We start from the raw sequence: 57,671 nt of genomic DNA, 5'->3' as shown, positions 1-57,671 counted from the left end.
GAGCACAAAACCGTTTGAATTGGCGTGAGAAGTATAAAGCATCGGTGAGCCCCACGGATGCTGCTACCTGTTCCACGGACAGCTCGGGCCGTTCACGCAGCAGCTGTCTGGACTTTTCAATGCGCAGCTTCAGCAGGTAGGTCACCGGAGATAATCCGGTCTCTTGCTTAAATACACGGGATAGATAGGCCCGGTTATAGCCAAGAGTATCACACATTTGTTCAATGGATACTGGATGAGCATATTGGGAGGCCATGTAGTGGATCATTTGCTTCACAGTACGCTTAACCTGTGATTCAGCTCCAGGAAGACGGGAGAAGGAAGAGAGTAAATCTGCAGCTTCACCTACAATGAGATAAAGATACCCTAGAGAAGTCAGGTGGGCACTTTCTTTGTTTGCTTTGAAGGCTTGCATGATACTGGAAAGGGCACCTGGGATGACGCTATCACCAGTTGTAGTCACCACAGGTTTTTGAGGTGTAAAGCCTGTCTGCAGCACAAGGCTATCAGCCTCACTCCCTGTAAAAGCTGCCCAGCGATAGCACCAGGGCTGATCTTTATCCGAAATATAACTGACCAGCTGTCCTGGATGAATAAGGAAGAAGTCACCTTTTTCCAGTGCATATTGATGATGTTCAGTACGGAAAACCCCTGAGCCAGACTCAATAAAGTGAAGTAAATAATAATCGTAAATCTTAGGGCCAGCTTGATGCATAGGAATCGTCTGACTCTGACCAGCAAACAGTACATGGAGATTTTGTTTATCGTAATACACGGGATTAGATCCTACGGAATAAGTATGCTCCATTTGAGACAGCCTTTCTTGTGTTATTGTAATTTTATGGCTTATAGTTTAAGGTGTGTTAATTATTTGTGTAATTATTATATTATGGGAAGTCACATTTATCCATACATTACACACATGATTGCATTATCAGAGGATGACTGATTCTATTATAATGAATACATAAAGAACGCTTTACTAAATCCCACTGGCTGAAGCAGCGAAAGGATGGAGTGGCATTAATGAGCACACAGGAACTTAACAAGAAATTCATCGAAAAGTACGGGGTAAGCGAGCAAGAAGCTCAAGTATTTTATGCACCAGGCCGTGTTAATCTCATTGGAGAGCACTTGGATTATAACGGTGGATACGTGCTGCCGGCAGCTTTGGAATTCGGAACAACGTTGATTGTGCGTCCACGCAGTGACAGCAAAGTGAATTTTGCATCTACTAATTTTCCTTATGAAGCAACTATTGATTATAGTGAAATTGGCAAGGGCAAAACTGGAGAATGGATCGACTATCCGGTTGGAGTAATGGTTGAATTGGAGAAGAAAAACACTCCTGTATCTAAAGGTTACGATCTGCTGTTCCATGGTGATATTCCGAATGGCGCAGGCTTGTCCTCATCGGCTTCTCTTGAAGTCGTGACTGCTTATGCTTTCCTGACGCTCGAAGGCGGCGACACGGATACCGTTGAGATTGCACTCTTGTCTCAGCGTGCTGAGAACCAGTATGTAGGTGTAAACTCCGGAATTATGGATCAGTTCGCAGTTGCTAATGGCAAACAAGATCATGCGATCCTGTTAATGTGCGATACGCTTGAATATAATCTGGTACCTTTCATCACAGGTGCTTACAAACTGGTTATCGGCAACACGAACAAACGCAGAGGACTTGTAGATTCCAAGTACAATGAGCGTCGTCAGCAGTGTGATGAGGCCCTGTCTATTTTGCAAAAAGAAGTGCCTTCACTTGCTTATCTGGCACAGTTCAATCGTGAACAGTTTGAAGCGCATCAAGATAAAATCACAGATGAAATTGTTAGACGCCGCGCTCGCCATGTTGTGGAAGAGAATCAACGTGTACTAGAATCCGTTGAGGTCTTAAAGAACAATGATCTGAAGCAGTTTGGACAGTTCATGAATGACTCACATACTTCCCTACGTGATTTGTATGAAGTTAGCTGTGATGAGCTGGATATTATGGTTGAAGAAGCACAGCGTATTCCCGGTACACTCGGTTCCCGTATGACTGGCGCAGGTTTCGGTGGCTGTACTGTATCCTTGGTACATGAAGATGATATAGAACGTTTCATTCGTGAAGTAGGCGAGGCATATACCACAAGATCTGGTTTGGTTGGTGAGTTCTACGTTTGCGGCATCGGTAATGGTGTCCAAGAATTGAAGGGAGTGTAATCAAATGGCAATTTTAGTAACAGGTGGAGCGGGGTATATTGGATCTCATACGGTAGCAGAGCTGTTGGAACGCGGCGAAGAAGTGGTAGTCATCGACAATCTGCTAACAGGGCATCGTGAGGCACTATTGGGTGGCAAGCTGTACGAAGGTGATCTGCGTGATAAGGAGCTGCTTGGCAAGCTGTTCGCCGAGAATGAGATTGATGCGGTTATACATTTTGCGGCAAGCTCATTGGTTGGTGAAAGCATGAAGGACCCTGTGAAATACTATGACAACAACGTATACGGCACACAATGCCTTTTGGAAGCTATGCAAAAAGCTGGCGTGAACAAAATCGTATTCTCGTCTACAGCTGCAACCTATGGTGAACCGGAAAAGGTGCCGATTGAAGAAACAGACCGTACCGAGCCAGCAAACGTATATGGCGAAACTAAGTTGACTATGGAACGCATGATGGCATGGTTTGATAAAGTACTGGGTATCAAATATGTAGCGCTTCGTTACTTTAATGCTGCAGGTGCACATGCTAGTGGCAAAATTGGTGAAGATCATCGTCCGGAAAGTCATTTGGTTCCGCTAGTATTGCAAACCGCTTTGAAGCAACGAGAGAGCATCGCCGTGTTCGGAGACGACTATCCTACAGAAGACGGTACTTGTGTGCGCGACTACATTCATGTTAGCGATCTGGCTGACGCCCATGTTCGTGCAGTAACTCATCTGCGTAGCGGAAGCAGCAGTAATATTTTTAACTTGGGAAATGGACTTGGTTTCTCGGTGAAACAGGTTATTGAAACTGCAAAGAAAGTCACGGGACTAGAAATCCCTGTAGTTATTCAAGAACGCCGTGCTGGAGATCCTGCTGTACTGGTAGCTTCCTCCGACAAAGCGCGTTCTATCCTTGGATGGAACCCGCAGCATGCGGACTTAGAGAATATCATTCAAAGCGCCTGGAACTGGCATTCTGCCAATCCGCAGGGGTACGGAGAATAAGGGGCTTTAGCATAGCTTAACTAGAGCATGAGACCCTACTTAAGGAGAATTGAAAATGCACAACGAGAATAAGGTTGCGTCTACTGACCAGAAAGCCTTACATGCGATTGAGCAGCTAGTTCTGTTCGCACAACGTGAGCAGCTCATTGCTCCAACTGATGAAGACTATAGCCGTAATGTGCTGCTAGATCAGTTCGGATTTAGTGAGCCGTTCGTTGGCGAGGTCGATCAAAGTCCACTTACAGGTCCGCAGGTTCCACTGGATACACTGATTGATTATGGTTTTGAAATCGGATTGATTCCAGAGAATAGCGACACTTACCGTGACTTACTGGATGCTAAGATTATGGGACTCTTAATGGCCCGTCCATCAGACGTAAATGCGGAGTTCAACCGTTTAGCTGCTGAAAAAGGTATCTCCGCGGCTACAGATCGCTTTTATAAATTAAGCATAGATTCCAACTATATCCGGATGGACCGGATTTCCAAAAATGTCTACTGGCTGCAGGATTCGCCTTACGGTGATATCGAGATGACAATTAATTTGTCCAAGCCTGAGAAGAGCCCGAAGGAAATTGCTATGGCCCGTTTGCTCCCGCCGCCGGTCTATCCAAAATGTCTGCTGTGCCGCGAGAATGTGGGGTATGCTGGTCGGGTTAATCATCCGCCGCGTCAGAACCTGCGTGTCATTCCACTTCAGCTGAATAATGAGAAATGGCTCTTTCAGTATTCGCCATATGTTTACTACAACGAGCACTGTATTGTATTCCATCATGATCATGTGCCAATGAAGCTTACCAAGGATACCTTGAACCGGCTGCTTAGCTTCGTGGAATCTTTTCCGCACTATTTTATTGGCTCGAATGCAGATTTGCCGATTGTGGGCGGATCGATTCTAACGCATGACCATTTTCAAGGTGGACGTCATACCTTCCCTATTCAGAAAGCGCCTAAGGAAGATACGTTCACGCATGCATCTTATCCGGGTGTCAGCATTAATATCGTAAAATGGCCTATGTCCGTATTACGTTTGAATGGTGTAGATCCGGCGGTATTGCTGGAGTGTGGTAATGCACTTTATGAAGCTTGGAAAGCGTATAGTGATCCTGAAGCAGAAGTATTGGCGTTCAGCGAAGCTGATGGTGAAGTGCAGCCTCATAATACCGTTACTCCGATCGTTCGTCGGGCAGAAGATGGCAGCTTCGAGATGGATCTTGTGCTGCGTAATAATCGAACTAACGAGCAATATCCGGAAGGGATTTTCCATCCCCATCGGGAGATGCACCATATCAAGAAAGAAAATATCGGCTTGATTGAGGTCATGGGACTCGCAATTCTGCCAGGCCGTCTGAAGGAAGAGCTTGATTCTATTGCGAGCATCCTTGCAGGAGATCAAGCGCTATTAGAATCGGTAAAGAATGATCCTAGTCATCCACTTGCGCAGCATGCTGCTTGGGTTCAGGAGCTTGTAGAGCGTTTCGGAACGGCGTTGCAGCATGATGAAGCCGTCAAGATTGTGCAGAACGAAGTCGGCATCAAGTTTACTCATATTCTTGAACACGCGGGCGTCTATAAACGGACTCCGGAAGGGCAAGCTGCTTTCCGTCGTTTCGTGAAGAGCTTCGGCGCGTTGTAAGTTTGGATAGGGGATGTTCTTAAGGCCTTAGGTCTTAAGGATATCCCCCTTTTTTATGACGCTTGAAGCTACTCCATTTGAATGCAGCTATTCAGAGGTTTATAATACGAGTGGGCACAACATTCTGAAATAACTAATGGAGGTTTACACATATGCGTAATTTTGATTTTTATAATCCTACCAAGTTGATCTTTGGACAGGGTACGCTGGAAGCGTTGAAGACTGAGGTTCCTAAGTACGGTAAGAATGTATTGTTGATGTACGGTGGCGGTAGTATCAAGCGTAGCGGACTGTACGATAAAGTAATGGCTGAGTTGAGCGCAATAGATACTGTGGTCACTGAACTCTCGGGCGTAGAGCCTAATCCACGCCTTTCCACCGTACATAAAGGTGTAGAGCTGTGTCACGAGCATAATATCGACCTCATCCTTGCTGTAGGCGGCGGTAGCGTATTGGACTGCGCTAAAGCAGTTGCTGTTGGGGCGAAATATGAAGGTGACATGTGGGACTTTGTTGAACGTAAGGCAGCTGCTCAAGATGCTCTCCCACTCGGTACAGTGCTGACGATGGCAGCTACAGGATCAGAAATGAACAGCGGCTCTGTAATCACTAACGAGGTGACCAAGGAAAAAATGGGCTGGGGCAGTATTCATGCATTCCCGGCATTTTCGATTCTTGACCCAGAGAATACCTTCACTCTGCCGCGTGATCAGACGGTCTACGGCATGGTGGATATCATGTCTCATGTTCTGGAGCACTATTTCCATAACGACACCAACACACCGGTACAAGACGGCTTTTGTGAGACTTTGCTACGTACGGTGATCGAAACCGCACCGAAGCTTATTGAAGATTTGAATAATTACGAACTGCGTGAGACGATCATGTACTGCGGAACAATGGCGCTTAACGGTATGGTTAGCATGGGTTTTGCAGGAGATTGGGCGACTCACAATATCGAGCACGCAGTATCAGCAGTATACGACATTCCACACGGTGGAGGACTGGCCATTCTGTTCCCGCAATGGATGAAATATAATATCGATACGGATCCTGCCCGTTTCCGCAAGCTTGCTGTAAACGTGTTTGGAATTGATCCTACTGGCAAGAACGATAAGGAAATAGGGCTGGAAGGAATTGCAGCGCTACGTAGCTTCTGGGATTCCATTGGTGCACCGAAGACACTCGCAGATTATGATATTGATGACAGCGAGATCGGCAGTATGGCTGATAAGGCGGTTCGTTTCGGACCGTTTGGTAATTTCCGCAAGCTTGACCGTGAGGATGTAGTAGAAATTTATAAAATGGCTCTGTAAGTAGATTCATCTACGAAAAAGACTATCAGTCTTTATTCTAGAAGACGTACTTGAAAGTCAAGGAAGCGATTCTCCTGTTATGGATGAATCGCTTCTTTGCGTTTATGCTCTACTGTGGATTTCTCCTCGACATCGTCCCCGATCTCCGCTGCTGCTGACCGCATTTTTCGTACGTTTATCCTCAGAATGGAACTTTTATGGGTGAATATCCAAAGTTTGTGAAACCAATGACCTACTTTATTCGTTTAAACTAATATGACAGTCCTGAATGAAGACAGGAGGAAGTAAATATGCAAACGCTGTATTTAGGCTGCTTGGCGCTAGGCGTCATATTTGCCATAGTCAGCGTCCTGGTGGGTGATGTGATCGGAGATGCTTTGCATGGAGTCTTTGATTTCGTATCCGTAGATTTTCTGAATCCCACCGTACTGGCAGGAGGAATAACCGTGTTCGGCGGAGCGGGCATTCTTCTAACCCGGTACAGCGCTCTGGAAGCTGGGGCGATCATTGCTTTGTCTTTGTTAGCCGCCGCTTTTTTGGGAGTACTTATGTATCTAGGGGTGGTTAAGCCCATGGAAAAAAGCGAAATGTCCAATGGTTTCTCAATGAGTGATCTGCCTGGCAAGATCGGGGAAATCACAATTCCTGTTCCCGCCACGGGTTATGGTGAGATTATGGTAAAGTTTGGCGCAGGCAATAGCCTGCATACGGCAGCAAGCTTTGATCATGAGCTGCTTCCGGCAGGGATCAAAGTTGTTGTAGTGGAGGTTAGAGAAGGCGTTGCATTGGTGTCAGAATTCGAAAAGAGAAGAGGAGTGGATCTTTAATGTTCGGTATTCCTGAGTACTTGTTAGTCCCTGCTGTTGTTGTTGCTGTTTTGTTTGTGCTAGGTATCGCATTCTGGGCACGTTACAAAACTGTTGGACCAGATGAAGGGATGATCGTAACAGGTTCGTTTTTAGGTAAAAATCATATTTCTGACGATGGATCTGGACGTAAGATTAAAATTGTTCGTGGGGGCGGGGCCTTTATCCTCCCTATCTTTCAGAAGGCTGAATTTATGTCGCTTCTTTCTCATAAACTCGATGTGATGACCCCGGAAGTATATACCGAACAAGGGGTTCCGGTTATTGCTGACGGTGTAGCGATTATTAAAGTGGGCAGCTCGACTGAAGATGTGGCGACAGCTGCTGAGCAATTCATGGGCAAACCGATCGAAGCACTGAAAAGTGAGGCGCAAGAAGTTCTTGAGGGTCATCTGCGGGCCATTCTCGGTTCAATGACCGTTGAGGAAGTATATCGTAACCGTGACCGTTTTGCGCAAGAGGTTCAAGGCGTGGCGGCACGTGATCTTAAGAAAATGGGTCTGCAAATTGTTTCGTTTACCATCAAGGATGTGCGAGATAAACATGGATATCTTGATGCATTGGGTAAACCGCGAATCGCTGCGGTGAAGCGTGATGCAGAGATCGCTGAAGCAGAAGCAGTGCGGGATGCGAGAATTCAAAAGGCAAATGCTGAAGAGCAAGGGCAAAAAGCAGAACTGCTGCGGGATACGAATATCGCCGAAGCCTCTAAGGAAAACCAGCTTAAGGTGGCTGCGTTTAAACGGGATCAGGACACGGCGAAAGCGGAAGCCGATCAGGCTTACCATATTCAAGAGGCACGTGCGAAGCAGACCGTTGTTGAAGAGCAAATGAAGGTTGAGCTGGTACGTAAGGAACGTGAAATCGATCTACAGGCTAAAGAAATTCAAGTTCGTGAGAAGCAGTACGATGCTGAAGTGAAGAAAAAAGCGGAAGCGGATCGTTACGCAGTAGAGCAAGCAGCGGAAGCCGATAAGGCGAAGAGAATGCGCGAAGCGGATGCCTTGCAATACAGTATCGAGACGCAAGCTAAGGCTACAGCGGAGCAGAAGCGCCTTGAAGGTCAAGCGATGGCGGATGCAGAGCTGGCTAAAGGTACAGCGGATGCTGAAGTTATCCGGTTGCGTGGTCTAGCGGAAGCGGAAGCCAAAGAGAAGCTGGCGGAAGCGTTCCAGAAGTTCGGGGAAGCCGCTGTGCTGGATATTATCGTCAAAATGCTGCCTGATTTGGCTGGCCAAATCGCGAAGCCGCTGGCATCTATTGATAAGCTTACTGTTGTAGATACCGGTAATGGTGAAGGTGCAGCACGTGTCAGCAATTATGTAACACAGTTGATGTCTACGGCTCCTGAGATGCTGAAGAGTGTCTCTGGAATTGACGTAGAGGCCATGATCAAAGGGCTGACGACTAGATCCTCAGGGTCAACTGGAAGCAAGGCTGTTCCAGTCGCAACGGCAGCTTCCCTGCCAACTCCAGCAGCATCTGTTGTATCGAGCAAAGCTTCAACTTCTGTGGCTGAGCAACCTGAAGAATAGTTAAAGCAATAACTACTAGAATGATTTAACTTAAGGTAAGCTCGGTGATTGCTACCGGGCTTACTCTAGGTTTCTAGGTCTTAGTTATAGAATGGGAGAGGTGCGCGAGCGTGCAACTAATTTTAGACCATATCCATAAAAGCTTCGATGGTAAACAGGTGATTAAAGATGCAGATTTCACCTTTGAAAGAGGGAAGATCTATGGGCTACTCGGACGGAATGGAGCAGGTAAAACCACACTTTTCAATTGCCTAAGTGGTGAGATTCCAATGGATAGCGGGGCTGCCTTTATTGGTGAGAAGGATAGTACCCGTCCGCTTCGTGACGAGGACATCGGATATGTATTTTCCCTACCCATTTTGCCTGAGTTTCTGACAGGTTATGAGTTCGTTAAGTTTTATATGGACATTAACCGTGAGAAGATCGATCCGGATAAAAGCATTGAAGATTATTTTTCCATTATTAAGTTTGAGGAAGAAGATCGACACCGGCTGATTAAGGGTTATTCCCACGGGATGAAGAATAAAATCCAAATGCTCTGCTTTATCATTACTCGCCCGCCTTTGATTTTGCTAGATGAGCCTTTAACTTCTTTTGATGTGGTTGTGGCTCTTGAGATCAAGAAATTGCTGCGTGAGATGAAGCAGGATCACATCATTATTTTTTCTACGCATATTTTACAATTAGCCGCCGATTTATGTGACGAGTTGGTTATTCTAAATCATGGAACCCTTCAAGAAATTCCGCGTGAGACTCTGCAAAGTCCAGAATTTGAGGAGCAAATTATAGCTTTACTTCAGGATGGCAACAATGATTAGTACACTTCGCAGCATTCAGAGGATTAGAGGTTCGTCCGGAGCCAATCGGCTGATTTACTATTTCAAGATGCTACCTGTTCTTGGCAAACTTTTAAATGGGGATATTTATTCTAACATTGCACTAAAACAACTCTTCGCTGGGATAGTACTTGCATTGAAGGTGGTGTGGGGGTTTTTAGGCAAGTTTGCCTATTTGGGAATTGTGATCTATTTGCCAATTGTCCTCACACACAAAGAATTGCCGCTCGCCGAACAGTATGCTTTGTTCTTACATATTTTTATAATTCTTAGCTTTATTGTGGCTGCGGTTTCGAATGTGTTTATATTAGAGCCCAAACGGGATAAATATATATGTGTGAAGCTGATGAGAATTCAGGCTAAACAGTATATGCATGCTACACTTTTGCTTAAAGGGCTAACGTTCTTTTTATATTTTATTCCGGCATTAACCGTGTTTGCGGGCATTTTTGGGGCCCCGTTGTGGCATGGCGTATGGCTTGCACTACTGTTAACGGCTTGGAGAATAGTCACCGAGGCGCTGAATCTTTGGTTTTTTGACAAAAAAGGAATTGTGTTAGTTAAAAAGATGAGCTGGGTATGGTCGGTGATTGGACTAGGTGCTCTATTTGCCTATATGCCCCTTTATCTCGGATATGCTTTCGTAAATGATGCGACAGGATTTAGTGTCCCAGTGAGTCTTGTGATCGTTGTAATTGGAGGAATTGCAGCTGTGTATATTGGAAAATATCCTAACTACCGCAGCGCTGTAGACGTCGTTACCAAGATAGATGATCCACTGCTGGATATGAACCGGATGATGAAAGAAGCAAGGGTAGCAGATGTTCAGACCAAGGAGAAGGACTTTTCGTTGGAAGAACTTAAGGGGAAAGCTTTTCAAGGAAAAAAAGGTTACGCCTACCTGAATGCTATTTTTTTCTCCAGACATAAACGCTTGTTAATTCAACCCATCCAGAGACGCTTAATTATCATTGGTGTGCTCTTTATAGCGGCTGTTCTAATCATACTCATTTCGCCGGAGACTTCGTCTAAGTATACGACTTATCTGCTTGGTGGACTTCCCTTTTTTGTATTTATTATGAACTATACCTCTATAGGTGAGCGAGTGTGCAAAGCGATGTTTTATAATTGCGATCAAAGCTTATTACGCTATGGATTTTATCGTGAACAAGCTGCGATTCTGGACAACTTCAAGATTCGTCTTATTAAATTGAGTGGCTTTAACCTTATTCCTGCTTTGGTTATATGTTTAGCATGTACTCTGCTGTTTCTATTCTCGGGTGAGGATTGGGGGTTGAGGGATGCGTTGATTTTTTGGGTGACGATTCTGTGTCTTTCCTTGTTCTTCTCCGTGCATCACTTGTTCATGTATTATATTTTTCAACCATACAGCACGGAGCTCAATATGAAGAATCCATTCTTTTTTATCGTCAATAGCGTTGTATTAGGACTAAGCGTGGCTTCTATCGGATTCCCAAAAGGATCGTCAATTTTTACACTAGTTGTTCTTGTGGGAACGATTGCTTATATGGTTATTGCCCTCACATTGGTATATAAGTTCTCCAGCAGAACTTTCCGGGTAAAATAGAACGCGGGTATCCTTCTAATATCGGAATGTTGATGATATGATGGTAACGAGAGTTTTTTAATCGTACCGTTTCATGTTGCGTTTGCTGCTTGGAAGTCAGGTGTTTAGAGATAAAAGAGGTGGCAATAATGAGTAGCATAACTGTAGCAAAGGTGTTAAATAACAACGTTATCATTGCGGACCATCCCCAATATTCCGAGGTTGTAGTGATTGGCAAAGGGATAGGGTTTAATCGAAAATTGCATGATCGGATTAACCTATCCGCTGTGGAGAAGATGTTTATTCTGCGCAGCCAGGAAGAACAGGAACAATATAAACAGCTTCTTCCCCAAGTGGATGAGAAGTTGATTGAGATTGTACATGAAATTTTGTTATATATTATGCAAAGCAGTAGTCAACCACTTAATGAGCATGTTCATATTGCTCTCACTGATCATATCTCATTTGCTATTCGGCGTTATGAACAACATATCCCAATTCACAATCCATTTCTGTATGAGACTAAAGAGATTTATCCTGAAGAGTACAAGATGGCAGAGTATGCGATTGAGCGGATTAATGAAGGTATGGATGTGGAATTGCCTGTAGATGAGGTAGGCTTTGTGGCACTTCATATCGTTAGTGCGTTGAGCAACAGACAAATTTCTGAGGTTAGACAACATTCTCTTTTGATTGGGGATCTGATCGGAATCGTAGAGAATAACCTTGAATATCGAATTCCACGTGATTCACTTGATTATTCACGATTGGTGACTCATTTACGTTTTGTTCTAGAAAGACTGCGCCGTGGAGAATCGGTAAGGGAGACTTCAACGCTGGATAGTCTTATGAAACGAGAATATCCCGAAATGTATTCCTTGGCTTGGCAATTAACTAAGATTATCGAGAATCGAGTGCACATTCCTGTATATCCAGCTGAGGTCAGCTATTTGACCGTTCACCTGCAACGTCTTGCCCAGAAGAAAGAAGACGAATTGGGTATGGAGACGAATGGTAAGCCGTAAAAAAAGCTTGTCACTTCAAAAAAACGGTGCTACAATATCGGTGTCCTAATTAAAACAGAATACCAAGCGTGTAACTGATTCGATCAGGCATGAGTGATTTACAGTATTTTGGTTGCTAGTCCCCATCTTGGGGTAATCTAACCTTAGCGTTAGATAACAACCTTTATACTGTGTTGCTCATGCCTTTTTTGGCATCTGTTTTACTGAAAAGTGAATAATGAAAGGAAGTGACTTGATGTTTAAAAAGATGTTTGGCGTTTTACAAAGAGTTGGTAAAGCGCTAATGCTTCCAGTTGCCATACTGCCAGCAGCTGGTTTGCTGCTTGGAATAGGAAACATGCTGGTAAACCCCGATTTTCTACAGTACGTTCCGGCACTGGAGAATGATGTCGTTCAGGCGATAGCTAACGTATTGATGAACTCAGGGCAAATTGTATTTGATAATCTATCCTTACTATTTGCCGTGGGTGTTGCGATTGGTTTAGCCGGAGGTGAAGGTGTTGCTGGTCTAGCCGCAATTATCGGTTTCCTCGTAATGAATGTTACGATGGGTACTGTAATTGGCGTCAATGATTATGTCCTGAGCCAAGGCGATTTTTCTTATGCTAGCGTCTTAGGTATTCCAACACTGCAGACAGGGGTGTTTGGTGGTATACTCGTCGGTATATTGGCATCGTCCATGTACAAACGATTCTTCAAAATTGAGCTTCCATCCTATTTGGGCTTCTTCGCAGGTAAACGTTTCGTTCCAATCATGACTGCGGTTACGTCTTTGCTTCTCGGTCTGGCATTGACCTTAGTTTGGCCGCCAATTCAGCACGGTCTGAACTTTGTATCACAAAGTATGATTGATACGAATAAAACGCTCGCAGCGTTTATCTTCGGAACCATCGAACGCTCGCTGATTCCTTTTGGTCTGCATCACATCTTCTATTCTCCATTCTGGTATGAATTTGGTACCTACGTAGATAAAGCTGGAGAATTGGTACGAGGTGACCAACGGATCTTCATGCAGCAGCTTCGTGATGGCGTTGAATTCACAGCAGGAACATTTACAACAGGTAAGTATCCTTTCATGATGTTCGGTCTTCCAGCAGCTGCTTTGGCCATCTATCATGAAGCTAAACCTCATAATAAAAAAATCGTCGGAAGTTTGATGATTTCCGCAGCATTGACTTCGTTCTTGACAGGGATTACTGAACCACTCGAATTCTCATTCCTGTTCGTAGCTCCATTGCTGTTCGCAGTACATGCTGTGTTTGCAGGTCTGTCCTTTATGACCATGCATATCCTTAATGTTAAGATTGGTATGACCTTCTCTGGAGGTTTTATCGATTACGTACTCTTTGGTATCATTCCGAACCGTACGGCTTGGTGGCTCGTAATTCCAGTAGGTCTTGCTCTTGCATTGATTTACTATTTCGGGTTCCGCTTTGTTATTCGCAAGTTCAATCTGATGACACCGGGGCGTGAAGAAGATACGGATGAAGCTGATGATACAGATGCAGAATCAGTTTCTAAAACTGGTGATGATCTGCCTCGAAACATTTTATCTGCGTTGGGTGGTAAAGAGAACATCGCTCATCTGGATGCTTGTATTACCCGCCTTCGTGTGGAAGTTAAAGATAAATCAGGTGTGGATAAGAATCGTCTGAAGAAGCTTGGTGCATCAGGTGTGCTTGAGGTGGGTAATAATGTCCAAGCGATCTTCGGTACACGTTCCGATACAATAAAATCGCAGATTCAAGATGTAATTAATGGGAAGACACCTGCAGCAACGCCGGTAACGGCTGCACCTAAGCCTGAAGAAGAACAGCAGGCGGGTGAAACTGGTGAAGCGATTATCAAAGAAGATATCGTCTCTCCGGTAAATGGTGAATTAGTGGATATCACTGAGGTTCCAGACGCAGTGTTCTCCCAAAAAATGACGGGTGACGGTTTTGCTTTCCTATCTGATGATGGAAAGATTGCTTCACCGGTTTACGGTAAAGTGTTTAATGTGTTCCCGAGCAAGCATGCGATCGGCATTATGTCCGATGGGGGTAAGGAAGTGCTCGTTCATATAGGGGTTAATACAGTTAAGCTTAAAGGTCAAGGCTTTACTGTTCTAGTTGAAGAGGGCGACCTTGTAGCTGCTGGACAGCCGATCATGGAAGTGGATTTAGAATATGTAAAAGCACATGCACCTTCAGTAATGTCTCCTGTTATTTTCTCCAATTTGCCAGAAGGCTCTTCCGTAACCTTGAAGAAGCCAGGTAAGGTATCTATTGGCGATAAGGATATTATTACCATTCAGTAAAAGTGCAAGGGTGGAAGCTTCCTTTAAACATTAAAGGGAGCGAAGCCTTCACTATAAATTAAAAAATACTCTATTAAAAGAAAGCGAGTTGGATAATATTATGCAAACAACATTCAGAATTATCGATGAAGATGGAATTCACGCACGTCCGGCAACTGCCTTGGTAAATACAGCTACGAAATTCAAAGGTACGGAAGCTTATGCAGAAGCAAAAGGCAAAAAAGTTACATTGAAATCTATCCTTGGCGTATTGTCATTGGGTCTGGAAGCTGGAGACACGTTGTCTCTGATTACTGAAGGCAGCGAAGAAGCTGAAGCTCTGAGCGCACTTTCTGATGTAATGATTAAAGAAGGGCTAGGGGAAATCCATGAATAAAATTTCAGGAATCGCGGCTTCAGCAGGGATTGCAGTAGCCCGTGCTTTTATCCTGAAACATCCGGATTATACAATTACAAAGACTAGTATCAGTGATCCTGAAGCAGAAGTCGCCAAGTTGAATGACGCACTTGCTAAATCAAGTGCTGAACTGCAAACCATTAAAGAGCGTACTTTAGCAGAACTAGGAGAGAAGAAAGCAGAGATTTTTGCATCCCATCTGCTGATTCTTGAGGACCCTGAGCTGATTAATCCCGTAATTGATAAAATTCGTCAGGAATCGGTTAACGCGGACTATGCACTAAACGAAGTAGCTACACAATTCATTGAAATGTTCGAAAACATGAAGAGTGCTTACTTACAAGAACGTGCAGCTGACATGCGTGATGTGACCAAACGCCTGCTGAACCACTTGCTGGGTATTCATTATGTTAGTCCTGCAGAAATCAATGAAGAGGTTATTGTTATCGCTGAGGATTTAACACCTTCTGACACAGCACAGCTAAATCGCAAGTATGTTAAAGGCTTCACAACAAACATTGGTGGACGTACGTCCCACTCAGCGATTATGGCACGCTCCTTGGAAATTCCAGCAGTTGTTGGAACTAAGAATGTCATGACAGAAGTGAATTCTGGGGATCTAGTGATTGTCGATGGTCTGAACGGAGACGTTCTTATTAATCCTAGTGAAGCAGAAGTGGCAGCGTACGTTCGCAAGCAGGAAGCTTACGACTTGCAAATTGCAGAGTGGAAGAAACTTCGTGATAAACCAACGATTTCTGCAGACGGTAAGCACGTGGAGCTGGCAGCTAATATCGGTACACCAAACGATGTCAATGGTGTAATTGAGAATGGTGGCGAAGGTGTAGGCTTGTATCGTACTGAGTTTCTATACATGGGCCGCGATAAGTTGCCTTCTGAGGAAATTCAATATAACGCCTATCGTACTGTGCTTGAGAATATGAAAGGCAAACCGGTAGTTGTACGTACACTTGATATCGGTGGCGACAAAGAACTTCCGTATCTGGATCTACCAAAGGAAATGAATCCTTTCTTAGGATTCCGTGCAATTCGTCTTTGTCTGGATCGTCAGGATATTTTCCGTACGCAACTGCGTGCTTTACTGAGAGCAAGTGTTCATGGGGATCTTCGCATTATGTTCCCTATGATCGCAACACTTGGTGAATTCCGTGCAGCCCGTGATCTTCTGCTTGAAGAGAAAGCGAAGCTTCGTGAAGAAGGCAAGGAAGTGTCTGACAACATTCAGCTTGGCATTATGGTTGAAATTCCTTCCACTGCTGTATTGGCTGACCAGTTTGCAAAGGAAGTTGATTTCTTCAGTATTGGTACGAATGACCTTATTCAATATACAATGGCTGCTGACCGTATGAATGAACGGGTGTCTTACCTGTATCAGCCATACAATCCGGCCATCCTGCGTCTGGTCAAAAATGTAATTGATGCAGCGCATGCAGAAGGTAAATGGACTGGAATGTGCGGTGAGATGGCTGGGGACGCAACAGCGATTCCACTCTTACTAGGTCTTGGCCTTGATGAATTCAGTATGAGTGCAACGTCAATTCTGCCAGCACGTAGTCAAATTTCTAAATTGTCGGCTGCCGACATGAAGGAACTGGCTGCAAAAGCACTGCAACTTGGCACTGCTGAAGAAGTAGCTGCACTTGTTCAAAGCATCACTAACTAACTATTTCCATATGCATTACTCCGTTAAACGTTTTATAACGTTCCAACTACTATTACCGACTTCCGATGTTTGGAAGTCGGTTTTTTTGTGTTTAAATCAATATTTTTATTTCTTGTGTTGGCTTATGTTCATGGGAGAGCGTTATACTCAATTTAGAATAACTAAATTCACTTTTTATTTGCTTTATTGTACAGATGTCTATGCCGATAGTAATAGTGATGAGTATAAAGTCGGTAAGGAACCCAAACCTGTAAATATGTCTTACATATAATAGTATGAATCCATAGAAAGTTTATACTCCTTTATCGGCTTGCAGAGCTGTGCAAGTATTAATATGATCTAAACTGGAAATATTTGGACTTATAAGCATCCCTATAAGTTAGGCAGGGAGCCATAGGATGGTGTTAACTCATGAGTAAAAATGTTATAAATACAGAATTAATGTTTGAGGTCTATGAAGGTAAAGACCTGGGCTTGACGTACTCGATGGAGTACAGTGTATTTAAAGTCTGGGCACCTACTGCTTTTGCGGTATCTCTAGTTTTGTACGAAACAGATGGAAATCAACGTAACATTGGATTTGATCTGAGCTCTGCAGATAGTGGGCGTATTATATATATGCAGCGTCAGAACGGCGGAGTCTGGCAGACTAAGTTATCAGGTGATTTAAAAGGGAAATATTATATGTACCGTGCTGTATTTGCTGATGGAAGTGTGACGGAAGCAGTAGATCCCTATGCAACAGCCGTATCGGCAAATGGTTTAAGAACAGCAATCGTTGATTTAAGTAGGACCCATCCTGAGCATTGGGAGAAGGATGTTGCTCCTCCATTGCAGCATCCTGCAGACGCGGTTATTTATGAGCTGCATGTGCGTGACTTCTCCTCACATGAGAGCTCTGGCATGTACAATAAGGGTAAATTTAAAGCATTTACAGAATTTGGATTAAAAGATTCGGAAGGAAATGCAATAGGTATGGATCATCTGGTCGAATTGGGTATCACCCATGTACATCTGATGCCTGTGTTTGATTTCCAGACTGTAGATGAGCTGAGTGTAATGAAGCGTGGTTCATCCATTGAACATAACGACTACAATTGGGGCTATGATCCTCAGCATTATAACGTACCGGAAGGATCGTATAGCACTGATCCTACCAATCCAGGGCTACGAATTCGGGAATTTAAAGAAATGGTTCAGGCACTGCATAGTCGTGGGATTTCAGTGATTATGGATGTGGTTTACAACCATACGTACGCTGTGGAGAAGGGCCCCTTTGAGCCGCTTGTACCAGATTACTTCTATCGCCGTGACTACTTGGGACGTTTATCTAATGGCTCGGGCGTGGGTAATGAGCTGGCTACAGAGCGTCCGATGGTACGCAAATATATTAAGGATTCTTTGTCCTACTGGGCTACGGAGTATCATATTGATGGCTTCAGATTTGATCTTATGGGTCTGATGGATAGTGTGACCATGCGTGAAATAACGGAAGAGCTTAGACTTGAGGTAAATCCTAATCTGCTGTTATATGGCGAACCTTGGACAGGAGGAGATTCTCCACTGGCAACAAAGACGCTAAAAGGTGTGCAGCGGGGAAAAGGATATGCTGTCTTCAACGATAACTTCCGTTCGGCGATCAAAGGTGATAGTGATGGATGGGGACGGGGCTTCATTACAGGGGAATACGGCAAAGAAGGGGCTGTTGCAGCCGGAATCAAAGGAGCCATCCACGAATTTACAGACTCTCCTGTGGAATCGGTGAACTATGTAACGGCCCATGATAATTTGAATTTATGGGATAAGGTGCTTACCGTACAAGGGGGATTTCAGGATGCTGCTTCACGGGCTAATCCTTACGTAAATGTAGATCTGGAGAATATTCTCAGCAATGAGACCGTGCGCCGATCCCTGCTTGCAAATGGAATCATCCTGAGCTCGCAAGGGATTCCATTCCTGCATGCCGGTGATGAACTCCTGCGCAGTAAATTTGGAGATCATAATAGCTATCGTAGCGGTGATACGATTAACGCGATCCGCTGGAATATGAAGAGTGTGTTTAATCCTGTATTTCAATATTATAAAGGCTTGATCGAACTGCGGCGTACACATCCGGCATTTCGTCTGCATGGTAGGCAGGAAATTGAGCGTTCGCTGGAATTTATGCGCTGTGATGGGGGGATCGTGTCGTACCTGCTTAGAAATCATGCAGGAGGCGATCTCTGGAACAATATAACAGTCATTTTTAATGCCAATAATGATCGAGTAAAGCTATCTCTTCCTGAAGCTAATAACGGTTGGAATGTGGTAGTGGATCATACCCGAGCAGGGACAGAAGCATTCCGAAGGGTTACAGGTAGCGAGGTGGAAATTGAAGGCTTGTCGATGATGGTGCTCTATGATGAATGTGGTGAGCCAGCCCCGAGATCTAAAATTATCGAAGTACACTATGAACGGCCAGATGGGAAATATCAAGGCTGGAATCTTTGGGTTTGGGATACAGGAATTCAGGATGGACAATGCGACTTTCGGTATATGGAGGATGGGCGTGCAGTTGCACGCATTGAGGTGTTGCCAGATACCAATTCTATCGGGTATATATTACGTCTTAATGACTGGGAAGAGAAAGATGGCGATGGCGATCGCTTTATTGATTGTTCCACGGATGACGAGCTGATCAAGGTGATGGTTATAGATCGTGATCAGGAGAATGATGGGATCTCAGATGATCATCTGCAGTTAACCAGTTAAAAGAATAAAAAAGAGCTGCTTCAGGGTTTTGACCCCCGGAACAGCTCTTTTTGTTGTTCTTATGGTTTTCCGATGGTTTGGTTGGCTAAACCTACATCCAATAGATCGTAGTAGAGATTAGCTTCATTCCCACCATGGTCTTTAGAAAGGTACATCGCTAGATCTGCGGCACGCAGAAGTTCATTAATGCTGCTTCCATTTTCAGGAAATAGGGCTACGCCAATACTTGCGGAGGTGTGGAAGCTAGATCCATTGTCAATAGACCAAGATTTGTTGAATAACTTAAGCAACCGCTGAAGCATTTCATCTAACATTTCTGGAGAGGTAAATCGGTGCAGTACCACCGCGAATTCATCACCGCCAATCCGGAACGCCTGGCCTACACCTTTAACCGTTTGCAAAAGCTCTCGAGAGAGCAGTTGGAGAAATTCGTCACCTGCCAGATGTCCTAAGGTATCGTTTAACTGCTTGAATCTGTCGCAATCCAGCAATGCGAGTGCAATATTCTTTCTCCGTTCCTCGGGTTGGTTGATGAGATTCTCCATGTACATTTTGAAATGAGCACGGTTGGGAATTGCGGTTAAATGATCATAGAAGGCTAGCTTATGTAATCGTTCTTCGTACTGCTTCCGTTGTGTAATTTCACGGGACACTAACATAAATTGTGCTGGGAAATTATTGCTTCCCCGAACAGGCGACACCTTCGTTTCCAGCCATACCCATTGCCCTTCAGCTCCACGCATTCGTAGCTCTGAGATACGAGGGGTTCCTTGAACGATACTCTTTAGTTTGGCCCAAGCGATTTCCGGTTCACGAATATAGTTGGATAGTGGGTCACCCTTTTTAGGAACATAGCCGAGAATACTTGAATGTGAAGGGGAGCTATACAATATCAACCCGTTAGGATCAGTCAATATAATAAAGTCAGACATGGTTTCACCGATTAGCTGATAGAGTGTTTGTTCCTCCAGCATTTCATTTTTGAGCCAAATGATTTTGCGACCCAGATAAATAATAACTAGAAGCAGAATAAAGAAGACCAATGAGTACAGCGCAAAAAGTGCACTCTTTTTATCTTGGAACCCATCTGTTACTTGTAAGGCGTAGGTGTCTACCAGGTCTTCTGATTGATCAAGATGAGTTCTAACTTCATTTAACTGCATGTTCAGATTTACAGCATGATATGAAGCAGGGTCCCATCCGATTTGCATCCGTTCAGCTATCAATTTACTCCCTGTATTCTTCCATAGGACTAGGGATGTTTCAAAGGCATGGAGCTCATTCTCTAATTCAGTAAGTATATTGGCCTGCTTCAAATCACTGTAGGGTTTGTTGATGGATCTGATGTCTGAACTTGCTAGGCCTACCCGTTCTTGTGCTTGTTGATTATTGTCCTTAAATTCCTGAATGAACTGATCACGTTCAGCGTCAGTGAGGTTCGAGCTCATGGAGGAGTGGAGAGCGATTGCGGCTTGATACAGATCACGATCAGCGCTCAGTATGAGCTCAGAGTTCTCAAATACATCTTCATATAAAGAATCTGACATTCTGTTAATGGTGTGATTTAGATAGAGTAAAGAAGCTACACTAATCCCAACCAGTAGAATGGAGATCGCAGCGAAAATAAAGATTAGTTTGCGTGTTACTTTGATATCGAAAAATCCAGCCACGGTCATTCTCTCCCCGCATAAGATGTTTAACAAATCTTATTGCTGCTAACTATAACCTGCGGAACATCCATTTGTGGCAGGTGTATTTTATTTTCAGGCAAAGATGTTGAGAGTGACTATGTGAAAAAGAGGTGTTGTAACATAATGGGAAATGAGGCATGGGAAAGATAAATTGTGTGTGGACCGCAGTTTGTAGTACAACAAGTATATAGGACGTCCTACTTATAGAGCAATCGCTTCCTCAAATAAATATCGATAATAATAAAATTAATGATTACGGTATGAGCCTATTGCCTTATCTATATTCAAATCCATAAATCCTATTACCCACCGTCTTCGTAAATGATACCTAGCTCAGCCTCAAAAATATGCGTTCTGTTATGCTAAAAAAGCTGCTCAGTCATATTAATGACTGGGCAGCTTACTTGAAGTAACTATTCGTTACGTAGTGCATGAATGGGGCGAAGCCGTGCGGCTTTGTTCGCAGGCATCATTCCGAAAATTACGCCGATAAGCAAGGAGAAAACAAAAGAGATCAGTACCATATCCCAGGCAATGGATACGGTAAGTGAAGTATACTTTCCTAGGAGCCAACTACCTACGACTCCAATACCAACACCGATCACCCCACCCAATCCGCTAAGCACAATGGATTCGATCATGAATTGAGCGAGAATATCGAACTTTTTGGCGCCAATTGCTTTGCGGATACCAATTTCTCTTGTTCTTTCATTGACGGATACGATCATAATATTCATGATGCCGATCCCCCCAACAAATAGTGAAATGCCGGCAATTCCCGCAAGTGCCATTGAAAGCGTAGCTGTCGTAGAATTTACAGTTTCCAGCATCTCTTGAGAGTCAAATACACTAAAAGCATTATCCGCATAATTAAATTTAGCATCCAGTGTACTCTCTAGTTTATCTTTTACCGTGGCTACAGTGTCTGCTGAAGTCGTCGCAATTGTGATAGAACGTACGCCTTTGCTTTTTAACTGACGTTCTGCAGTAGCTATAGGGATTAATAAGATATCATCGTTGGAACCACTTAGACTAGAGCCTTTGGCTTCCAACAGGCCGACGATTTTATAGCTGATCCCGTTTAGCTGTACCTTTTGGCCTACAGGATCATCTGTGCCGAATAAATCCTCAGCCGTACCTGTGCCTATCAGCGCAACCTTCTGCCGGTACTCTGTATCTATATCAAGCAGGAAACGTCCTGACTGTACATGGAAATCCTTAACGTCCTCATAAGAAGGTGTAATGCCTTCAACAGTAACGCTAACATTCTCAGTATTATGCTTGGCTGTAACGTTGCCACTGATTACAGGAGCTACATTTTCTATCCCCTCTATATCTCCTAGTGCTAAGGCTTCTTCATAGGTGAGGGAGGTGGTAGCCCCGCGGCCAGTGATGTTTACCGTCAGCTGATTTGTTCCGAGTCCATTAAGCTGCTCCGTAATCTGAGAAGTAGTTCCCTGCCCCACAGAAACGAGAATGATAACGGATGATACACCAATAATAATACCCAGCATCGTTAAAAAAGCTCTTACTTTACTGCTGTAAATACTTTTTAGAGCCATCCGCATACTTTGAAATAATTTCACCTCGCATTCCTCCGATCTTCTACGAGGTTGCCATCCTGAATACGAATGATCCGCTTCGCTTGCTTTGCAATTTCGAGGTCATGTGTGATTAGGATGATTGTATGACCTTGCTCATTTAATTCTCGAATCATCTGCATGACCTCTTGTCCAGTTCGCGTATCAAGCGCCCCGGTAGGTTCATCTGCAAGTAGAATCGGGGGAGATCCAGCCATGGCTCGCGCAATCGCAACACGCTGTTGCTGTCCTCCAGAAAGCTCAGAAGGTCGGTGATGCATTCTTTCCTCCAAGCCTACTTTAAGGAGTGCCTGTTGCGCCGTTTCTCTACGTTCTCGATGTGAGAGGCCGCGGTATATTAGAGGAAGCTCTACATTCTCGACAGCAGACAATTTGGGGAGAAGATTGAAATTTTGAAAGATAAAGCCGATCTTCTCATTTCGGATAATAGCCAGCTTGTTGTCGGATAATTTGCGAACCTCTTGCCCGTCCAGAAGGTAACTTCCCTCATCTGATATATCGAGGCATCCAAGCATGTTCATGAGTGTTGATTTACCAGAACCGGAAGGACCTATAATCGCTACGAACTCTCCGAAGTCGATTGTAAAGGAAAGATTTTTCAGGACTGTCATAGTTTCTCCGGCCATATTATAGCCATGGGTCATGTTCTGGACTTGGATCAGTGGTGCTGAAGCACTCATCTGCTGCCACCCCCACCACCACCAGCTGGTGCTCCGCCCATGCCACCAGCACCACCTCCACTGAAGCCGCCACCACCGCTAAAGCCTCCGCCGCCGAAACCGGCGCCACCCATACCGCCTTGCATTTGCATCTCAGTACTAGTTGTACCCGTTTTGGTAGAGATTACTGTAGGAATGATCACTTTGTCTCCTTCATTAAGTCCGCTGACAATTTCAATGCTGCTCTCATCATGAATGCCCACTTCGACAGAAACCATTCGCTGATTACTATTTCCGCGGTTTCTTGTACCAGCTGCTCCACTAGCCATAGCACCGCTGCCGCGAGCATCAGGCGCTCCGCTAGGCATTGCGCCACCGCGAGCATCAGGCGCTCCGCTAGGCATAACTCCACCGCCAGCTTCAGGTGCTCCGCTGGGCATTACTCCGCCGCGGGCATCATCAGGAGCCCCACTAGGCATTGGTGCCTGGCCCTCGGTAGATGAGTTTTCGGTTGAACCCGCTGTTAAGGGGAGAGCTACTGTATACTTGCCATTTCTTTCTTGAACAGCTTCAACCGGTACGGTTAACACATCTTTTTTCTCAGCCGTTGTAACTGAAACTTCTGCCGACATCCCGACAAGGGCACCTTCGGAGCTAGTTAAGCCAACGGTAACATCGAAGAGGGATACTCCGTTTGAGACTGTACCTTCCTTGGCAATCTTTGTGACACTCCCCTTGAATTCAGTGTCGGGAAGGGCATCCAATGAAATGGTGGCAGGCATCCCCAACTTCACTGTAGTAATATCAAGCTCATCCACCTGCACTATGACGCTTAAATTAGCATAATTGGTGATATCGATGAGTTCAGAGCCATCCATCGCTTTTTCACCGTTGGCTATATTAACAGCTGTAACAGTTCCGTCAATAGGGGCGGTTAGGGGATCTGGAGGGATCATATCTTCTTGTACAGATGCTATTTTTTCGATTTGAGAAGCGATATCTGTTTTCGCTTTTTCAATCGAACGTTTGGCACTGGCCAATTCATCCTCGGAGGCACCTGCCACGGCAAGCTTCTTATACTGCTCCTGCTTGTCCTGAAGATCCACTTCAAGTGAGGTAAGAGAGGTTTGTTCCTGTTTGAGATTGTCACTCAGGTCATCGCCTTCGAAGGTAATTAATGTCTGGCCTTTTTTCACAAGGTCTCCTTCTTGGACAAGCACTTCAGCTGCGGTTCCAGCGTCCTTCGTTTTCACTTTTCCTGTTTCGGTGGCCGTGACGGAGCCTGCTCCAGATACATTTACTATGATATCGCCCTTCGTAACCGTGGCTGTATTTACGGGCACTTCAGCAGCCTGACTGCTCTTATCAGGTAAAAATGTATACACCAACAATCCGGCTGTTGCTACAGCTACTACTCCGATGGTCCAGAGCAACACTTTTTTCTTCTTCATTTCTATCCTCCATAGATCATCAAATTTCTTTTGAATTCAGCCACCCTTGCGCTTTTACTAAATGTCGGATGGATTGTTAGCATCAGAATCGGTGTTTGAAGCGGAATTGCTGTTTGAAGTCGTTGACGCTGCCTGATAAGTGACAACATAGGTCCCAGTTCCCAGCAAATTTCGATGACCTTGGAATTCGTCGTATATATTCAATCGGATCGCGCCGCCACTTAGAGTTTTGTAAAGATTGCTTGTGAATGTTGTGGTGTACGACTTGAAGCTACCTAATGGCAGATCTGTGCCAAGTGTTAATGTCTTTTCCATCGTTTGTCCGAAGGGGTCGATCAGCTCTAGTACAAGCTTGTGCTCATACGTACCCGATTCGTAAAGCGTGCTGCTCGACAGGTTGTAGGTTAGGACAGTGCTTAGCGTATCTTTTCCACCAGTGACGGTGGTGACTGCATTTGTCACGGATAGGGTATAAGGGAACAATTCTACATCCAAAAGATTGCTCTTTGCCTCCAACGCAACATTATTTAGTCCCAGTGACACCGTATTGATATATCCCGTTGATTTCCCGCCAGGAGCCGTAAGTTTTCCTTCGGATACCCCTTCACCGATATAAAGAACAAGCTGAGAAGGATCTACTCCAAGTGGAAGCTTAGTCCAGACGGTAATCAGATTTTTTCCGTTAGGGCTCGTGGAAGTTGTAGACTGGTTGACCTCGCCTTCGAAATATTGATTGTCTGGTGTTTTGTAATAAGCTACGAGTTGAGCCTGCTCTGATTTACGTGTTTCCTCACTGTTCATTTCCAGTTCTGTGTACATGATATTGGAGCTCGTACCCTGATAAACCGTTGTCCGGCGCTCTAATACTTCTGCTTTTTTGCTTTCAAGGTCAATTTGGAAGGAACTTAGTGCTGCAACTTCCTGAACACGGCTATCCAACTGATTTGTACTTAACGAAAGAAAATTAATTTTGCTTTCGCCGGAGGTTTCTTGCAGCGTTATTTTTAATGGATTGAACTGGTAGGTGTAAGGAACATTGGCCACGACATAAACGTCTGCGGATTCATTTGGCCCGAGTAGGGTTTGTGTGCTTTCTGTGACGACTTGGGAAGTGCTGCTAATATCACTCTCACCAGCTTTAATGACACTTGTAAACGCTGGAAGCTGTACAGAGGTCGATTTCGTGTTGCGAATATTGATTTTAGCTACAAGCTGATCTTTGTCTGCCCAAGGTAGCCGCTGGATGTTCGTAAGCTTGACAGCAAATGTACCGTGGCTGTTCTCCACTGCGTATTCTGTGTCCTGCCAATTATTAGTTTGCAGAATGTAAGGGATCTGATAATAGGCTGTAGGAAAAATGATCTTACCCTCGACAGCGGGTTCATTCATTTGCAGCTGTAGCGTTCCTTGAGCTATCGTTAGCGGAACTTCTGCACTGAGCTCGATTATTTTTTCTTCAAGGGGTTTGAGTGTAAGGCTGGCGAAAGCCTTCGTGTCCACCGGAAAGCTATATCCTTCAGCGGCTTTAACGGTAAACTCATAAGCAGGCAAAGTAATCGTCTTGTTGCCGCTATTTTTTACTCGAAATTGCAGCGTCCACTTCGCGGTGCCGTTGTCGGCATAGACATTGGCGCTTTTTAACTGCGTCTCGACAGTATTGTTGTTGATTGTAAGCTTCTTAATGACATTGCTGGCTATGACAAGATCTGGTGTGGTAGCAGCGGGAAGGTTATAGGTGACGAGGGGCAAAGCTATTTTTAATGAAGTATCTTCTCCAGCAAACTGCAGAGTCATATTGCCTGTCTTCATATAAGAGGGGATTTCCGTCATGTAGTAGATCGTCTTTTTTTCTTGTGGCTGTACTTTGTAGTTGCTGCTCGCGTCATCAAGCGTTAATTCAAATACAGATCCGCCTGCGGATGCGAGGTATCCCTTAAGTCCAGGATCACTTAGCACTTTGGTTCCTTGATTGGTTAAGCTCACACCTACTTTGGCGTATACCTTACCGTTATATTTGTAAATTTGCAGACTTTCTGTTTGGGTTGTTACGGGTTGATTATTCAAGGTTATTTTTTTGCTTTGCCCTCTAGCGACCGCTTGTGAAAAAGTTGCAGGTAGGGTGAAAGTACCCAGCTTCTTTTGATAATCGGTACTGCTGAAATCCCAACCAAAGACTGAAATCTTAACGCCTTTTAAAGAGGTGGATTTACCGATGTTTACATAATAGGTTACGGATTGACTGCTTTTGGAGGCTATGGACTTGATAGTTGCACTGCTGGTTACTGGGCTCCCTTGGATAACCGTTCCTCCGGCAGTAGTTACCTTAGAGAAATAGTCCACCAGATTGATGCTGCTTCCGCTCCCATTGTAATAGCTGAGGGTGTATGTAAGAATATTGCCGCCATCCTGAGTTAAAAAGCCTACATCGCTCAGCTTCACGCTTACGTTACTCTTTAAAGCTATCGAGCCGAGTTTATCCAGAGTGGATACGGTGGTGGTTGCCGTTTTGGTGGATGTACTAGTCGTTGATGCAGCGTATGCTCCATACGCTGAAGCTTGACTCAGAACGGCTGCGCTAAGTATGATCCCAGCGACTTTTGTTCTTCGTGCATGCATGTAATTCCCTCCCGGTATGAAAGTCCTTGTACTATGAAGGTGGTTTATGATGGAGTACAACCATGCCTTCTTAATAATGGAAATTATCAAGCTCCGCTGAACGTTAGCTGAAAAAAAGTCCCCGGAACGGCTCTGAACCTTAAAGCCAGCTTAAAGCCAGATAAAAATTGCCCTAATTATGCTTGAACTTGTCAAAACGACAGATTTTGCATATAATAAACAGACATATCTCTTGCATAAAAGAGATACCTGACAATTAGATTGAATTGTAAAATGCAGTGATGGAGAAGAGTACACAGTGCCTGACTTACAGGGAGGAGACGCCGGTGATTGAGAGCGTTTCTAGGAAACAGAGCTGTCGAAGTTCACTCCGGAGCAGTTCCTTGAATTCCTTAAGATTGCCTTGTAAGGAAGCGTAGGGGAAACCGGTCACAGACCGTTATTTCTGTATAAAGTGAGATAGGTATCTGTCCAGCCAAAAGAGGGAATGAAGCTCTTATGGGGAACAGATCAGCTTGTCTAACAAGGGTGGTACCACGGTCTTTTCGTCCCTTACCGGGAGGAAAGGCCTTTTTTTGTTGAACTAGACAATGATTGAAGGGGGCTGTACACGGCCATGAAAGAGAAGTTGGAAGCATTGAAGGTTGAGGCGCTGGCTAAGTTGCAGGAGGTTATGGATCCACAGGTTTTGAATGACCTAAGAGTGAAATACCTCGGTAAAAAAGGCGAGCTTACAGAAGTTCTGCGTGGTATGGGAGGACTTAGTGCTGAGGAGCGTCCGGTTATCGGGCAAGTAGCGAATCAGGTGCGTAGTGCGATTGAGGAGATTATTGGAGCGAAGCAAGAAGCTTTTCAACAGCAAGAGACTCAGCAACGTCTGCAGGCTGAAAAAGTAGACGTAACATTGCCGGGTCGCCGCATGCAGCAAGGGGGCATTCACCCGCTTAGCAGAGTGGTTCAGGAAATTGAGGATATTTTCATTGGTATGGGCTACCGTGTGGCTGAAGGTCCGGAAGTGGAGACCGATTATTATAACTTTGAAGCCCTAAATCTGCCTAAAAATCACCCGGCACGCGATATGCAGGACTCCTTTTATTTAACGGATGACCTGCTTATGCGTACTCAAACGTCTCCGGTACAGATTCGTACTATGCAGGCTATGAACGGTGAAGTTCCAGTTAAAATCATTTGCCCGGGTAAAGTATTCCGCCGCGATGATGACGATGCAACGCATTCCTTCCAGTTCCATCAAATTGAAGGTTTGGTTATCGGAAGTAACATTCGGATGAGTGATCTGAAAGGCACCTTGCAGCAATTCGTACAAGAGATGTTCGGCCCGAATACAGACATTCGTCTTCGTCCGAGCTTCTTCCCATTCACCGAGCCAAGCGTTGAAGTGGACGTAAGCTGCTTCAAATGTGGCGGCGATGGCTGCAGACTGTGCAAGCAAAGCGGATGGTTAGAAATCCTTGGTGCCGGCATGGTGCATCCAAACGTTCTGAAAATGGGTGGCTATGATCCTGCTAAGTATAGCGGCTTCGCATTTGGTATGGGTGTTGAGCGGATTGCTATGCTTAAATACGGCATCGATGACATCCGTCATTTCTATAACAACGATATGAGTTTTGTAAAGCAATTCAAGGGCGTTTAGATTTTTGGTGGGCGAGCTGGCTTGCGGGTTAGGAGGATGGATTTTGGAGCATTTGATTTCATGTTGTAAAAACCCTATTAAGCTAGGATCGGAAAGGAATTTTGGAACTGTAGGAGCGATAGCGACCGCCTTTGTCCCCGGATTTCCACCGCGAAGAGCGGTTTAGATCAAGAAATCTGGGGACAACAGCGGCCGGAAGTCCAAAGATTCCTTGCAGGGACCGCTCTTAATAGTGTTTTGTAGTTGAAATTGAGAGCTCTTAATCAAGCATCCCACAGGAAGCAGATCGAACGGCAAGTAGATAAATACATCTGAAACATAAAGGAAGTGAGCGGACATGAAAGTATCAACCGGATGGTTGGCTGATTATACATCGATTGAAGGAGTAACCGCCGAAAAGCTAGCGGAGAAGATTACCGCTGCCGGTATTGAAATTGACGGAGTAGAGCGCCGCAATAAAGGGATTTCCGGTATCGTAACCGGCTATGTGAAATCGAAAGAAAAACATCCTGATGCGGATAAACTGAACGTATGTATCGTGGATGCAGGTCAAGGTGAAGATCTGCAAATCGTCTGTGGCGCAAAAAATGTGGCTGCGGGACAAACCGTTCCTGTAGCTCTTGTTGGCGCTAAGCTTCCAGGTCTGGATATCAAAAAAGCGAAGCTGCGCGGGGTATTATCACAAGGGATGATCTGCTCGGCTAAAGAATTGGGACTCAATGATAAATTGCTTCCTAAAGAGCAACAAGAAGGAATTCTTGTACTTCCTGAAGGTACAGAGATCGGTCAAGATATTTCAAAGTTGCTGGGTCTAGATGATGAAATTCTGGAATTCGATCTGACTCCGAACCGTTCAGACTGCCTAAGCATGATTGGTGCTGCTTATGAAGTGAGCGCAATTCTTGGACGCGAGATTAAACTGCCCGATCCTGCGAGTGAAATCATTGAGATCAGCGGAGCATCTGCGCAATCTATTTCCGTTAAGATTGAGAATGAAGAACAGTGCAGTCATTACGCAGTTCGTTATATCTCAGGCGTTAAGCCTGCAGCATCACCGCTGTGGATTCAGAATCGTCTGATGGCGGCAGGAATTCGTCCAATTAACAACATCGTAGACATCACTAACTATGTGATGCTCGAATACGGACAGCCGCTTCATGCTTTTGATGCAGATAAAATAGAAGGCGGAGAACTCGGCGTTCGTCTTGCTCATGAGGGTGAAGTCCTGACTACACTTGATGGCCAAGAACGGAAGCTTGAGCCACATATGCTCGTTATCGCTGATGGAGCTAAAGCAGTAGCTCTGGCTGGAGTAATGGGAGGTCAGGATACGGAAGTTACTGCTGAGACGGTAAATCTCGTGCTGGAATCCGCTAAGTTTGATGGAGGAACCGTTCGTAAAACCTCGCGTCAACTGGGACTTCGCTCGGAAGCATCGCTTCGATTCGAGAAAGAAGTGGATCCAAATGCAGAGATCCCTGCATTGAATCGCGCTGCAGTACTTATTGCACGTTATGCTGGCGGATCTGTGCATGAAGGTATTGTGCAAGCAGGAACAGTCGCTGGAGAAGAGAAGGTACTTACTTTGTCCTTGGAGAAGCTGAACCGTTATCTGGGAACAGATCTTTCCTTGCTAGAAGTGAAGACATTGTTTGGCCGTCTTCATTTCAAGTGCGGGGATACCGCACAAGGGCTGATCGAAGTTCAAGTGCCAACTAGACGCGGCGATATCAGCTATGATGTTGACCTTATTGAAGAAATTGCCCGTCTGTACGGGTATGATAACATTCCAACGACTTTGATTGAAGGAGTTACAACGCCAGGCGCATTGACGCATAAGCAATCACTCCGCCGTGAACTGCGCCGCCTGTTGTCGCATGGCGGTTATCAGGAAGTGATGGGCTACTCTTTCATCCAGCCGGAACAAAGCAAAATGTTCCCTGAGTTATCGGAAGGCTCACAAGCGGTCAAATTGGCTATGCCAATGAGTGAAGAACGCAGTGTACTGCGTACCAGCCTTCTGCCACAACTATTGGATATTGCTAGCTACAATACCAACCGTCGTCAAAGCGATCTAGCGTTGTTTGAAATCGGCAATGTTTTCTTCACAGATGAAGAACAGTTGACTCGTCAGCCGCGTGAACTGCCGGTGCTTGGGTTGTTGCTTAGCGGTAGCCTAACCGTGAAGCAATGGAACGTTTCTGCACAGCCTGTAGATTTCTTTGATTTGAAGGGTGCGCTGGAATCAGTATTTGCTTATTTGGGTCTTACAGACAGAATTATCTACGAGGGAGATAGTCCAGAAGGGTATCATCCTGGGCGTTCAGCGTCGGTATATTTAGTCGGAGACGAGGGTCGTGTGAAGATTGGAACTATGGGCCAGCTTCATCCGGAACTGCAAAGAGAGCTTGATCTAGTGGATACTTACGTAGCTGAGATTCTACTGCAGCCGCTGTATGATAACACGCAAAGCCGTATGCAATATAATGAGCTTCCACGTTTCCCAGGTATGGAACGGGATATTGCTGTGGTTGTAGATTCAACTGTACCAGCGGGCGATCTGCTAGCTTCCATCCGTGCAAACGGAGGAACTTTGCTGCAATCCGTACAGGTATTCGACGTGTACACTGGTGGCAAGTTAGAGAGTGGAAAGAAGAGTATTGCGATCTCACTGCTGTATCGTCACGGTGAACATACATTGACAGATGAAGAGGTTGGAGAAGTGCATGATAAGCTATTATCAGTCCTTCAACAAACTTTTGGCGCAGAATTAAGAAAATAGCAGGAATTGTGTAAAGCCGCAGCGAATCCATTTAGAAACTGAGATTCGCTGCGGCTTTTTCTGGGTAGAGTGAAATGCGGAGGATATCAGCGAGAATCTATTGATTACAAGGGATTTTGCCAAATGCTTAAGAAAAAAGCTACAATAGAAACAGTAAGACTAGCTTAGAATCCGCACACATACAAAGGAGGGCACAACTGTGGCTATGGACCGGACACGTGTCGCCGTGGAGATATACGGAACTTCCTATAAACTCGTCGGAAGCAGCACTGAATATATGAAACAAGTGGCCCGTTATGTTGACGAACATATGCGCACGATTTCTAAATCACACAACAGACTGGATACGCCGCGTATAGCGGTGCTTGCAGCAGTACATATGGCGGAGCAGGCTATTCAGGTTCAGGATTTTAAAAATGAACTCAACATGATGACAGGTGAACGCAGTGAACTGCGATTGGAAGTATCTCGCCTGCTGGAGGTTCAGCGGGAGCGACAAGAAGAATATGAACGCCTTGAAGCGGCGGCTAAGGAAGAAGCAGCACGACTGATTGCTGCGGTTGAAGAAGAGCGCAAGCGTCATCTGGAGATCCAGGAGAACGAGCGCAAGGTACATGCGGATCAGCTTCAGGAAGCAACCCATGCGGCTGACGCCGCGCGAGAGAAGCTGGAAGAGGAGTTGCTTGCGCGTGAGCTGGAGCTGCAAGAACTGCGGGCAAGCTATGAGGCTGAACAGGCAATGATTCGTGAGAATCATCGAGAGGCGCTGGCCAATGCAGAAGCCATCCGTCTACAGCAGCTGGAAGAGCAGAAGGCAGCGCATTTGCAAGAGCTGGAGAATACTCGTGAGACGCTGACTAAGGAGAAGACAGATACAATGTCTGCTCTGGAACTTGAGCTAACCCAAACTAGATCAACCTTAGAGAAACAGCTTGAGGAAACTAAATCAACATTAGGGAAGGAACTCGAGGAGACGAAGTTGACACTAGGTAAGGAGCTTGAGAACACGACAACGAAGTTAGGCAAGGAACTGGCTGAAGAGCGGGAAGCTCTACAACGGGAGCTTGCTAAGAATAAGGAACTTCGACAGTCGCAAGGTACTCAGGAACATAGACATAAGCAAAGCATTCAAGAGCTCGAGAAACAGCTGGCTGAGCTTCGTGGTGGAACAGGACAACTTCAGTCTAGACTCCGTGCGGCAGAGGCGAGCCTTAAGAGTGAACGAGATGCTCGTCAGACGCTGCTCGGACAATATGAAGCGGTTGTTAAACGCGAAGAACAGCTCAGTGAGGAGCTGCGTACGGCCACTGAGCTAGGCACGCTGTTGAATGATGAGCTGGAAGAATTGCGCCAGCGTTACCAGCAGTCCCAGAATGAAACATCAGAGCTGCGGAAGTCACTACAGGAAACGAGTGAGAATCTGCACCGTATTCAGGAAGAACTGGCTGGATCTGTGGCGGAGGCAGCAAATTGGCAGGAGCTCTCGGATAAACGGATGGAAGACATTAGTGAGCTTGAAATGAACCTAATGGAGACCGAAGAGAAATCATTGGCGCTTCAAAAGGAGATTGAGACCCTTCGTGGTCAAGCGGATGGATTAGTACAACAGTTAGACCGGGAAGTTCAGCTTCGTACGGATGCAGAACAGGAAACTGCAGCACTCCGTGAACAAGGTGGACAGGTTCAGAAGGAACTGTCAGCACTTCGTGAACGTTATGAGGAACTGATCTCTCAATATGATGAAGTGCTGCAAGATGGGGAACGTCTGCAGGAAAGATATCAACTGCTGCAGGAAGAAGGCGAAGAGACAGCTCGACGCTTAGAAGAATTGTCTGAAGCTAGCCTTGAGGCCGCTGCTACTGTTGCAGAGCAGCAGGATGTTCTGAGGGAAGCAGAGGCGTACGGCGCTTCATGGAAGCAAAAGTACGAGGAATTATTCGAGCGACAGCAGCAGTGGAGTGATTTGGAGGCGAAGCTGCGTGAAGAGATAGATATTTGGCAGCAGGAGGCCGGTGAGGCTGAGGCTAAGCAGAAATCTATTGAACGTGAACGCAGTGAGGTGCTTCAGCAGCTTGGTGAAGTCGGCGAGAACTATGAGTTGGCCCAAGGACAACTTCGTCTGCTACAGGTCCAGTTTGAGATGCATCAGAATGAACTACAGAAGATGACGGATGAGCATCGTAATCTTCAAGAGGAATATGCCAAGCTTCAAAATGAATATAATGAATGGATTCAACTGATCGAACAGGATAGTTGAATGTCGGATGCAAGAAAGAGGGCTGTACCTGATGTGTAGAGAAATCTATTTCAGGTCAGCCCTGTTTGTCAATGATTTAGGGTAAATAAATAGCCGATCGTCAGGGCAATTCCCTAACGATCGGCTATTAATGATTTATCTAGTCCACAATGATTTTTGCGTTCATGCCGCTATGTCCGGAACCGCACATAATCGAACAGGTCATTTCGAATGTGCCGGCTTCCTCTGGAACAATTACTTTCGAGGACTTTTTGCTATTAAGCTGGAGTTCGAATTCAGGGATAAGGATGCCGTGATTGCCGCTATCGTTTTTAAAAATAATTTTGACGGGCACACCTTTTTTTAGATGGTATTCTTCCTGATCAAAGCTGTAATTCGTAGCTGTAATTATAAGTTCTGTTTCTGCCTCGATCTCTGGCTCCGATGTGTTAGCTTTGCCAGCAGCACTATCATTGTTGTTTCCACAGGCTGTAAGTGCTATAACAAACACAATTGAAAGTAGAATTGCAAATTTTTTAATGATCCAAACCTCCTCCTAAGAAGTCCAAGCATAGTGAAAATGTGACAATTATGTAGACATCATAACTTAAAATTTAAGTAAGCGCTTTGATTAAATGTGAAAAATCCGTGAACAAGGGAGACTGTTCAAACTTTGTCGTAAATTGCAAATAAATGATGAAAATATAACTAAAATTTATTATAATGAAAGCTATTACATTAACGTACAAAAGTAGGGGATACATATTTCAAGTACTAACGATGCGCTAAATACGGAGGTTTGGCACCGTAGAATTTTAAAAGGTTATTGGATGGTAGTTATTCTTTTATTAATCTCACAGTTGCTGTTTTTGTCGAATATTAACCGGCTTCAAATAAAAACAACCATGGACACGAATCTATGGCACTTATTTATAGCCTGTAATTTACTAATTGTAGCCCTTATGATTACTGCGGAGCTGTGGCTTCGTTATAATAAACAATCCCCTAAATATGGGGTGGTTAGTTGTGGTTTTTTAGTGTCCTACCTTATGTATTTTGTATTAGAGCCTTTTATCGATGGTGCTCAGATGACGCTCATGATGCCGATTATGGTCGCTCTTATTTATTTTGATCGTAAGCTCCTGTATCTAATGGGACTATTTAGTATTGTGTTTTATGCGGGGGTATATTTCGGGTTGGAACGGCCATTCCTACATAAACCACTGCTTGAATTCTTAATGGTAGAGTGTGTATTTATAATATTTGTAGGGATGGCTCTGGCTGTAATTATTCGTGCGCGGGAAGCGCGTGTAAATCTGGAGAGATTAACGAAGGAAGGCCAAGATCTTATGGTGGAGAGGGCGATTTCGGATAAGCTGCTGAAGATAGATGCACTTACTGGACTATATAATCATAAAACCTTTCATGAATATTTGGATTCATTATTGGAGCAATGTGAAAGCAACAACCTTCAACTGCAGCTGGCTCTTTTCGATATAGATAACTTCAAGCAAGTTAATGATACCTACGGACACAGGGTTGGGGATCTTGTTCTTAAGGTAATTGCGGACAAGGTTGGCGGTATGATTGAGTTAAATGATTTTGCGGCCAGATATGGCGGTGAAGAGTTTGCAGTAATTTTTACAGACAAAAGTTTTTCAGAGTCTTACGAGGCGGTAGAGAAATTACGGATCAATATTGCTCAAATCGAGCATTTGCAGGCTGGGAATAAGCCGATTACCGTCAGCATTGGAATTTGTAATTATCAGCTTGGGGATGGGAAAGAGCTTCTTTTTCGTAAAACGGATAAAGCGCTCTATACCGCTAAAAAGAAAGGCAAGAACAGAGTGGTCAATTGTGCTGAGCGTCATGAAGCGGAGATTGTGTCATATGGATAAAAACAACACAGAACCCTTATTACCGGAAAAGAACCGGAAATAGGGGTTCTGTGTTGTGAATAGCTTTGGTTACTTTGCTGCCTCAAACGGCGTGGATACCGGCAAAAACAAATCGACAATACCGATGACCAATGCCGCCAGGATAGCTCCTAGAATGGAAACGCTGACTCCACTCACTACGAATTGAGCGACCCAGATAACTAATGCACTAACGATGAAACCGACGATACCGCGCCCGAAGGGCGTTGCTTTTTTGCCGAAGATTCCTTCGACAACCCAGCCGAGTAACGCAATCACCAGTGCAAGGATTAGAGCGCTCCAGAAGCCACCAATCGTGAACTGTGGAACAATCCAACCAACAACCATCAGAACAAGCGCTGCTACAATAAAACGACCCACATGACTCAAGAAATTCACTGTACTAACCTCCTTTGGCCCAAGCTAAGGATATGTGCAGTTCTTATTGTGACCTTAATGCTTGTTTTTATGCTTTAACCGATACCAAATAGCGAAATTGGCTTGAATTCTGTATAATGGAAACATCTATGAAGGGAGCTGTGACTGTAATTGGACGACAAAATTTTGCATACGCTTGAATATCGCAAGATTTTAAATAAATTAATGCAATATACGCAAACCTCAATGGGACGATTGACTGCGGAGCAACTAAGACCATCCGGTGATTTTGAAGGTGTGAAGAAGCTACTTCAAGCCACGGATGAAGCGGCTAATGTAGATCGTCTGAAGGGTATTCCTTCATTCGGCGGGATAAGCGATATTCGAGCAGCACTAAAACGTGCCTCTATAGGTGGAATGTTGGGAACAACTGAACTGCTGGCAGTGGGAACTACCATTGGCGGCGCAAGAAGAGTCAAACGATTCCTGGCAGCTATGCATGAGGAGGAAAAGATAGAATTCCTATTTTCACTCAGCGATGTTTTATCGGAGCAAAAACATGTAGAAGATGCCATCCGTTTATGTATAGACGAGAACGCAGATGTGCTTGACACAGCTAGTTCTGAACTGGCTACGATTCGCCGTGAATTACGCGGAGGGGAGACCCGGATTCGTGAGAAGCTGGATTCTATGATTCGTTCTTCTTCCGTTGCTAAGATGCTGCAGGATCAGCTGGTAACCATTCGTGGAGATCGGTTTGTTATTCCAGTAAAAGCGGAGTATCGTGCGCATTTCGGTGGTATAGTACATGATCAGTCCGGATCAGGGGCTACTTTATTTATCGAGCCTGAGTCTATTGTCGCGATGAATAATAAGCTGCGTGAAACACGGCTGCGTGAAGAACGGGAGATCGAGATCATATTGCATAGGTTGACAGCACTTGTAGCTGATATAGCCGAAGAAATGACCTATGATATCGATATTCTTGGCGAGCTTGACTTTACCTTCTCCAAGGCGCGTCTTGCCCGAGATATGAAGGCTACACAGCCTCGTATGAACGATCGCGGGTATTTGAAGCTGCGCAAAGGACGCCATCCGCTTATTCCTGCGGAGCATGTGGTTCCACTGGATGTGGAGCTGGGCAACCAATACAGCTCGATTATTGTAACCGGACCAAATACGGGTGGTAAAACCGTTACACTCAAGACGATTGGATTGTTGAGTCTCATGTCGATGTCTGGTTTGTTCATCCCTGCAGAAGAAGGCAGTCAAATGTGTGTGTTTGATGCCATTTATGCAGATATTGGGGATGAACAGAGTATTGAGCAGAGTCTGAGTACATTCTCCAGCCATATGACGAATATCATTTCCATTCTGCGGAGAATGACTCCTAAGAGTCTAATTCTGCTTGATGAAGTGGGCGCAGGTACGGATCCGGCAGAAGGTTCCGCGCTGGCAATTGCCATTCTGGAGCATATTCACCGGATAGAATGCCGTATGGTCGCTACCACGCATTATAGTGAACTGAAAGCTTATGCTTATGAGCGTAAAGGGGTCATCAATGCCAGCATGGAGTTCGATGTTCAAAGTCTCAGCCCTACCTACCGCCTGCTGATTGGTGTTCCTGGACGAAGCAACGCCTTTGCAATTGCAGAGCGATTAGGTCTGCCAGGTGCGATTCTGGAGCATGCGCGTGGCGAAGTGAAGGAAGAGGATCTGCGTGTTGAGCATATGATTGCCTCTCTCGAAGAGAATCGACTTGGAGCGGAACAAGAACATGAACGGGCAGAGAGCATCCGCCGTGAAGTAGAAGAACTACGCAGCAGACAACAACAAGAGCTGGAGAAGCTGGAAAGCCAGCGGGACAAACGGCTGGAGAAAGCGGAGAAAGATGCCAGTGCAATCTTGGAGAAAGCGCGTAAAGAAGCGGAAGAAATCATCAGTGATTTACGCCGCTTAGCTATGGAAGAAGGCGCTTCAGTCAAAGAGCATAAGCTGATTGAAGCACGGAGACGTCTAGACGAAGCGGAACCTTCACCGCGTAAGAAGACCGCTAATCGTAAACCAGCTAAGGCTCCGCGGACGATTGGTCCTGGTGATGAAGTGAAGGTAGATAGCTTAAACCAAAAAGGTTTTGTAGTGGAATTAAGCGGCTCTAAAGAGGCTGTAGTGCAGTTTGGGATCATGAAGATGAAGGTAAGCCTGGATGATTTGGAACTGCTCTCTTCGAAAGCAGCCTCTGTACCAACGCCTCTTCGGCAGGCGACAACCGTTAAACGCTCCCGTGATGAGAACATTCGCAGAGAACTGGATTTGCGAGGTACGAATTTGGAAGAAGCGATTATGGAGACGGATCGTTTTATTGATGAAGCCTTCTTAGGAAATCTGGGCCAAATTTCTATTATTCATGGTAAAGGGACAGGTGTGCTCCGCACAGGAATTCAAGAATATTTGCGTAAACACAGACATGTTAAGAGCTATAGGCTTGGAAATTATAATGAAGGCGGCGCAGGCGTAACCGTGGCTGAGCTGCAATAGCGGGATTGCCCGGCAGAAAGAAGGGGAAAGTGTGCAAGGAGATATTGATCTTTTGCTGGGTCATCCGCTAGGTGCCTTGCTTGGCTACTTTGCAGTAGCAATTCTTGGGCTTGTTGTATTTCTGTCTATTTTTGAAATGGTAACGAAATATAATTGCTGGGAAGAAATTCGCAAGGGGAACTTGGCAGTAGCCATGGCTACTGGTGGCAAAATCTTCGGAATTTGCAACGTACTGCGTTTCAGCATTGAATCAGGTGTTTCGATTTATGAGACGATGAAGTGGTCGGTCGTCGGTTTTTTGCTGCTGCTGCTTGCCTATTTTTTATTTGAATTCCTGACTCCAGTGTTCTCTATTGATGAGGAGATCGCTGCAGATAACCGTGCTGTTGGGCTAATAGCGATGCTGATCTCGGTTTCGTTGTCTTATGTGATTGGTGCAGCTATATTTTAAGAAAATAGAAAGTTTTGCACCTCCCTACAAAGGATTCCAGATGAAGCTGGACAAGCTTTGAAATGAGCAGCTCCACTTTGTGGGGTATTAGGAGGATTTCATGAAGATTCTTACCCGAGTTTTGTTTGTGTCAGCTATTGCTTTTATAGCAGCCGGTATTATTTATTTAATGATGAACTAAATTTAAACGTGAAGTATGAAGGAGATTATTAAGATGGAAACAACTGTGTGCCCTTGGTGTCATACTGAAATCGTATGGGACGAGGAATTCGGACCAGAGGAAAATTGTCCTCACTGCAACAATGAACTTAGTGGATACCGTACGGTTAATGTAGGGATAGACGGTATCGAAGAAGAGGAAGAAGAAGTCGTAGAACAACCTAAACAAGAGGTCATTAATGATGATGATCTCTGGGGAGACGTCGACAAAGACAGCGTAGTTCCAATCTACAACACGCTCAACCAATTCGGTGACGATTATGATTTGAATAAGTATGAAGAACGTGTATCGGCTATCCTAGCGATTCAGGAAGAAGCTCCGGAATGTACACAATGCCATGAGTTAACTATCCTTGCGGGTAAGCAGCTTGTTGGCAGCTTCGAGCCTTCTTCACCGGCTACATTGGGTGGCTCTGTATTAACAGCTCCATTCTCCCTTAATGTTTATGTGTGCCCTTCGTGCTTCCATGTACAGCACAGTCTAGCGCAAGAAGACCGTATTCAGCTCGTACGTAATCTGAGTACCGATAAAGCATAAGCATCCTCATAAAAAGCTTAGTCCTCTTATTGTTAATAAGAGGACTAAGCTTTTTTTAAAACCTCAATACTGCTTATTCACGTCCGTTTTTTAAGAAGGAGAAGGTTTGGCAGTTCGTGTCAATGAGAATAGATCAAGCTCCGGCCGATGTTTACCCGCAATCGTATCTGTTAATAACTCCGCAGCAATCATGCTGTACACCGTCCCATTGCCCCCATAACCCTCGATGAAGTAGCAATGAGGGAACTTGGGATGAGGGCCGATATAAGGAAGCCCATCACGCGTAGAGCCGAATACAGCACCCCAGGAGTATTCTATCTCAATGCCTTTGATTTCAGGAAACAAAGCTTCCAGCTCTTCCAATAACCTTTGACTTTGTGAAATCACTCTGACATCACGGCGCTCTGGATCCGTCAACGGTTCATCTTTACCTCCTGCAATAATACGTCCCTCCGGCGTTGTCCGAAAATACAAATACGGTCGGGCGGTTTCCCAGAGAAGGCTCCGCTCATGCCACTTGGGGAATTCCTTCAAAGGTTTGGTCATCACTGCATACGTATTGATCAGCTCAGCGCCTCGGTCTTTTTTAAACTCCTGCGTTTCATAACCCATTGCAAAAATAACCTTCTTCGCAATAATACGTCCGTTCTCTGTGTGGCAGATTACTCCATCTTTAGTAAACTCATAATGTTTAGCCTCGGTCTGCTCATAAACGTGTACACCATTGATTGCTGCCTTAGCGATCAGGCTGTGAACTGTCCGGAAAGGGTTCGCTTCTGCATCACTGCGTGAATAAAGTGCAGCAGGTTTAGAAAAAGAATACAGCGAAGCAATTTTATCCTCCTCCCAGAAATCAGAATCGAATCCGTGAGCAACGAGATTCTCATATTCTTCTCGCAGAGCAGGTACATCCTCTGGTGTACTGGCATATAAAAGGCTGCTGCGAGGAATAATCTGGGGATCAATATCGAGCTGGGCCGGCAGATCCAGAATATTTCTTACCCCTGCTTGGCATAGCTGATAAAAGAGCAAGCCGCTCTTTTCTCCAAACGTGTTCATGCATGAGGTTAACGATTTGTCGTTAGATATCTGCAGTAAACCAGTATTGGCATGTGAGCTTCCGCTTCCGACTCGTCTTTTTTCGATCAGAACAGTCTCAGCTCCGCTTAACGACAGGCGATAAGAAGCCATTGCTCCACCCATTCCAGCGCCTACAATTAGGCAATCACAGTGAACGATATCCTCTAGCACAGGATAAGTTGGAGGGTCTTGTAAAGTGTTTCTCCATGGGGGGGTGCCGCTGTTTAGTCTCATGAAATTGATCGCTCCTTCATTCGTTCCATAATTAAGTATGGGCGGCATTTTACCGTCTCATTCGCAGGATGTTCTTATTTTTGTCATATCTCTCTTATGCTGTTGGGCAAATAAATGATGTGCTTTGGCGGTATACTAAAGCCTGTTTGAATCAACTACAAGGAGGGACTACAACTCATGCAATCAATGCAAATGCAGGCACTAAGTGGAAAAGAATTGGAATATATCGCAGACTCCATCTCTAATGAGGACTTGCTTCTTAAGCAATGTGCGGCTACCGCCGCGACAACGCAGAACGAGCAGGTCCGACAAGTTTGTTTGCAGCATATCCAAAATCACACGCAGCACATGGATACACTCACTCAGCTAATCCAGCAGCATCAACAGTACGCCCCAACAAGCCCACAATAATTGCATTATTAATCTTAAGGAGGTTATAAAATGAATGCACAGAATCCAGCAGCATTTATGCCAGATGAGGACTTAATGAACACCATTTTGTGTGATTTGAAGCGGACGGTTCGTGAGTATGCGACAGCTGCTACGGAATCGGCATGTCCAGCGGTTCGCCGGGTCTTTAATGAGATGACCATGAACACGCTCCGACTTCAGGGCGATCTGTACACGCATATGTCCCAAATGAATATGTATCCTGCACCTGCAAAAGCATTACGCCAAGATGTGGACAAGCAGCTCCAAACTGCACAGCAATTGCAACAAAAATCAGGTCAGTTCGTTCAGCAAAAAACAGGACAATCTGGATCTATTGCTCACAATGCGAACAGCTACCAATCGAATGGACAACATCAACCGTCTCATTTAATGTAACCAAGATGGTTAGCAGATGAAGCATCCTGTCCCATAACCTTAAGGCAGACGCCCGTTTATACCGAGAGCTCCGGTATAAACGGGCATTTTTTGTATAAAAATCCATTTAGCTGAGTAAACCTAGTCTTCTATGCGGATATCATATGGGGTTATTTTGTTTGCAGAGATGCTCAATTCATGTCATATTAGTATTAAACTCTTTTCGCGGGACGACGCATGAATAGCGCAACGTCATTTGCGAACTATCCGGAGGGGAAGGCATGAAGGAAATGAACGAACTAAAGAGGAAAGTGCTGGAACTGCTTAAAGAGGACGCGAGAAGATCTACTTCACTCTTAGCTACGCTACTTGGTGCGGAAGAAGAAGACGTAAAGACGGCGATTGGGCAATTAGAGAAAGATCATGTAATTGTTAAGTATGCTGCCGTTGTAAACTGGGATAAAGTGGATGATGAAAAAGTGACCGCTCTGATTGAGGTGCAGATTACACCCGAACGGGGTCGCGGCTTTGAAGGCATTGCGGAAAGAATTTACCTGTATCCACAAGTGAAATCCGTGTACCTGATGTCAGGTGCCTACGATCTCCTGGTAGAAGTGGAAGGCCGGAATTTACGTGAGGTGGCCAATTTTGTTTCCGAGAAGTTGTCTCCAATTGATTCAGTACTCTCAACTAAAACGAACTTTACCCTTAAAAAATACAAACAGGATGGGATCATCTTCGAGGAGCATGAGGAAGACAACCGTCTGATGATCTCTCCATAAAGGAAGTAATCATATGATCACGAATAAAACGCAGCTAACTGGAGAAGACAGCAAATCTATGAATTCTTATTTGGCCCCGCTAGTACAGCAAATTCAGCCTTCGGGTATTCGTAAGTTTTTTGATCTGGCTGCAGGCAGCAAGGATATCATATCACTTGGAGTCGGGGAGCCTGATTTTAAGACCCCGTGGCATGTCAGAGAAGCTTGTGTCTACTCGCTGGAAAGAGGGTTTACAGGATATACATCCAATGCAGGTATGCCCGAGCTACGGGAGGGAATTGCGAATTATTTGCATACCCGTTTTGCAGTGGATTATGATCCTGCTAATCAGATTATAGCAACGGTCGGCGGAAGCGAGGCTATTGATCTGGCCTTGCGTGCATTGATTACACCGGGCGATGAGATTCTCATACCCGAACCTTGCTATATTTCCTATTCACCGATAACGGCTATTGGCGGGGGAATTCCGGTAGGTATTGAAACGACTGGAGAGAATAACTTTAAGCTAACGGCAGAGAGTTTGGAAGCCAAGATTACTCCGCGCTCCAAAGTTTTGATTTTGTGCTACCCGAGTAACCCAACCGGAAGTGTGATGACCCGAGAGGATTGGGAGCCGATCGCCAAGGTTGTAGAGAAGCATGATCTTATTGTAATTTCTGATGAGATTTATGCGGAATTGACTTATGGAATTAATCATGTAAGCTTTGCCGCACTGCCAGGTATGATGGATCGTACGATTCTGGTCAGCGGCTTCTCCAAGGCTTTTGCTATGACCGGATGGAGAATGGGTTATGCTTGTGGTCACCCTGACTTAATCTCCGCTATGCTTAAGATTCACCAGTACACTGTGATGTGTGCTCCCTCTATGGGCCAGGTGGCTGCACTTGAGGCACTGACCAATGGGATGGAAGAGAAGGATCGAATGGTCGATTCTTATAACCAGCGGCGGAGGCTGATTGTTAAAGGTTTGCATGATGCCGGACTGGAGTGCCATGAACCACAAGGTGCATTTTATGCTTTTCCTAGCGTGCGCAAAACGGGACTGACTTCTGATCAGTTTGCACAACGATTATTGCTTGAATATAAGGTGGCGGCTGTACCTGGAAGTGTCTTCGGTTTAGGTGGTGAAGGTTACTTACGCTGCTCCTATGCTACATCAGTAGCGCAACTGAATGAAGCTATAGAACGCATTGGTTCTTTTGTCACACAACTGGAACGAGAGAGAATGGAATAGAGAAAATTGGACTATAGCCTATCCTATAATCCTATGGTATTATTTTACTTTGAGAGTAATTAACCCCTATATTAGAAACTAACAAGGATGCATTTTACTCTGGAATTAAGCGTTGCTTTGAAGTTGCTTTTATTACTTTAATGACATTTTGTGGCACGCGCTCAATAATACTTTTAGGAGGGATGATTGTGCTTAGTGCCGATTATTACTTACCTTCCTATGGAGGGCAGTGTTTTTCTGGAAGCGGGAAACTGTCCCCCAAGGGTGATGCTTCTGCTCGCATACTCTCTCTGGAAGATGAAATTAGAATACTCCGTAGCAAAATGGAGCAGCTTTTTTTGCAGGAAAAATCATTCACTTCAGATAATGTGATTGAAATTAGCAGTTTACTGGATCTCAAGATAAATGAATACATGAAGGGGCGTCCAGTTGGGAAATAACGTCGCTACATGCTGTTAAAGAGGACCCTGGGGTCCTCTTTTTGTTGTTCCTTTTTAAGCTCATACCTCGCAATATTGCAGTCACTATTGGAGAGGATATGTTATACTCTTCATTTGCCATTTTTATATAAGAAAGCTTAAACTAGCATTATGTGATTTGAAGAATGGATAGGAGGAGTAAGCCATGGTGATCTATACACGCACGGGTGATGCGGGTCAAACTTCAGTAATTGGCGGCCGGGTTGGCAAGGACGATGTCCGAGTTGAAGCTTACGGAACCATTGATGAACTAAATTGCTTTGTAGGGCAGGCACGGAGCCTGATGGAGGACGATAAGTTTGATGATGTACGCGAGCAGCTGCTGGAAATTCAGCATGAGCTATTCGATTGCGGCACCGATCTGGCTTTTATTAAGCTAGGTGATGGTGGTCAATATATGGTAACAAGTGAGATGGCTAAACGGCTGGAGGGCTGGATTGATGATCTTCAAGCAGAGAATCCGCCACTAGAAAAATTCATCCTCCCCGGGGGCAGTCCGTTAGCTTCGGTTCTACATGTGTGCCGTACGGTTTGCCGCCGGGCGGAACGTCGGGCAGTTACACTTGGACGAAATGCAGACATTAACCCGGAAGCAGTTATTTATTTGAACCGGTTATCCGATTATTTCTTTGCACTGGCTAGGACGGCTAATACACGGGCAGGGATTACTGATGTAGAATATATTCGCAGTAAAAAGGTGTTCCGGGACTAATATGACTAGCTATTACTCACCTATTACTTACATTATACCGCCTGAAGAGGATGACTGGCTCTTGAAGACGATCCTGCATAAACGGATGGATGTCTCACGTAAATTGTTGTCACGGCTTAAGCAAACAGAACAAGGCATTACCTTAAATGGTGAACGTGTCTATATCAGCGTACATGTTAAGGCAGGCGATATTGTACAGATTCGCATGGAAACAGAGACTTCAGATGATATTTTACCGCAACCGATTCCCTTTGAAATTCTATTTGAAGATGAGCATCTGCTCGTAGTAAACAAGGCAGCAGGGATCATCGTGCATCCCACACATGGACATTACACGGATACACTGGCTAACGGAGTAGTTCATTATTGGGCGCAAAAAAATGAACGCTTCCGCTTTCGACCCGTCCATCGTCTGGACCAGGAAACCTCCGGTGTGTTAATCATCGCCAAGAATCCATATAGCCATCAGCATATTTCTGAGCAGATGATTGCGGGTACAGTGGACAAACGTTATGCTGCATTTATTCATGGGGCTCCTTTGGAGCCTTTCGGCGATATTGACGGACCTATTGACCGTGATCCTGAGGAGCCGCATCGGCGTATCGTGACACCGGATGGTTATCCTTCTCTGACTCGATATGAGGTTAAAACCGTATATGCACAAGGTTCAAAAGTTGAACTGAAGCTGGAGAGTGGTCGTACTCATCAGATTCGGGTCCATATGACCTCTATCGGCTGTCCTTTGATTGGTGACAGCATGTATCGTCATGAACTGTATAATTTACAGGAATTGAGTTCAACTCAAAGTGAACAGTTGGATTCCGTTGCAGCACTAGATGCTTCCATCCCACGTCAAGCTCTGCATGCGGTACGTCTGACGTTCAAACACCCAGTGCTTCTGCAGGAAATGATCTTTGAAGCACCTTTGCCGCCTGATATGGCGGCTTTGGAGGAGATACTGGAGCAAGGCCCGAAAGCGAATTTGAGGTAAAAATAATATTCAGGCTATGAAGTAATGAAGGGGAACACTTCGTAAGCATAGACTTCTCCGGATTTCAACCGTGATTAGCGGTATAATGGAGAAATTCTTGCGACAACAGCGGCCGGAAGTCCAAACATTCCCCGAAATTACGAATTATTAGCCGACCATTAAAGGAGCACAACATGAGCAAACTAAAAGTATATCAATATCCAAAATGCAGCACCTGCCGCAGCGCAGTAAAATGGCTACAAGCTCAAGGTCATGAGCTAGAGCTTCAAAACATCGCAGAACAGCCGCCTACCGTTGAGGAGCTGCGTGAATTGCTGGCCAATAGCGGACTTGAACTGAAAAAGTTTTTTAATACAAGTGGTGAAGTCTATAAAGCATTGGGTCTTAAGGACAAAATGGCACAGCTTAGTGAGCAGGAGAAGCTTGAGCTGCTCGCGAGCCATGGTATGCTAAATAAACGTCCGATTGTCACTGATGGCGTTAAAGTTACGGTAGGCTTTAAAGAAGATCAATATGCTGAAGCTTGGACCAATACTTCCAAGGCATAAATCCTAAAGGGGATGTCCGAACAGTCATATCATGGCTGTTGAGGCATCCCTTTGCTGATAGGTTTATGCTTATTATTTTCAAAGGATAAGAATAAGCTCCCATATGTGTAACTTTATGATCCCTTATCAGATTAAGTATTTTCTGATAGAATACTCTTTGTGCAATAGTATGGACAAGTGCTTAATAACAATACAATGAACGATTAAGGGAGAGGTTTATACATGAGAGCAGAAACAACGGGCCGTGTAATGCTTGTAGATGGAATGGCTCTGCTGTTCCGGGCCTTTTATGCGACCTCTTATGGAGGATATATCCGCAAGACAAAAGCTGGATTGCCTACGAATGCAGTGTATGGTTTTTTACAGTATTTTTTCGATGCAGTAAGCACATTTGAGCCTTCTCACGTCGTATGCTGCTGGGATATGGGCAAAGGAACGTTCCGCACCGAGAAATACGATGGTTACAAATCGAATCGGATTGAAGCGCCGTTAGAGCTGATTCCACAGTTTGATCTAGTAAAAGATGTAGTAGCTGAGCTTGGGGTGCCGAATATTGGACTTGCTGGCTACGAAGCGGATGATTGCATTGGTACGCTGGCTTCTTGTTACAGTGAAAATTCTGAGGTATATATTTTGACGGGTGACCATGATATGCTTCAGCTCATTGAAGAGAACGTTAAGGTCGTCATTATGAAAAAGGGACGCTCTAACTATAAAGTGTATGACCTTGCTGAATTGCTGGAGGAAAAGGGTCTAACCCCTAGACAGGTGATTGACCTGAAAGGCTTTATGGGCGATACCAGTGATAATTATCCCGGCGTAAAAGGGATTGGTGAGAAGACTGCGCTGAAGCTGCTGACCGAATACGGTACAGTTGAAGGTGTTATTGAGAATCTGCATCTACTTCCAAAAGGTGTGCGTACCAAAATCGAAGCAGATCTGGATATGCTGCATTTATCGCGAGAGCTAGCGGAAATTCGTTGCGACGTACCTGTGGTCTGCGGGCTGACGGAAGCCTTGTGGCAACTACAGCGGGAAACAGCTGCGCGCAAATTTCAAGAGCTGGAGTTCGGCAGCTTGATGCATTTGATCGCTGAGGTGCAGGACGAACGGGGAATTGTGCAGATTGAGTTAGGCGATTTAGGTTAAGGAGAGAGTTCTCTTCTTATAAGAAGACGAATAAACATAAAGGCAGGTCGAGGATATTTTCCTTGGCCTGCCTTTTTTATTGTCGAATCTCTGTATTATTTTATCTTTTAATGTCTTATTTTGACTAAATTTCAATTTAAGGTTTCTAATCCTAAAATTCTGTTTATTTAAAATCGGAAGGAAATATTTAGGTGATTATTTTCCATAGTAGGTGATGAGATGGAGATACTCTTGGTTACGCACAAGCTGCAGAAAATAGTAGAAAAGTATTGCACGCGGGCCATAGACGTAGTAAATGATTCAGAATTAGTACTAAGCAGTACCTTAGAGTTTTTACAGAACATTAAACCATCTGTAGATAGCATATTCATAACTGATGATGCATTATCTACGAGTATGGAACAGATCAGGAGTGATTTAAATAACCTTATCCGTTGGCTCATAGCTAACCAACAGTCAAATGTAAAGATTTTAATCCTCACCAGGGACATAAGGAAAGACATAGAAATGGAGAATCTCATCTCTAGATATCCGAATCTCCAAATAAAGACTTTCGAATACATACGTATTACACCAGGACTATTTCGTGAAGCTTTAGAGCAATTATCTGATACCAAACAGAAATTCAAACATGAGACAAAGCCTCACGAAAATAAGAATCATTCAAAGAATATCGACAAGAAAGGGTCATTTCTAGATCGTTTTAAACCAAAACCCAAAGCTCCACCTGAATTACAGGCCACGGATAGCCTTACTAGGGAACTTGATAAGGTTAGTCGCGGAATTAGTCGCATTGTGGCGATAACCGGTCATAGCGGGTGTGGAATCACTAGTACAACTATCAATGTGGCGAGTGAAGCAAGTAAACGAGGTCTGAGTGTATTGATCGTGGACCTGGATATCGAATATCGAAGTACAAATATGTATTTCAGCAGCTTTCATGAGCGTACCAAGCGGGATGAGGATATTAATGCTTCTCTCATTCGGACGCTAGCCAGACCTCAGGACTATTTGACCACGGCGTATCATTTAAAAGAAAATATGTGGCTGACGGGGCTTGGCTACAGTTTTTCCGATCGGAAATTAATGGAGCAATTTTATACCAGCTCTAAACTTGTCGGTCTGTTGTCCCTACTCCGGAACAAATTTAATTTAATCTTATTGGATCTGCCTATGAACTCCTTAGATCAATTTCGCGAAGCGTTAATTCATATTGACAGCTTTGGTTTGTGTATTCCTAATAATCTTTACGCTGTATTAAGCACTTTGAAGAATGTAGAAGAGTCGCTGGATAAGGAGAATGCAGCCTATTTGAATGCTAAATCTAAAGTCATTGTCACTAAATATAATGATCGTTCCAGATTTCAAGGCGATATTTTCACACCAGATAGGGTTAGTGCAGTTACGGCATCTGGCTTATTAGAAAGCTTTACATACGAAATGAAAGTAGCTGGACATGTCTCTTATGACACAGACTTCGATTCTCAGATCGAAACCGATGTGCCGCTTGTACATTCAAACAAAGACCATGAGCGGGCTTACGGAAATATACTTCTTAGATTACTGGAGGGGAGCAGTTAATGGATTTAAGCGGGCTTAAGAATGCGACACCCAATAAGCAAATGTTCAAACGGGTTGCAGCCTTGCTCTTTAGTATATTGATCATTGTGGTTTCTTACATGGTCATTACGAAAGCCAGCAAAGATGCCAGCGACGTGGTAGAAGTGCTACGAGTGAAGTCGAATGAGGGGATTCCGGCATTTGTAGTCATAACGGATTCTATGATTGAGAAATACAATATTATCAAAAAAGAATACACAGAGGATATGCTTTTGTCCGAGGATTTAGATTCAGTAAATGGCAAGCTTTCCGCCTATTATCTTCGAGGGAACAGCGTGCTTTACAAAGATCAGTTGCTGGATGAAAAACCGCAAAAGAATGAATGGCTCTATCAAGTGAATGAAAAGAACGAGGTGTTGACGCTTCCTTATAATTTTCTTGAGGTAGGTGGAGATATCTTGATGCCAGGAGACCGTGTTCGTATCCGTGTGTCTTATGAGGTTGAGGCGAAGGATGCCGCGGGTGGCAATCCCAACGCGATTTATTCCGAGTCAACGAATACGATCAAAAAAACAGAAGTGTTGTTTGAAAGCATTGTGGTGAAGGATATGCTCAACGCAAGCAGTCACTCCATCTACGAAGTCTATAAAGAAGTTCAGAAGCTAAACGAGGATAAAAAACAGAATGTCATGAAGAGCAAAGATTTCTTGAAGAACATTCAACCTAAAGCACTGCTTCTGGAGGGCACGAGTGCACAAATTAATAATTATGCCAAATACAAAGGTCTAAATGGAAATTCATTTCTGATCACCATACTTAGCAGAAAGAGTAGTGATGTCATCATTGACCAACTGCCTACTTTGGAGAAAGAGGTGGAATCGTGGATCGGAAACGAGGACTAGGAATCGACAGTATTTTTCAGAAAATATCCTCGAAGGATCTCGTCGGTGCTGAACTTCAGGAGAATAACCTGATTTACAGTGTGGTAGGCTTCATCCCTGCTTGCGATGGTGTAGATAATGCCATGCTAATAAGTAACTTAAGCTATCTGTTATCTCAAAAGGGCCTGAATACTTGTGTAGTTGACCTTAAAGTATTTTATCCAAACTTATATCAATTTCTAGATGTCCCTACTCAGAAGAAGGGTCAAGGATTAATTAAAGTGTTAAAAAGCGACAAGGTAGATTTCAGAGATGAATTACAACAGACCAAATATGAGAAGCTGTTCCTGTTATCACCTAGTCCACAGGATTTAATGGAGGAGTATTTTGACTTCGAGTTTGAGAATTTGGAGCGTGTTATTACTACACTTAAGCAAATGTTTGATATTGTGCTGATCGACATTCCCAACAACCCTCCATTGGAATTTTGTCTAGGTGCCATGAAATTTTGTCACATCGGCTTCTTTACGGCAACAGAGAGGATGGAAGCTACGATAAATATGGTGAAGCTGCTGGACTATGCCAAATCGGTTGGGATAAGTACGGCTAAGTTCACCAGCGTAGTGATGATGAATATCCAGCATATTGAATTCGACTATAAGGTTATGAAGGACATGGGTTTTAACATAGTCTCTGTCCTGCCACTTGTAAAGGATGCCGTAGTTCGTGCACATGAAGGCAGGCTATACATAAAAGATAACCCCCTAATCAATAAATATTTCAAAAAAGAGATCCAAAAACTAGCAGATCGGTTAGCGGATCAATAAAGGGGAGAGCGCACTTGCTGACACGTGGGAAAATTAGCGATATGCAGCAAAAGGTACTGCATCAGGTAGGTCCGAAGGAGAACATGGAGGATCTGACCACTAAATATACGACTATAAGCTTTGATGAGGCTTTGGAGTTATGTCAAAAGTATATTACTAAAGTAACAACACACGCTTATAGGCGGGAGAATGACCCAGCTCGAAAACGGGAAATGACGAAGGCATACATAAACGAATTTGTCGACGCACAGAAACCTTCGGTCGAGGGATATTATGATCTAGCAGAATTAAAAAATGCCCTAACGAATGAAATTACGCATTATGGACCTATCACCAAAGCCATGGAGGATCCCAGCATTGATGAAATTAGAGCCAATGGCCCTGATCAAATCTTTGTGGAGAGCGGCGGAAGAAGTCTGCAGTGGGATCAACAGTTCACAGACCGTGATCATATGGAACGAATTATATCTAAGCTCATAGGTGTCTCCAAGGTACGATTGATTCCTAAGATCCCAATGGTAAATGCCAGAACAATTGAAGGGTATCGAGTGAATGCCACGCATGCGGAGATTTCACCGTATGATCAACCGGCTTTTGTAATTCGGAAGTTTAGTAAGAAAAGTATTGTTCCAAAAATGCTGATCGAGAATAAATCCTTCTCATCCAATATGTATAAGCTGTTGTCGTTGATTCCGAAATCAGATTTGTCTTGGATTACTGTGGGACCGACAGGAAGCGGAAAGACTACGTTAAATGAAATTCTTGTGAAGGAGATCAATCCTTTATCTAGGATAATTACCATCGAGAATCCTTCGGAGATGAGATTGGTCCAAAGAGAAGATAATAGCGAACACGGCAGAGTGATGAATGATGTTCTGCAATATGAATCGGTCCCTGATGATGATGACTCCAGCCCAGCAACGATGGAAAATTTGCTGATTAATGCAATGAGACAGTCGCCTCACTGGATTGGACCAGGGGAGCTTCGAACACCCGGTGAATTTGCCACAGCGCTCCGAGCCGCACAGACGGGACATTATTTCTTTTCCACACTTCATGCGGAGGGAGATAAGGAAGCAATCTTCAGATTTCTTACGGCTTATCTAATGGCCTCTAATGAGCCAGCGGAGCTTGCACTTCGGAATATTTGCAGTGCTGTAAAGTTCGTGATTTTTCAAGAGAAACTGGCAGATGGCACTCGTAAAGTGACTTCTATTTCAGAAATTTTGGGCTCGGATGGCTTGAATCCACTGATTAATCAAATTTACCGATTTGATTGTGATGACGTTATTGAAGAGATGATCGACGGTAAGAAGACGCTTCGAATTGTCGGCAGACATTTACGTGTAGGTAAGATCTCTGAGAAGGTACAGCAGCTTATGCTCAAGGCTGGAATTAAGAGGAGCAGATTTGAGTTCTTTACCAAGGATCCTTTGGAGAGCGAAACAGAGGTGTACGAATTCGATGAATACAACTTTAATCATTAGTCTACTTCTAGGTACGGCTGCATTTGTACTATTTAACGCCATTTTTGAGGTCAAGTTTTTTCAAGGGGCTATAAGATATGTTCTCGACGTTATGGATACCCTCGCAGAGTACCTAGGCAAGTATAATACGAAGCGTTATGTCGACCGTATCAAGAAGGAACGAATCGTCAGGCAGAAGGAAAATATTTATGCGAAATACAATCGAATGGTAGAGGGCCTGATTTTGGATTTTAATATGCCATTTACCCTAGAGAGCTTTACCTCGATGTTATGCATTTGTTTCGCAATTATAGCTTTGTTAGTAGTGCTGCTCATGAATAGTGTTACGCTTTCTGTTGTAATCACCATTTCAATCTTTGTATGCTTGTTCACCTTTTTTGTAATGCAGTCTAGAGCCATTCAGACGGAACGGCTGGAGAACATTATGGATGCCGAAGATGTAATTTGCCCACTGGCCCGTGAAGGTGTACTTGTTGCGATTAAAAAGGTGATGGAGAGCGAGGAATATATCAGTCCTAACCTTAGGCCATATTTCCAGCAGTTTATAGACAATTGCGATAATAACGGCTATTCCTTTAAGCAAGCCATTACGCTATTAAATAGACAGCTTGGCCCTAAATTCGATAATTTCACGAAAAAAGCGGTTGTCTTCGAATATAACGAGAGAAAAGGAATGGCAGACATTTTTCTCGATATTGTAGATGAAAATGCCGTGCTGCGCGAGATTAACTCCAAGAAGGAACGGATTTTCAGAAAGATGAATCGTGATTTTATGTTTAAGACAGGAATCATTGTGCTATTTTTCTTATATGCATTGACAGTAAAGGATTTCAGACAATTTATGTTAGTAAGTAATGTGGGGAAATTGATTAACACTGTTTTGATTAGTGTCATTTGTTTAAGCTTTGCACGGAGCCAGGTGCTCCAAGGAAACGTCGGTACGGGTGGTGAGCGCAGATGATATTCCTGGTAAAGCTTATTGCTATGCTCTCTATCCTGTATTTGATCAAGATTCTGTTGTATCCCTTTTTCAAACCGGTGAGCCGAAAACAGAAAAAGCGTGCACGTCAATATATGAAGCAGCGTAAAAATGCGGCGTTCCAAGAGAGGTTCAGCCAATATAAACGTAGGATTGCCAAGAAATATATTAAAGGGCTTTTAGGCAGTGCGGAAAGACTCAGATTCAAGAAAATCATTGATCGGCTGGATCTTCAGAAGACCCCGGAGGAAATACGCACTGAACAATTGATGTACACGTTACTTGCTATCGTGATCATGCTGCTGTTATGGAAGGTCAACATCCTGCTTGGCTGTGTCTCCGCCATTTTCATCATGCTGGGCTGGCTCTACCCTGTAGTGGAGCTGGAGAAGATTATTGATAAGAAGAACAAAAATATATCACTGGATTTCCCAGCCTTTTATAGTATGGTCTACTACCAATATACAAAGTCGGTCAATATTCATTTCTCGGATGTCCTAAAGGATTACATTCCAAGTGCCAATCCGGATATTGCGGAGGAGCTTGGTGTGATGCTCGACAATATTGATTACGGAGAGGAATTTGCTTTTAAGCAGCTGAAGAAACGAATTCCAATGCATTATGTGATCAAGTTCTGCGACATTATGGAGACTAGGCTTAAAGGGTACGATAATGTGTCTCAGATGGCGTATCTCAAGAATGAACTGGATGGCTTCAGAATCAGGGCATTGGAAGAAGAGCTGGAGACTAGGCAGCGAAGCAGTGCAAGAATCCAATTTCTACTTATTATAGTATTGGCTATTTATATCGTTATGTACTATCTATTTACCATTCTGAGTTCAATGAAGATGTTTCAATAAGTCAAATTTATTTATAGGGGGATACACGAATGAAAACAGATCTAAAGGGATTGCTAGTGGAGGAAAAAGGAGAAGTAGGCATCAAGCAAATCGCGATTACGGTCGGCGTTATCATTGTAATTGGCGTGGTAGTTACTTATTTGAAAGACGGCGCACTAGTCGGATGGATAGATGATATCTGGACATTTTTATTTGAAGATTTGATTAAAAAGATGGTTAGCTAATTTGGGGTGAAAGCAGAATGCAAGGGATAGCAAAGGCAGTACTACTTACCATCCTGACATCGGTTACGATTTTGCTGTTTGTGAATTTGGCTTTCTTTTTTCCATGGTATTTAACGCTAGTGACGGAGACCTATAGTGTCTCACAGATTGTAGCAGGAGATAACTACCTGAAGGAATCGTATTATGAGGATGCTATGGAGAGATTACAGGAGCGCCCTATTTACCGGGATAAGGCTGATGATATTTCCATTACAGTCACTAATGTGGATCAAGATGATGCAATTGGAAATGATGATGAAACCTCCTATTACGAATGGAATGAAATGAACAAACCGTATCGGCAAAGAGGTGAACCGCTTACAGTCGAGATTAAGGCTGTTTATCCCTTTTCTATTACTTTATGGGGAAAGAAGCTCGAGCGTGAAATCCCGGTCCAATTCTCTATGTCAACAACGGGGCTGAAGCATTATAAGGATCTGGACTACTATATGGATTGATAGGAATGACTTTGAATGAGAAATCTTGCAATAGGGATATTAGCGATCATTCTGGTTTCGATTGCTGTAGAGCCTTTGGTAGAGATGGGGATTGTATTTCGAGAAAAGGTAGTGCTGAGCACTGCGATCTCTAATGCTTGCCGTGCAGCCAAGGATCGGAGCTTGGAGTATGAACTGCTTCGTGGACTAGATGCAAAAATTAACGAGGAGAGGTTCAAGGAATACTTCTCTGATGCTTTCGAGAGTGCGCTCAATGTATCGGAGCAAAGCCGTGATGATAATACACTCACATTTACATCTAATGATGGAAGATACAATGACTTTACCGTAAGTTTAGATTTTTCTGATGAAGAAAATATGGAGACCGGACAACAGGTATCCGAAGTAGATGTAAAGGCGCAAGCGACCTATAAGTTTAAGACTAGATATTTAAAGCTCGCTGAAGAAGCAGAAAGAGATGTGGGTTATCAATTAATTAGTGAAAGAAATTATATTCTCTCCGTTAAGAATTGATGAAAGGAACTATCGGCATGGACTATATCATGGTGACTCTTCAAACGGATACTGCTCAACGAATTGATCTGAAAGTTCCAGGGTTTGTAGTGATAGAAGATTTGCTAGATATGCTAACAGATTCCCTGAATTTAAAGAAGAGCAATGACCTCAAGCTTCAAGCTGAGCCGCTAGGCAGAATATTAAATAATAATAAAACCTTGGATCAAGAAGGTGTAGCCCATGGCGCACTCCTCACACTTATCTGAGAAGGGGTGATGAAATGAATGGTAACCTGCAAAATGGCGGATTAATTGTGAAAGCTGGAGAAGCGATCTTTATTACGGATATTAAGAATTATTCAGGAACTTATTCCTTGGACAGAGAGAATGCTCAAGCGGAGCCGATTCATTACGAGGGTTTGTTCTGGTTCATGAATGAGGCTGGCCACTCTCTATATTACAGTGATCAGTTAAAGGGTGATGTGCTCTGCAAGCTAGATATTGTAAAGCAGCAGGTAGAGGTCTTGTTAGATAAGCCCTGTTATCAGCTTCGGCGATGTGAAGATTGGATCTACTATATTCACGAAGAGGACCATCGATTGTATCGCTGTGCTACTAATGGGAAACGCGATATGAAGTTGATCGATGAGTATGTAGAGAGCTTTCTCTTGTATGAAGGGCAAATCTACTATGCTACGTCAAGTGGGATTAAGCGGAGCACAAAATCCGGTGAGGATAGAGAAAGGATTAGTGAATTGACTACAAGTTCACTGGTCCGAATAGGAAATAAGCTATGTTTTCCAGATCCTAAGAATAGACATTGCTTGACGCTGCTTGATGTGGAGAGTCAAAAGGTAACTATTGTAGACAACATGGATGTCCTTAGTATGAGCACGGATGGCAGATATCTTTATTGTGCTAATCGGTTAAACGGTAACAGTATTTATCGAGTAGACCCAGTGCATGGGGGCAGTATTCGGATATGTGGAGAGAACGCTGATTTCTTGCATGTTCTGGACAATGACCTTTATTTTTGCAGTGGTCGTGAATGGCATCGAATCTCTCTATTTGGTGGAGAGGCGGAGACAATAACCTTTACAGGAAGGTAGATCTAATGAGCTATGAATTCAGTCGTCAGCCCCGTTTCCTACCAGATATGCCCCGGGGAGAAATGGATGTTCCTAATCCACCCATGATCAATGAGAAACCAGAAATCTCTTGGTTCGGAATATTACTTCCACCAATCGTGATGTTGATTATTACCGTATTAATTGCGATGACTTCACAGTCCATTTACTTATTGATCTCGGTTGCAACTACAGTGATGACCTTAATCGGTTCTCTTACAGGAGCGACAGCGCAGATTAGAAAATATAAACGGAAAAAGAAGGAGCGAGAAGAGAAGTATCTCCAATTTATAACCGATGTGCGCAGTGAATTATCCATTGCTCGCGAACAACAGATTAAGGCTATGAATGAAATGAGTCCGGAGCCAGCGGAATGTGTGCAGAGGATTATGCGGAGAGATAACAAGCTATGGGAAAAAACGCCTTCCCATAATGATTTTTTGGCTCTGCGGATCGGAGTGGGCAGTACACCGCTGGAACTGCATATCAATTACACTAAGCAGGCTATCATCCTTGAAACGGACCCGCTTTTGATGGAGCCGCAGAGATTGGCTATGGAATTCGAAAAGGTCTCGAATGTTCCCATAACGGTTAATCTGGTAACCTCCGAAATATGCGGAATTGCCGGTGAAAGCGATAAGACAGCCGAACTTATAAAGCTGATGCTGCTTCAGCTTGTGACTCATCATGGTTATGACGATGTTAGAGTTATTGTTCTTGCCGCGGAGGATGAGCTGGAGAAATGGGATTGGCTTAAATTTGTACCCCATCTATGGGATGACGGCTTCAATATCAGATTTCTCTTATGTGGTAAGGCCATTGCCCATCAGACCTTGTCCGAGATTTATGGCGCTTTGAAGGAGAGAGAGATGAAGTCTTTGGTTGGC

At 44.3% G+C, this 57,671-nt stretch carries 50 protein-coding genes and 1 other annotated feature (2 of these 51 cut by a window edge); of the genes, 41 read left to right on the top strand and 9 right to left on the bottom strand.

Annotated elements, in window-relative coordinates; genetic code table 11:
• Positions 1–808: the 5' portion of an AraC family transcriptional regulator gene (locus M2444_RS15700; protein ID WP_280787415.1), read on the bottom strand. The gene continues 59 nt to the left of window position 1, outside the view; the window shows 808 of its 867 coding nt (coding positions 1–808); its start codon is at positions 806–808; its stop codon lies off the left edge, out of view.
• Positions 809–1,026: 218 nt separating this feature from the next.
• Between M2444_RS15700 and M2444_RS15695 the strand changes: the two genes are divergently transcribed.
• The 13 genes from M2444_RS15695 (at position 1,027) to pulA (ending at position 19,105) form a co-directional block, all read left to right on the top strand.
• On the top strand, positions 1,027–2,202 hold the full coding sequence (locus M2444_RS15695; RefSeq protein ID WP_280787414.1) for a galactokinase: 1,176 nt from the start codon (positions 1,027–1,029) through the stop codon (positions 2,200–2,202).
• Between the two features lie 4 nt (positions 2,203–2,206).
• Entirely contained in the window at positions 2,207–3,193 is a 987-nt protein-coding gene (gene galE, locus M2444_RS15690) for a UDP-glucose 4-epimerase GalE (protein WP_280787413.1), read from the top strand.
• Between the two features lie 55 nt (positions 3,194–3,248).
• The gene (locus M2444_RS15685; RefSeq protein WP_280787412.1) at positions 3,249–4,829 is read left to right on the top strand and encodes a UDP-glucose--hexose-1-phosphate uridylyltransferase; all 1,581 of its coding nucleotides are present in this window, start codon (positions 3,249–3,251) and stop codon (positions 4,827–4,829) included.
• A 152-nt stretch (positions 4,830–4,981) separates the two neighbouring features.
• Positions 4,982–6,145 carry an iron-containing alcohol dehydrogenase gene (locus M2444_RS15680; RefSeq protein ID WP_280787411.1) on the top strand — a complete coding sequence of 388 codons (1,164 nt, stop codon included), beginning with the start codon at positions 4,982–4,984 and terminating at the stop codon, positions 6,143–6,145.
• Between the two features lie 290 nt (positions 6,146–6,435).
• Complete coding sequence (locus tag M2444_RS15675; RefSeq protein ID WP_042186148.1) at positions 6,436–6,972, top strand: NfeD family membrane protein; 537 nt, start codon at positions 6,436–6,438, stop codon at positions 6,970–6,972.
• Positions 6,972–8,546, top strand: a complete 1,575-nt coding sequence (locus tag M2444_RS15670) for a flotillin family protein (RefSeq protein WP_280787410.1) — start codon at positions 6,972–6,974, stop codon at positions 8,544–8,546. The genes M2444_RS15675 and M2444_RS15670 overlap by 1 nt, the downstream gene beginning before the upstream one ends.
• A 110-nt stretch (positions 8,547–8,656) precedes the next feature.
• Positions 8,657–9,364 (top strand): ABC transporter ATP-binding protein, encoded by a 708-nt coding sequence (locus tag M2444_RS15665; RefSeq protein WP_094870604.1) that lies wholly within the window; start codon positions 8,657–8,659, stop codon positions 9,362–9,364.
• The gene (locus M2444_RS15660; protein ID WP_280787409.1) at positions 9,357–10,970 is read left to right on the top strand and encodes a hypothetical protein; all 1,614 of its coding nucleotides are present in this window, start codon (positions 9,357–9,359) and stop codon (positions 10,968–10,970) included. The genes M2444_RS15665 and M2444_RS15660 overlap by 8 nt, the downstream gene beginning before the upstream one ends.
• A gap of 128 nt (positions 10,971–11,098) precedes the next feature.
• Positions 11,099–11,974, top strand: coding sequence for a glucose PTS transporter transcription antiterminator GlcT (gene glcT / locus M2444_RS15655; RefSeq protein ID WP_094870606.1), 876 nt, complete (start codon positions 11,099–11,101; stop codon positions 11,972–11,974).
• Between the two features lie 235 nt (positions 11,975–12,209).
• Positions 12,210–14,273 carry a glucose-specific PTS transporter subunit IIBC gene (gene ptsG / locus M2444_RS15650; protein ID WP_094870607.1) on the top strand — a complete coding sequence of 688 codons (2,064 nt, stop codon included), beginning with the start codon at positions 12,210–12,212 and terminating at the stop codon, positions 14,271–14,273.
• A gap of 100 nt (positions 14,274–14,373) precedes the next feature.
• Entirely contained in the window at positions 14,374–14,649 is a 276-nt protein-coding gene (locus tag M2444_RS15645; RefSeq protein ID WP_042131974.1) for an HPr family phosphocarrier protein, read from the top strand.
• Positions 14,642–16,354: a phosphoenolpyruvate--protein phosphotransferase gene (gene ptsP, locus M2444_RS15640; protein WP_094870608.1), complete on the top strand. Its 1,713-nt coding sequence runs from the start codon at positions 14,642–14,644 to the stop codon at positions 16,352–16,354. Before M2444_RS15645 ends, ptsP begins: the two co-directional genes overlap by 8 nt.
• Positions 16,355–16,765: 411 nt before the next feature.
• On the top strand, positions 16,766–19,105 hold the full coding sequence (pulA, locus tag M2444_RS15635; RefSeq protein ID WP_280787408.1) for a type I pullulanase: 2,340 nt from the start codon (positions 16,766–16,768) through the stop codon (positions 19,103–19,105).
• 59 nt (positions 19,106–19,164) lie between these two features.
• On the opposite strand, the gene M2444_RS15630 is transcribed toward pulA, so the two are convergent.
• The 5 genes from M2444_RS15630 to M2444_RS15610 all read right to left on the bottom strand — a co-directional run bounded on the left by M2444_RS15630 (position 19,165) and on the right by M2444_RS15610 (position 27,123).
• Positions 19,165–20,775, bottom strand: coding sequence for a diguanylate cyclase domain-containing protein (locus M2444_RS15630; protein ID WP_179283799.1), 1,611 nt, complete (start codon positions 20,773–20,775; stop codon positions 19,165–19,167).
• A 434-nt stretch (positions 20,776–21,209) separates the two neighbouring features.
• Complete coding sequence (locus tag M2444_RS15625) at positions 21,210–22,382, bottom strand: ABC transporter permease (RefSeq protein WP_280787407.1); 1,173 nt, start codon at positions 22,380–22,382, stop codon at positions 21,210–21,212.
• A complete protein-coding gene (locus M2444_RS15620; protein WP_094870612.1) occupies positions 22,379–23,077 on the bottom strand; it encodes an ABC transporter ATP-binding protein in 699 nt (232 codons plus the stop codon). The genes M2444_RS15625 and M2444_RS15620 overlap by 4 nt, the downstream gene beginning before the upstream one ends.
• Positions 23,074–24,507 carry an efflux RND transporter periplasmic adaptor subunit gene (locus M2444_RS15615; RefSeq protein WP_280787406.1) on the bottom strand — a complete coding sequence of 478 codons (1,434 nt, stop codon included), beginning with the start codon at positions 24,505–24,507 and terminating at the stop codon, positions 23,074–23,076. The genes M2444_RS15620 and M2444_RS15615 overlap by 4 nt, the downstream gene beginning before the upstream one ends.
• 57 nt (positions 24,508–24,564) lie before the next feature.
• On the bottom strand, positions 24,565–27,123 hold the full coding sequence (locus M2444_RS15610) for a hypothetical protein (protein ID WP_280787405.1): 2,559 nt from the start codon (positions 27,121–27,123) through the stop codon (positions 24,565–24,567).
• A 269-nt stretch (positions 27,124–27,392) separates the two neighbouring features.
• Positions 27,393–27,679 (top strand) — a binding site (T-box leader).
• 60 nt (positions 27,680–27,739) lie between these two features.
• On the opposite strand from M2444_RS15610, the gene pheS reads away from it, so the two are divergent.
• The 3 genes from pheS (at position 27,740) to M2444_RS15595 (ending at position 33,813) form a co-directional block, all read left to right on the top strand.
• Positions 27,740–28,774 (top strand): phenylalanine--tRNA ligase subunit alpha, encoded by a 1,035-nt coding sequence (gene pheS / locus M2444_RS15605; RefSeq protein WP_094874787.1) that lies wholly within the window; start codon positions 27,740–27,742, stop codon positions 28,772–28,774.
• Between the two features lie 337 nt (positions 28,775–29,111).
• Complete coding sequence (pheT, locus tag M2444_RS15600) at positions 29,112–31,556, top strand: phenylalanine--tRNA ligase subunit beta (protein WP_280787404.1); 2,445 nt, start codon at positions 29,112–29,114, stop codon at positions 31,554–31,556.
• Between the two features lie 199 nt (positions 31,557–31,755).
• The gene (locus M2444_RS15595; protein ID WP_280787403.1) at positions 31,756–33,813 is read left to right on the top strand and encodes a hypothetical protein; all 2,058 of its coding nucleotides are present in this window, start codon (positions 31,756–31,758) and stop codon (positions 33,811–33,813) included.
• A gap of 139 nt (positions 33,814–33,952) precedes the next feature.
• On the opposite strand, the gene M2444_RS15590 is transcribed toward M2444_RS15595, so the two are convergent.
• Positions 33,953–34,303 carry a cupredoxin domain-containing protein gene (locus M2444_RS15590; protein ID WP_280787402.1) on the bottom strand — a complete coding sequence of 117 codons (351 nt, stop codon included), beginning with the start codon at positions 34,301–34,303 and terminating at the stop codon, positions 33,953–33,955.
• Positions 34,304–34,622: 319 nt separating this feature from the next.
• On the opposite strand from M2444_RS15590, the gene M2444_RS15585 reads away from it, so the two are divergent.
• Entirely contained in the window at positions 34,623–35,690 is a 1,068-nt protein-coding gene (locus M2444_RS15585) for a GGDEF domain-containing protein (RefSeq protein ID WP_094870556.1), read from the top strand.
• Positions 35,691–35,759: 69 nt separating this feature from the next.
• Here M2444_RS15585 and M2444_RS15580 read toward each other — a convergent pair whose 3' ends face one another.
• Entirely contained in the window at positions 35,760–36,107 is a 348-nt protein-coding gene (locus M2444_RS15580; protein ID WP_060625232.1) for a phage holin family protein, read from the bottom strand.
• A gap of 150 nt (positions 36,108–36,257) precedes the next feature.
• Here M2444_RS15580 and M2444_RS15575 point away from each other — a divergent pair, with 150 nt between their 5' ends.
• The 3 genes from M2444_RS15575 to M2444_RS15565 all read left to right on the top strand — a co-directional run bounded on the left by M2444_RS15575 (position 36,258) and on the right by M2444_RS15565 (position 39,832).
• Positions 36,258–38,624, top strand: a complete 2,367-nt coding sequence (locus M2444_RS15575; RefSeq protein ID WP_280787401.1) for an endonuclease MutS2 — start codon at positions 36,258–36,260, stop codon at positions 38,622–38,624.
• 31 nt (positions 38,625–38,655) lie between these two features.
• A complete protein-coding gene (locus M2444_RS15570; RefSeq protein ID WP_042125581.1) occupies positions 38,656–39,075 on the top strand; it encodes a DUF350 domain-containing protein in 420 nt (139 codons plus the stop codon).
• 214 nt (positions 39,076–39,289) lie between these two features.
• Positions 39,290–39,832 carry a hypothetical protein gene (locus tag M2444_RS15565; RefSeq protein ID WP_094870554.1) on the top strand — a complete coding sequence of 181 codons (543 nt, stop codon included), beginning with the start codon at positions 39,290–39,292 and terminating at the stop codon, positions 39,830–39,832.
• Positions 39,833–39,922: 90 nt separating this feature from the next.
• Here M2444_RS15565 and M2444_RS15560 read toward each other — a convergent pair whose 3' ends face one another.
• The gene (locus M2444_RS15560) at positions 39,923–41,146 is read right to left on the bottom strand and encodes an NAD(P)/FAD-dependent oxidoreductase (protein ID WP_094870561.1); all 1,224 of its coding nucleotides are present in this window, start codon (positions 41,144–41,146) and stop codon (positions 39,923–39,925) included.
• 177 nt (positions 41,147–41,323) lie between these two features.
• Here M2444_RS15560 and M2444_RS15555 point away from each other — a divergent pair, with 177 nt between their 5' ends.
• From M2444_RS15555 to essC, 21 genes are all read left to right on the top strand, one after another.
• The gene (locus tag M2444_RS15555; RefSeq protein ID WP_094870553.1) at positions 41,324–41,557 is read left to right on the top strand and encodes a spore coat protein; all 234 of its coding nucleotides are present in this window, start codon (positions 41,324–41,326) and stop codon (positions 41,555–41,557) included.
• A gap of 30 nt (positions 41,558–41,587) precedes the next feature.
• Positions 41,588–41,974, top strand: a complete 387-nt coding sequence (locus M2444_RS15550) for a spore coat protein (RefSeq protein WP_094870552.1) — start codon at positions 41,588–41,590, stop codon at positions 41,972–41,974.
• 260 nt (positions 41,975–42,234) lie between these two features.
• Entirely contained in the window at positions 42,235–42,735 is a 501-nt protein-coding gene (locus M2444_RS15545) for an Lrp/AsnC family transcriptional regulator (RefSeq protein WP_094870551.1), read from the top strand.
• Positions 42,736–42,748: 13 nt separating this feature from the next.
• On the top strand, positions 42,749–43,969 hold the full coding sequence (locus tag M2444_RS15540; RefSeq protein WP_280787400.1) for an aminotransferase class I/II-fold pyridoxal phosphate-dependent enzyme: 1,221 nt from the start codon (positions 42,749–42,751) through the stop codon (positions 43,967–43,969).
• 251 nt (positions 43,970–44,220) lie between these two features.
• Complete coding sequence (locus M2444_RS15535; protein ID WP_052404481.1) at positions 44,221–44,409, top strand: aspartyl-phosphate phosphatase Spo0E family protein; 189 nt, start codon at positions 44,221–44,223, stop codon at positions 44,407–44,409.
• Positions 44,410–44,593: 184 nt separating this feature from the next.
• Positions 44,594–45,160 carry a cob(I)yrinic acid a,c-diamide adenosyltransferase gene (locus M2444_RS15530; protein ID WP_094870549.1) on the top strand — a complete coding sequence of 189 codons (567 nt, stop codon included), beginning with the start codon at positions 44,594–44,596 and terminating at the stop codon, positions 45,158–45,160.
• 1 nt (position 45,161) lies between these two features.
• Entirely contained in the window at positions 45,162–46,151 is a 990-nt protein-coding gene (locus tag M2444_RS15525; RefSeq protein ID WP_094870548.1) for an RluA family pseudouridine synthase, read from the top strand.
• 173 nt (positions 46,152–46,324) lie between these two features.
• Positions 46,325–46,699: an arsenate reductase family protein gene (locus tag M2444_RS15520; RefSeq protein WP_094870547.1), complete on the top strand. Its 375-nt coding sequence runs from the start codon at positions 46,325–46,327 to the stop codon at positions 46,697–46,699.
• Positions 46,700–46,921: 222 nt separating this feature from the next.
• Complete coding sequence (locus M2444_RS15515) at positions 46,922–47,848, top strand: 5'-3' exonuclease (protein WP_280787399.1); 927 nt, start codon at positions 46,922–46,924, stop codon at positions 47,846–47,848.
• Positions 47,849–48,355: 507 nt separating this feature from the next.
• The gene (locus tag M2444_RS15510) at positions 48,356–49,429 is read left to right on the top strand and encodes a MinD/ParA family ATP-binding protein (protein ID WP_094870545.1); all 1,074 of its coding nucleotides are present in this window, start codon (positions 48,356–48,358) and stop codon (positions 49,427–49,429) included.
• Positions 49,429–50,310, top strand: a complete 882-nt coding sequence (locus tag M2444_RS15505) for a CpaB family protein (RefSeq protein WP_094870544.1) — start codon at positions 49,429–49,431, stop codon at positions 50,308–50,310. The genes M2444_RS15510 and M2444_RS15505 overlap by 1 nt, the downstream gene beginning before the upstream one ends.
• Positions 50,289–51,116 carry a CpaE/TadZ family protein gene (locus M2444_RS15500; protein WP_280787398.1) on the top strand — a complete coding sequence of 276 codons (828 nt, stop codon included), beginning with the start codon at positions 50,289–50,291 and terminating at the stop codon, positions 51,114–51,116. Before M2444_RS15505 ends, M2444_RS15500 begins: the two co-directional genes overlap by 22 nt.
• A gap of 14 nt (positions 51,117–51,130) precedes the next feature.
• Positions 51,131–52,603: an ATPase, T2SS/T4P/T4SS family gene (locus M2444_RS15495; protein ID WP_094870542.1), complete on the top strand. Its 1,473-nt coding sequence runs from the start codon at positions 51,131–51,133 to the stop codon at positions 52,601–52,603.
• Positions 52,581–53,564 carry a 6TM ABC transporter family protein gene (locus M2444_RS15490; RefSeq protein WP_094876490.1) on the top strand — a complete coding sequence of 328 codons (984 nt, stop codon included), beginning with the start codon at positions 52,581–52,583 and terminating at the stop codon, positions 53,562–53,564. Before M2444_RS15495 ends, M2444_RS15490 begins: the two co-directional genes overlap by 23 nt.
• Positions 53,561–54,442 carry a hypothetical protein gene (locus tag M2444_RS15485; protein WP_280787397.1) on the top strand — a complete coding sequence of 294 codons (882 nt, stop codon included), beginning with the start codon at positions 53,561–53,563 and terminating at the stop codon, positions 54,440–54,442. Before M2444_RS15490 ends, M2444_RS15485 begins: the two co-directional genes overlap by 4 nt.
• Before the next feature lie 29 nt (positions 54,443–54,471).
• A complete protein-coding gene (locus M2444_RS15480) occupies positions 54,472–54,666 on the top strand; it encodes a hypothetical protein (protein ID WP_094870539.1) in 195 nt (64 codons plus the stop codon).
• A gap of 17 nt (positions 54,667–54,683) precedes the next feature.
• A complete protein-coding gene (locus tag M2444_RS15475) occupies positions 54,684–55,163 on the top strand; it encodes a hypothetical protein (protein ID WP_094870538.1) in 480 nt (159 codons plus the stop codon).
• A gap of 15 nt (positions 55,164–55,178) precedes the next feature.
• Complete coding sequence (locus tag M2444_RS15470; protein WP_094870537.1) at positions 55,179–55,676, top strand: hypothetical protein; 498 nt, start codon at positions 55,179–55,181, stop codon at positions 55,674–55,676.
• Between the two features lie 17 nt (positions 55,677–55,693).
• The gene (locus M2444_RS15465; RefSeq protein ID WP_179283640.1) at positions 55,694–55,924 is read left to right on the top strand and encodes an EsaB/YukD family protein; all 231 of its coding nucleotides are present in this window, start codon (positions 55,694–55,696) and stop codon (positions 55,922–55,924) included.
• A 14-nt stretch (positions 55,925–55,938) separates the two neighbouring features.
• A complete protein-coding gene (locus M2444_RS15460; protein WP_280787396.1) occupies positions 55,939–56,766 on the top strand; it encodes a DUF5050 domain-containing protein in 828 nt (275 codons plus the stop codon).
• Positions 56,767–56,771: 5 nt separating this feature from the next.
• Positions 56,772–57,671 carry the 5' end (the start) of a type VII secretion protein EssC gene (gene essC / locus M2444_RS15455; protein WP_280787395.1) on the top strand. It continues 2,961 nt past the right edge of the window, so 900 of the gene's 3,861 nt are visible here — the first part of the coding sequence; the start codon lies at positions 56,772–56,774; its stop codon lies beyond the right edge, outside the window.

The sequence above is a fragment of the Paenibacillus sp. PastF-3 genome, assembly GCF_029893135.1.
Taxonomy (GTDB): Bacteria; Bacillota; Bacilli; order Paenibacillales; family Paenibacillaceae; genus Paenibacillus_AQ; species Paenibacillus_AQ nitricinens.
This window is presented reverse-complemented; position numbering and strand designations above follow the sequence as displayed.

Bases quoted from the DNA above. Each gene is read 5' to 3' on its own strand.
- M2444_RS15555 (WP_094870553.1), top strand. From the start codon at position 41,324: ATGCAATCAATGCAAATGCAGGCACTAAGTGGAAAAGAATTGGAATAT.
- M2444_RS15485 (WP_280787397.1), top strand. From the start codon at position 53,561: ATGATATTCCTGGTAAAGCTTATTGCTATGCTCTCTATCCTGTATTTG.
- M2444_RS15680 (WP_280787411.1), top strand. From the start codon at position 4,982: ATGCGTAATTTTGATTTTTATAATCCTACCAAGTTGATCTTTGGACAG.
- M2444_RS15490 (WP_094876490.1), top strand. From the start codon at position 52,581: ATGAATACAACTTTAATCATTAGTCTACTTCTAGGTACGGCTGCATTT.
- M2444_RS15645 (WP_042131974.1), top strand. From the start codon at position 14,374: ATGCAAACAACATTCAGAATTATCGATGAAGATGGAATTCACGCACGT.
- M2444_RS15670 (WP_280787410.1), top strand. From the start codon at position 6,972: ATGTTCGGTATTCCTGAGTACTTGTTAGTCCCTGCTGTTGTTGTTGCT.
- M2444_RS15675 (WP_042186148.1), top strand. From the start codon at position 6,436: ATGCAAACGCTGTATTTAGGCTGCTTGGCGCTAGGCGTCATATTTGCC.
- M2444_RS15585 (WP_094870556.1), top strand. From the start codon at position 34,623: ATGGTAGTTATTCTTTTATTAATCTCACAGTTGCTGTTTTTGTCGAAT.
- pheS (WP_094874787.1), top strand. From the start codon at position 27,740: ATGAAAGAGAAGTTGGAAGCATTGAAGGTTGAGGCGCTGGCTAAGTTG.
- M2444_RS15480 (WP_094870539.1), top strand. From the start codon at position 54,472: ATGAAAACAGATCTAAAGGGATTGCTAGTGGAGGAAAAAGGAGAAGTA.
- M2444_RS15615 (WP_280787406.1), bottom strand. From the start codon at position 24,507: ATGAAGAAGAAAAAAGTGTTGCTCTGGACCATCGGAGTAGTAGCTGTA.
- M2444_RS15530 (WP_094870549.1), top strand. From the start codon at position 44,594: ATGGTGATCTATACACGCACGGGTGATGCGGGTCAAACTTCAGTAATT.
- M2444_RS15525 (WP_094870548.1), top strand. From the start codon at position 45,162: ATGACTAGCTATTACTCACCTATTACTTACATTATACCGCCTGAAGAG.
- M2444_RS15560 (WP_094870561.1), bottom strand. From the start codon at position 41,146: ATGAGACTAAACAGCGGCACCCCCCCATGGAGAAACACTTTACAAGAC.
- M2444_RS15550 (WP_094870552.1), top strand. From the start codon at position 41,588: ATGAATGCACAGAATCCAGCAGCATTTATGCCAGATGAGGACTTAATG.
- M2444_RS15545 (WP_094870551.1), top strand. From the start codon at position 42,235: ATGAAGGAAATGAACGAACTAAAGAGGAAAGTGCTGGAACTGCTTAAA.
- ptsG (WP_094870607.1), top strand. From the start codon at position 12,210: ATGTTTAAAAAGATGTTTGGCGTTTTACAAAGAGTTGGTAAAGCGCTA.
- M2444_RS15685 (WP_280787412.1), top strand. From the start codon at position 3,249: ATGCACAACGAGAATAAGGTTGCGTCTACTGACCAGAAAGCCTTACAT.
- M2444_RS15540 (WP_280787400.1), top strand. From the start codon at position 42,749: ATGATCACGAATAAAACGCAGCTAACTGGAGAAGACAGCAAATCTATG.
- M2444_RS15510 (WP_094870545.1), top strand. From the start codon at position 48,356: ATGGAGAATCTCATCTCTAGATATCCGAATCTCCAAATAAAGACTTTC.
- galE (WP_280787413.1), top strand. From the start codon at position 2,207: ATGGCAATTTTAGTAACAGGTGGAGCGGGGTATATTGGATCTCATACG.
- M2444_RS15620 (WP_094870612.1), bottom strand. From the start codon at position 23,077: ATGAGTGCTTCAGCACCACTGATCCAAGTCCAGAACATGACCCATGGC.
- M2444_RS15660 (WP_280787409.1), top strand. From the start codon at position 9,357: ATGATTAGTACACTTCGCAGCATTCAGAGGATTAGAGGTTCGTCCGGA.
- pulA (WP_280787408.1), top strand. From the start codon at position 16,766: ATGAGTAAAAATGTTATAAATACAGAATTAATGTTTGAGGTCTATGAA.
- M2444_RS15505 (WP_094870544.1), top strand. From the start codon at position 49,429: ATGGATTTAAGCGGGCTTAAGAATGCGACACCCAATAAGCAAATGTTC.
- M2444_RS15470 (WP_094870537.1), top strand. From the start codon at position 55,179: ATGAGAAATCTTGCAATAGGGATATTAGCGATCATTCTGGTTTCGATT.
- M2444_RS15565 (WP_094870554.1), top strand. From the start codon at position 39,290: ATGGAAACAACTGTGTGCCCTTGGTGTCATACTGAAATCGTATGGGAC.
- M2444_RS15460 (WP_280787396.1), top strand. From the start codon at position 55,939: ATGAATGGTAACCTGCAAAATGGCGGATTAATTGTGAAAGCTGGAGAA.
- M2444_RS15515 (WP_280787399.1), top strand. From the start codon at position 46,922: ATGAGAGCAGAAACAACGGGCCGTGTAATGCTTGTAGATGGAATGGCT.
- ptsP (WP_094870608.1), top strand. From the start codon at position 14,642: ATGAATAAAATTTCAGGAATCGCGGCTTCAGCAGGGATTGCAGTAGCC.
- M2444_RS15475 (WP_094870538.1), top strand. From the start codon at position 54,684: ATGCAAGGGATAGCAAAGGCAGTACTACTTACCATCCTGACATCGGTT.
- pheT (WP_280787404.1), top strand. From the start codon at position 29,112: ATGAAAGTATCAACCGGATGGTTGGCTGATTATACATCGATTGAAGGA.
- M2444_RS15465 (WP_179283640.1), top strand. From the start codon at position 55,694: ATGGACTATATCATGGTGACTCTTCAAACGGATACTGCTCAACGAATT.
- M2444_RS15695 (WP_280787414.1), top strand. From the start codon at position 1,027: ATGAGCACACAGGAACTTAACAAGAAATTCATCGAAAAGTACGGGGTA.
- M2444_RS15520 (WP_094870547.1), top strand. From the start codon at position 46,325: ATGAGCAAACTAAAAGTATATCAATATCCAAAATGCAGCACCTGCCGC.
- M2444_RS15610 (WP_280787405.1), bottom strand. From the start codon at position 27,123: ATGCATGCACGAAGAACAAAAGTCGCTGGGATCATACTTAGCGCAGCC.
- glcT (WP_094870606.1), top strand. From the start codon at position 11,099: ATGAGTAGCATAACTGTAGCAAAGGTGTTAAATAACAACGTTATCATT.